The following is a 56,200-nucleotide window of genomic DNA, read 5'->3' as shown; positions in this document are numbered from 1 at the left end:
ATAAGACATTACGAGCGACTTATAAAAAATGTAGATATGATTACAATATGCTCAGGAAAAGAGCTTGAGAGTACCCCCGGTGTGGTTTCCTTGATTCTAAATACACTTGCTCAAGAAGGGATAAATGTTGTGGAAGTTATATCATGTCATTACGACACTATCCTTGTTTTAAGCGCAAGCGATACTGAGCGAACATTTCAGTTGCTAAGGACATATATTTCAAAACCAAAAAGAAGAGTAGAAAAATAATGAAACATTTAAAACTTAGGTGTTACTATCCAATCTATGAAAAACACAAAGAATATGCTATGGGGAGGCAGGTTTTCGCAAACACCTAAAGCAAATTTGCTATCTTACAACAGCAAAGAGAACATTGTAAACGACTATCGCCTTATACCTTATGATATAATTGGTTCGATTGCCCATGTCAAGATGCTCAGGCACCAGAACATACTAACCAAAAAGGAAGCAGCATCGATTATCAAGGCACTTGAAAAGCTATTAAAAAAATACAAAAAAGGTCAGTTTTCCCTTAATCCTTCGTTGGAAGATGTTCATATGAATATAGAAGTTGAAGTTTCGAAAATGACCCCTCACGGAAAGAAGATGCACACAGCACGCTCAAGAAACGATCAAGTTATTCTAGATATGCGCCTTTACATGCGTGATGAGCTTATAAGTATTGCATTAATGATTCTAAATCTTTGCACTTCACTTGACCTATTGAAAAAAATAAATCTCCCATTCATTTCCTACACTCACACACGCGTTGCTCAACCAATAACCCTTGCCTTTTGGGCAGATAGCTATAAGAGGGCCATTTTGAGGGATTTGGAACGGATTTTTAATCTCCACTCACGCATAAATCAAAATCCTCTTGGTGCATGCGCAGTTGCCGGTACAACTTGGAATATAAATAGAGAGTACACTGCTAAGTTACTTGGCTTTCAAGGCGTGCAAGATAATGCTCATGACGTTTCAACAAACAGAGGGGAACTAGAAAGTGAATTCGTCTATATCCTCTCCTCAATTATGATTAAGCTCTCACGCATATCAGAAGAATTCCTATTTTTATCCGAAAAAGGGATTATAGAAATACCAGATGCTTATTGTACTGGCTCATCTATTATGCCTCAAAAAAAGAACGCTGACTTTCTGGAAATTATGCGTGCTAGAGCTTCTCGCACGATAGGAAATTTGCTGTCAATCCTTACTATACTAAAAGGACTTCCTTCAGGGTTCAACTCAGATACGCAAGAGATCAAACCACTACTTTTCTCCTCAATTGATATGACCAAAGAATCTATCTCTCTAATGTCAGAGGTATTACCTCAAATCAAGATTAACAAAGAAGAAGTAATATACGAGCTTGAAAAAGGATACGCTTGTTCCACCGAACTTGCGGACCTTCTTTGCAAAAAAGGAATTCCATTTAGAGAAGCACATGAGCTTACTGGAAAAATAGTAAAAGAATGCATACAAAAAGAAATTTATCTCTCCTCGCTTACATCAAAAGAACTTGAGCTTAAATCCGGAATAAAAATCTCAGATGAAGAGCTAAAAATAGCAACAAATCCTGACAAATCAGCTGATGCCAGATTTGATATGGCACATATTGACTTGTCGGCTTACAAAAGGGCGGTTTTCAGATTAAGAAAAAAATCACAGTTGCGAATTTAGATCTCTTTTTCAAGACTTCCAACAACAATAGCAAAAACAGCTCCTAAAATAGAGCCAACAACAACGCCCACATAGAGAGGATACTCTTTAAGAAAAAAGAGCATGACCAGTATGCCAACAAGTGCCCCGCCTACTATTGAATATGCGAGTCTTTTTGCAAAAGCATCCATATGCTCCATTCAGATACCCTACAAATCCATCTGACTTAAGTCTATTCATGTAATCTTTTTAAACTTTTAAAATGAAATACGTTTCATGCTTGCAGAATTTATAGTCCTTTTTAGGGAAAGTATAGAAGCAGCCTTGATTATCGGGATAATGCTAACTTTTCTTCACAAAACAAAAAACATACAGCATGAAAAACATATCTGGGTTGGGGCGTGTAGCGGAGTTTTAGCAAGTATCATATTTGCCATATTTGTGAGCCATTTTCTTGGTGGATTTAAAGAGATTGAAGAGGTTTTTGAAGGAGTTTTTATGATTATGGCGTCTCTTCTTGTGACGTGGTTTATGCTATGGATGATAAAACAAAAAGATATTGAAAAAAAGATTCAAGCGGATGTAAAGGCGACTTTGCTATCTTCATCTTCTTTAGCTCTCTTTTCGCTCGCGTTCGTATCCGTTTTTAGAGAGGGAGTAGAATCCGTTTTATTTCTGGCAGGGATATACTTATCAACTGGTTCTCTTTCGCTTGTTTCATCAATATTGGGGCTTGCAAGTGCAGTTATGGTTGGTATAGCTATCTTTGAATACTCAAAAAGAGTCAATCTTCACTTGTTTTTCAAGATAACAACCACTATACTAGCTCTTTTATCAGCAGGCCTTCTTTCTCAAGGAGTGCACGAACTTCAAGAAGCTGGCATCCTCCCAACTTCAATAAAATCAGTTTATGACTTCACCCCACCAATAAACTCAGATGGAAGTTACCCTCTCTTTCATGAAAAGGGATATATTGGAAGTATACTAAAAGGCTTAATAGGGTATGACACTAACCCCTCACTTGAGCAGTTCGTTGTTTATTTCACCTATTTGATTATTTTCTTTTTTATCTATATGGGAAATAAAAATTGATTCAGCAACTCAAGACCTTCGTCATCATCCTGGTCAGAGCCAAGATTCAGAAATACCTCGATATCATCATCTTTCAAAATTAACCAAATATTGTTCCCATCCCTATCTCTGCACTGGTTTCTTCGTTTTCTATTTTTTCAGCAACCCTTCTAGCGACTTCTACATTTGCTTCATTTCCAATTCCACTCAACTTCTTTTTTGCAAACTCAAAGAATTTCTCCTCCTCGCTTACTAAGTAGAGATAACACTTGTTTTTATCCTCGCCAATAACGTCCCCATCACGGAGCTTATAGCCGTTCTTTGCAAATGAAAATAATCCATAAGGATCGTCTTCAAGTATTTTTTTTAAATCTGCTTTCTTTTCTATCATTATTTCATAGATTCTTTTCATTGTTCCTACCCCCCTCCAAGCGACTTTTCTTTTTTCTTATATTTAACACTTTTGAATCCGAAGCCCCCGACGAGATTTGAACTCGTGACCTCCTGTTTACGAGACAGGCGCTCTACCACTGAGCTACGGAGGCGCATATGAACAAGTTCAAGCATATTAATTTTTCATTCATATTTTAAAAACATGGACGACTTTCGCTCAAAGCTACAATCCCTATATCGCCACCTTCTTAGAAAACATGGTTACCAGGGCTGGTGGCCGCTTATATCAATTGGTTATCATCCTCGGGATTACACGTACCCAAAATCAGAAAAGCAAAAATTTGAAATATGCATAGGCGCAATTCTTACCCAAAATACATCTTGGACAGGTGCCTATAAATCAATTGAAAATCTCCACAGCCTCTCTCTTCTTGACCCCCAGCTCATCCTTCGGCAAGACAGAAAAAAATTAAAAAAAGCAATAACTCCGGCAGGTTACTCCAACCAAAAAACAAGAAAACTTTGTGAGTTTTCCAAGTTCTATATATCACTTCGGGGTAGGACTCCGACACGCACAGAGCTTTTGAAGGTTTGGGGCATCGGACCAGAAACAGCAGATTCAATACTCCTTTATGCCTACAAAGTGCCGACTTTTGTGATAGATGAATACACAAAGCGATTTCTTGCTAGTATAGCCATTCCCTCAGAGAGTCTTACGTATGAGCAAATGAAGGAGATATTCGAAAAAAACCTGAAAAAAAGTTACGAGCTTTATCAAGAATACCACGCTCTCATAGTTTGTGAGGAAAAAGAAAAATCAAAAATAGCAAAACGCCGAGGAGGAGAGATTCAGAAGCCGCCATAATTGAAGGCTTGCCCGTTCGAACTCCTAACCCCATTAAGGGACCAGTTCTCTCACAACCGTTCTCAAAGTTTCGAGACTGGCGCACTACCAGATTATGCGACCTCGGCACATATACTCTAAAAGTTATCTATTAAATTATTATTAATCTTGAGTGTTTAATCTTGATTCATCAAGGGTAATACCTATGAAGCCTTTCATAGTACTCAATTTCAAAGCATATAAAGAATCCACAGGAAAAAGGGCGGTCGAACTTTGCAAAGTTGCAAAACTCGTTTCAAAAAAGACAGGTACTAGAATAATCTGCTGCCCTCAGTCAGTCGACTTGAGAGAATGCACCCGAACAGGAGTAGAGGTTTTTGCTCAGACCGCCGAAGGTTTTGAAGCAGGTGCCCATACAGGGTCACTAATACCGTTTGCAATAAAGGACGCAGGTGCAACTGGAATAATGCTAAATCACGCTGAAAGAAAGATAAAAAAAGAAGAGCTTATATCCATAATCAATATTGCTAGGAAGCTATCACTTGAGCTTATTATCTGCGCAGCCAACGCACGCGAGCTAAAAATGGCTGCAAATTTAAACCCGGATTATATAGCTATTGAGCCACCTGAACTAATTGGAACAGGCATTTCAGTTTCAGTAGCAAAACCACAAGTTGTGATTAGAGCAATAAAACAAGTAAAATCAATTGCAGACATACCTGTTTTGTGTGGTGCAGGAATATCAACTGCCAAAGATGTAAAAAGGGCAATAGAATTAGGCACGTCTGGGGTTTTGCTCTCATCAGCATTTGTAATGTCTTCAAGACCAAAAAATCTTCTTTTAGAAATGGCGCTTGCGTGCATGCCCTCTATTGCATCTGGTAAATAATCGGTCTTTTTGAGAGTAGAATGCTTAAGCTAAGCTTTTCAAACGGCATTCCTTTTGTTAAATTATGTATCTCTTCTGCTACTTCGTCTACCTCCATCATTTTCTTTTCAGCTGTTTTTCTTATTGTAACTGCAATCTTGTTTTCTTTGATTTCTTTCTCTCCTACAACAGCTATGTAGGGAATCCACTCTCTTTCAGCCTCTCTTATCTTTTTTCCAAAAGTTTCTTGTCTATCATCTACATCAACTCTTACATTCTTTGAGCTTAATTTATCTGCAATTGCAAGTGCGTAGTCAATGTATTTTTCAGAAAGCGGTATAACCCTAACCTGAGTCGGCGCAAGCCAAAGAGGCAACATAGCTTTCTTACCTTCCGCAATTTTCATAGCAGCTGATTCAAGAAGTGCATAGACCACTCTTTCTAGACTTCCGGAAATAGAAGCATGAAGAATAATTGGTCTTTTCTTCCTTCCACTAGAATCAGTATACGCTATATCATAGTTATCGGCATTTTCAACATCTATCTGAACCGTTGAAAGGGCAGCAGCCTTTCCTGCACTATCCACAAAATTAAATTCAAACTTTGCAATAAAGTAAGCATATCTCTCATCAAACATTTCTACGAAAAATGGCTTCCTAAATTTTTTTGTAAGTTCAATAACCCATTCTTTGTTTTTATCCCAAAAATTTTTTTCTATCCTAAATCCCACTTCCAAGTCAAGTCCAAGAAGAGCTATCCATTCCATAGCCTTTTCAAACTGCTGTGTAAACTCCTTCTTTGCACTTTCCATGTCAGCGCACAGAGTATGCATATCTGGCATAGTAAATGCACGAAGCCTCTTTAAGCCAGTAACCTCCCCCGTTTGCTCTCTTCTAAAAGAATATCGTGTAAGCTCAAATATTTTTAGCGGCAATATTCTATAAGATATCACTGTGTCGTGAACAATAAGAAACTGTCCAAAACACGCAGCAAACCTCAAAAAATAGTTTTTATCGTCAGATTGGACAACATATTGGCGCGCGGGAAAACGGTTTAAGTATTTTTTTAGTGTTGGGTGCTCAAAATCATACATAATTGGAGTCTCAACTTCCATTGCTCCATAATTTATACAGTATTGCGAAATTGCAGTTTCTAAAAGCCTTTTTATTAACCTCCCATTTGGGTACCATCTTAAATTCCCAGAATCCGAGCCAGGTTCGCTATCAGCTATATTATGTTCATGCATCATCTTAATGTGGGGTGGCTCTTTTTCATATGCACGTACTTTCCTCATCTCATACTCTGCAAACTTCTTTAGTGTTGGGTAAGTTGAAAAATCAAATTTTTCTATCTCCGTAAGATTTCCTGTTTCATCCAATATATAATATCTCTTTAAAATTTTGTCCTCTAGCGAGAGCGAAGCAGAAATCGCTTCCCCACCTTTTTTTTCTACTCTCTTTTCGCCACCCTTTAGATCTCTTGACAACTCAGAAAGAGGATGGCCTTTGCATTTTATCTCAAATGATTTGTACCATCCAAATGGAGCTCTATGGACCTCAAAAGTTCCCCACTTACTGATGATACTTTCAATTTCTTTCATAATTTTCAGAGCAGCATTTGGATTAGCAGGATTTTGAGTGAGATGCACCCACGGATAAAGCACAATCCGACTACTTTTAACCTGAGTTGCTACGCTTCGTATCTCTTCTGATGCACTATCTGCCAATCCAGAAGCTCCCTCATCTCCTCTTTCTACTCCAATAAAACATACCAAGCACTCCTCAATCCTTCTTTTGCCTTTCTCTACCTCCTCAGCAGTCGCTAATGCTTTGGAAATTGGCTCAAATTCCAGAAAATCACAATGTACCGTAAGCAACTTCATAGTGTTATTTTGTAAGTAAGTATAAAAAACATATTTCTCAAAATAATCTCTTAAAATACTCTTCAGCTTGCTTGGTGGGTTTTTAAGATGAGAGAGATTTCTGAAGCTGTTTGGGAAATCGAAAAGGAAGAGGGTATGAACGTCCCTGGGTGGGTTTTTGGGAGTCACGTATTAGTAGAAAAAATGAAAAGTGGAAGAACTCTTTCTCAACTAAAAAATGTAGCCAGACTTCCAGGGATACTCAAAGCTTCTATGGTAATGCCTGACGGACACGAAGGATACGGGTTCCCTATAGGAGGAGTTGCTGCATTTAGTGTAGAGGAGGGAATAATCTCTCCAGGCGGAGTCGGCTATGATATCAACTGCGGCGTTCGTCTTATAGCAACTGACCTTACTGAAAAAGATCTTGAGCCAAAAAAGCGTGAACTTGTTGAAAAGCTTTTTCGCAATGTTCCAAGTGGTGTAGGCTCAAAAGGAAGACTAAAGCTTTCTGAGTCGGAATTAGACGAAGCACTGGTTTGGGGAGTTGAGTGGGCCATAGAAAAAGGATTTGGGACCAAAAAAGACAAGGAGAGATGCGAAGAATTCGGAAGAATAGGGGGGGCAGATCCCTCTGTGGTCTCTAAAACAGCAAAGAAAAGAGGCGCCCCACAGTTCGGAACAGTTGGAGCAGGAAATCATTTTGTAGAAATACAAAAAGTTCAAGAAGTCGCAGATGAGCGTACCTCAAAGATATTTGGCCTTGAAAAGGGAAAAATAGTTGTTATGCTTCATTGTGGTTCTCGAGGATTCGGTCATCAGGTCTGTAGCGATTCCTTGCACGAAATGATAGTAGCCTCATCAAAATACGGCATAACTCTTCCTGACAAAGAACTTTGTTGTGCGCCTATAAATTCACCTGAAGCAGAAAAATACATAAAAGGAATGAACTGTGCAATAAATTACGCTTTTAACAACCGCCACGTTATGATGCACTGGATTCGCGAAACTTTTGATGAAGTTTTTGGAAAAGGAACTTCTGAAAATATGCCTCTTATTTATGATGTGTGCCACAACATTGCAAAATTTGAAAAGCACGTTTACAACGGAAAAAGCATAACTGTTTGTGTTCATCGAAAAGGTGCAACCCGTGCCTATGGACCAGATTGCAACGACGTCTCCCCCACATATCGTTCAGTTGGTCAGCCGGTCTTAATCCCGGGGTCAATGGGCACAGCTTCATACGTTCTTATAGGTACAAAAAAGGCAATGGAACTTACATGGGGCTCAACTTGTCACGGTTCAGGACGAGATATGTCGAGGAGTCAAGCAATAAAAGAATTCAGAGACAAAGATATTGCCAAGGATCTTCTTGAAAAGAAAAATATCCTACTAAAAGCCGGGGACAGAGAGTTAGTTGCAGAAGAGGCACCACTTGCCTATAAAAACGTTGATGAGGTCGTCTTAAGTGTCCAAAAGGCCGGCATTTCACGAATTGTTGCAAAGACGGTGCCGGTTGCAGTTATTAAAGGATAAAGGAATAGAAGAAATCTTTATTAATCGGCCTCACTTATCTTTTCTTGGTGGATCTGGGTGTACAAAAAAAGGTGGATTACCGAAGCAGAATGGTATATCAAAAACCTCAAAAAGCATATAAAAAAGATTCTCGGATATCTCACTCACATAACGCACAAAGAAAAAGAAGAGATACTTTCAGCTTCTAATTCACTTCTTTTGCAAACTAGCAAAAAACTCCAAGAATTAGAAAATCCCAACTCCTCTTCTCCAAAGGAGTTTGTATCTGTGCTATGTTTTTGCAAAAACCTAAAAAAAGAAATGAACCAACTAAAGAGAGACCTACACGCTCTTATTTTAGATGCAAACTTAGAAGCCTTCAGCCGCCTAATCGAAGACTCTATTTTCAATATAACGAAAATTGAGGCAGAGGTTGAAGAGATAAAGCATTTGCCATATCCCCATTTTGCTGCAAAAGCGCATGACTTAGAATTACTCATATCCAAAGAAACAGCAAACATTAATCACCTCTATCTTCTGCTTCAAAATCCGCACGAATTAAGTCTTCCACCACAAGCCGACGTTGAGGAAGTCATATTAGAAGTTACCAATGCTCTTCTGCATCTAAATAAGCTTGAATTAACAGCAAAGAAAGTTCTTACGGCTTACGAATCCAACTCCAAAAGAGCAAGATTGGAGCGACTTAAATCCCATCTTGTTCAAGCAATGGTCGCAGCCCACTCAGGACATCTTTTAATAGACCATAGTAAAGTTTACATTAAAAGCACATTCAATAATCAAGATACAAAAATTTTTGCTCTCCATCGATCCATGAAAGAGGCGCTCATAGACTTCTTTGAAAACGAAGAAATAATAAACGCAATAAGCGAACTGAACAATAAAAAAAAGCATCGCATCGTTGGAAACTTTGAAATTCTTTTTGAAGATGAAGAAAAGCAACCAAGACAGATTAACCTCTCAATCGGCAAGGTTGTCCATGGCACTGAAACTATCACTTATCAGCCGGTCAGGATGTCCCTTAAAAAAGAACATATTCAAGAAGCAATGAAAAGAATCTCACACAAGCCTTTTTAATACTCAATTGCAAAATATTTCTTTCCCTTCAAAGGCTCAATACACTCTAAAATGTAGCATATAAATAAATAATTAGGAATTAGGAGGGTCAGCATGAGAGCACATAAATACATAACTATGAACTTTAGAAAATCTTACGTAGAAAAGTCTGAGTCATATAGGACAAGGCTTCACGCTTGGAGGAAAGAACCGGCAATCACAAGAGTCTCTTGCCCATCAAACATTGCGCGTGCCCGAACATTAGGCTACAAAGCAAAAGAAGGTTACGTAATAGCCCGCGTTCGCATTGCAAGAGGAAGAAGGAAAAGACGCACTCCAAAAGGAGGAAGAAAACCAGGTAAGAACATTATGTTTGTTTCTCCCTCAACCTCCTTGCAAGCTCAAGCAGAAGTAAGAGCAGCAAGAAAGTTTGCTCCACACGAAGTGCTAAACTCCTATTGGGTGGGACAAGATGGTAACTATAAGTACTTTGAAGTTATCCTCATCTCTCCAGAAAAAGTGCCAGAGCTTAATCTACAAAAGGGAAGAGCCTTCCGTGGCTTAACTCACAGTGGAAGAAAACATAGGGGTTTGGCGCGTGTTTGATTTAGTAAGATTACCTGTTTTCTCTCAAATGCCAAAAGGAATCAGAAAGCTCTATTCAATACCATCATTACCCCCTTCCCTTTTCTTACAAACAGATTCGCCCTCAAAAATAATTTCAAAAAAAGCAAAAATTATCTACTATCTAACTTCTTTTGAGCCATCTATGGGAGCTATAAAATCAGTAGCTGAAGGAAAGGGCGCATTTGCAATTCCAATCTTGCCACTTCTTAACGTTTCCGGTATTCAGAAGGCAGTTTTGCTTTCAAAGATGCGCAATTTTGTGCGCATATGTAAAAAATATAACGCAGACTTTTTTCCCTGCACACTTGCTCAGTCGCAAATAGAGCTTAGAAATGCACGTGAGCTTATAGGATTTGGAGAACTATTAGACCTAAGCGAAAATGAGTCGAGAGAAAAAATGAAAACTTTGAAGAGGATAATAGAATGAAACCTACTATGCGATTTAAGCAAAGGTACCTCCTTTTCAGAGTTGTTGGAAAGGATGCAGAACTAACTAATGAAAAAGAAGTAAGAAACTTCATCTTTTCTTACCTCTTGTCATTTTTTGGACAGGAAGGGTTTGCACGCCTCGCATTTAAGTTAATCTCATATAATCCTTACAAAAAAGAAGGAATCCTTCGCTGTGAAAGAAGTAACCTTGGAAGACTCATAGGTGCCTTTGCTATATCTGGCCGTATAGGCGAGCAAGAAGCAAGGATAGAATGTCTCTCCTCTTCTGGCACTCTCAAATCACTTCAAACCAAATAAAACAAATCCATTACAACTCATTAGGTATCCTTTTAAATCTTAAATACTAACCATTACGTGCATTATCTATTTTAAGAGGTGTTTCTTATGTATCCAGTTTCACCCCAAGCATACGACCGCGCCATAACCGTATTTTCTCCCGACGGTAGGCTCTTTCAGGTTGAATACGCAAAAGAAGCAGTAAAACGGGGAGCTACAGCTGTTGGTTTGGTTGCAAAGGATGGTGTAGTTCTTGCCGCTTCAAAGATGGCGCCTAGCCGATTGCTCGTTCCAGCATCTATGAGAAAGATATTTGAAATAGATTCCCATATAGCAACAACAGCATCTGGACTAATAGCCGATGCACGAAGGCTAGTGGATATAGCAAGATTAGATGCACAACGTCACAGGCTTGCATATTCCGAGCCGGCTTCCGTTGAAATGATAACAAGAAACATTTGCGATCTTATGCAGGTTTATACTCAATACGGTGGAATTCGTCCATTTGGTGTCGCTCTCTTGATAGCAGGAATTCAAGACGAGCGTCCTGTTCTATATGAAGCTGAACCTTCCGGTGCACTTACCGGCTTTCTAGCAGATGCAATCGGAGCAGGAAAAAAAGAAGCAGAAGATTTCTTCGAGAAGGAGTATAAAGAAAGCATAAACATCGAAGAAGGGATATCTCTTGCAATCTCAGCCCTAAAAAAGACGACAGAAGAGTTATCTCCTTCTCGAGTAGAAGTAGCATTTGCAACAGTAAAGAAGAGAGAATTCTCAATCTTATCTGAAAAAGAATTGGAAAAATATCTCAAATAATTTATATAATTTATAATTATGTCAAGTCTAGAAAACTCAATTATTGCCCACATTGAAATAAGGGGAAAACGCTTCGAGATTCTAGTGGATAAACAGAACGGATACGACTACAAAATTGGAAAGAAAAAAGACCTACAAAACGTACTTGTTGCAGAGGAGGTATTCGCAGATTTTCGTAAAGGAGAGAGACACAGAGACTCAGAGTTACTAAAAGCCTTTAACACAACGGACGTATACCAAATAGCCCAGATAATACTACAAAAAGGAGAGATACAACTTACAACTGAACAGAAGAAAAAGCTCATGGAAGAAAAAAGAAGAGGAATAATTGCGATAATACTACGTGAAGCAATAGACCCACGCACCAAGGCTCCTCACACATATTCAAGGATCGAGCAGGCTATGGAAGAAGCTGGAATTAGAATAGACCCATTCAAACCACCAGAAGCACAGCTTGAGGAAGTGATAAAAAAGCTTACTCCCATAATACCTCTCAAATTTGAGCGCGTAAGTATAGCAGTAAAAGTGCCTGCTGATTACGCACATAAGGTTTATGGAACTCTCAAAGATTATGGTATTAAAAAGGAGGAATGGACAAAATTAGGAGAACTAATAGTAGTCGTTGAAATTCCCGCAGGTATGCAGGGCGAATTCTACGAACGACTCAATAAGCAAACAGCAGGTGCCGCACAAACAAAACTTCTTGATAAATAGGGAGTTGAGAAATAATGCCAAAAGCAAACTTAATGGCTGAAATAGTAGTCCCCGGCGAGTTAGTATCAAACTCACCTCTTCACATTAACTACGCCTACATAGAAGGAGGCAAAACATTCTCCTCCGTTCTTGCTCTTAAGGGTCCTGATGGAAAACTAATCCCTCTTCAAGGTCCATACAATCCAGTTGAGGGGGACTTTGTAGTTGGAATCATCGTAGGTGTGAGGTTTGCAGGTTACGACATCTGGCTAAATACCCCCTACCCCGGCTTTCTTTCTGTTCGCGATTGTCGTGACAAATTCGAGCTTGGGGATTATCTCTCCGCAACGATTCGGTTTGTCGACGAGGTCAAAAACATCTCTCTAGAAGAACCGCGCCTTCTTCGCGGAGGCACAGTGGTCAAATTCCCGCCTGTAAAAATTCCGCGGCTGATAGGAAAAAAGAACTCTATGCTTCAGTTGATACGCTCAAAGACAGGTTGCGAGCTTGTTGTTGGCAGAAACGGCAACGTCTGGATAGGCCCAGGAAAAACAGTTCTTGCAATTAAAACTCTGGCAAAAATAGAAAGAGAAGCTCACATAAGCGGCCTCACTGACCGAATAGATACATTTCTTTCAAATAACGGTGATTAAGATGGAAAAACAACTCATCAATGACGGAAAAAGACTAGATGGACGAGGGGCAGAAGATCTTCGGCCTCTCAAAATCAAAGCCCGAGTGCTAAATGGAGCAAACGGCTCTGCTTATGTTCACTGGGGAAAAAATAAGATTTTGGCTGGCGTATACGGTCCCCGCGAATGCATCCCAAAGCACGAAGCTTCGCCTTACACAGCTATAATACGATGCCGCTATAATATGGCACCCTTTTGTTCTCTTGAAGAGCATGGTAAAAGCGGGCCTTCTCGTAGGAGCATAGAGCTGTCAAAAGTTATAAAGGAAGTTTTTGAGAACGTAATAATAGCTGAAGCGTACCCTCGAACCCAGATAGATATCTATATTGAGGTATTACAATCAGACGGCGGCACGAGGTGCGCTGCAATAACTGCCGCATCCGTTGCTCTTGCTGATGCTGGCATCCCCATAAAAGACCTAGTTTCGGCAGTAGCAGTAGGGAAAGTTGGGGGAGAAATCGTGTTGGACCTCTCAAAGGATGAGGACAACTTTGGCGAATCTGATATGCCAGTTGCATTCTCTCGTCGAAACGGCGAAATCCTTCTCTTGCAGATGGACGGGCGGCTAACAAAAGAGGAAATAAAAAAAGGGCTTTCAATGGCTCAAAAAGCTTGCTTTAAAGTGTCGGAGTTGCAGGCTGAGGCCCTTCGAAAAGTGTATGAAGATCGACCCCAAGAAGGAAACGCTCTTGACCTTTCTCTTTAGATTAAGGTGAAATCTTATGGAAATGACAAATGAAGATATTCTTGCAGAAATAAAAAAGGACCACATAAAGCGACTTCTTGAAAAGAATGAGCGCCCTGATGGAAGAAAAGAGGACGAATATCGTCCAATAACTCTTCAAAAAAATATTTTTGAAAACGCCGAGGGATCAGCTCTTGCTTCAATAGGAAAGACTCAAGTTTTGGCAGGCATCAAATTCGGGATAGCTCCTCCATTTGCCGATAAGCCGAATGAAGGAATCTTTTCGACTTCAGCCGAATTTACCCCTATCGGCTCTTTTATGTTTGAACCGGGCCCTCCCTCTCCAGAGGCTATCGAATTAGCTCGCGTCGTTGATAGAGGAATCAGAAGTTCAGAAACCTTCGACCTTAAGTCATTTTTTATAGAAGAAGGAAAGGTCCTTGCTTTATATCTTGACCTTTATGTTCTTGATCACGACGGCAATCTTTTCGATGCTGCTTTGCTTGCAGGAATGGCTGCACTTTCTTCAACTAGATTACCAAAGATCGAAAACGGAGAGATAATAGTTGGAGAATACAGTAGCAATCTCGAGATCAAAGAAAAAGTTGTAAGCTGTACATTTGCAAAATTCGGCAAGCACATTTTACTTGACCCCTCTCTTGACGAAGAGCGTGGGATGGAATGTAGACTTACAATCTCAACTATCCCTGGTTTTGTTTGTTCGATGCAGAAAGGGGGATGGGGGTCGTTTTCAAAAGATGAGGTTCTTATGCTCATAGATCTTGCCTTTAAAAAGGGAGACGAGTTAAGAAATATACTGAACAAAGGGTGAGCAAATGGTCAAGCAAGCCGTTAGAGGAGGAGCATCTCTTCGAGAGTTAGCTGCAAAGGCGAATATTTCAAAACGCTTTAAGTACATATGCCCTAAGTGCGGTAAGAAAAGAGTCAAGCGAGTTTCTTTCTCTATATGGAAATGTCGCGCATGTGCTACAATGATTGCAGGTGCAGCTTATTCCCTCTCAAGCGAAGCCGGCTCTCACATAAAAAAGCTTTTAGAAGAAATGTCACATTCTTGAGAAAGGTGGTATTCTGATGTATGTGTGCAGAAAATGTAAAGAAGAGATAAAGGCGCTGTCTGGAAAATCTGTGCGTTGCACAAAATGCGGCTCACGAATTCTTTACAAAAAAAGAAAACCAGTTGCAAAGACAATCACCACGGACTGACAGAGGAGTGATGAATTGTAATGCATCAACATAAATGCACTCTTGAGCTTTCATTTCCGGACAATAAGACAGCCAAAAACGCTTACTCTTCACTTTCTTGTGAAGAAGAAAATAAAAATAGAAGCTCACTCTCAATGTCTCTATCTGGCAAAACTTTAATAATAACCATTAGCTCCAAAGACTTAGTAGCACTTCGAGCTCATCTCAATTCAATCTTAAGGCTTGCACAAGTAATAAAAGATGTAGATGAGATAGATGAAACAAAGGTGAGAGAATAGTTAGAATATGAATAGGTTTTATTGATGGCGGGTGATTTGTGTGGTAAATATTGCTGATGCAATAAACGAATTTCAGAACCTTCAACGCCAACTGTTAGCCGTGATTGGGCAAAAGCAACAGCTACTTCTTCAAGAAGAAGAAATAAAAGTCGCAAAGGAAGAATTGAAGTCAGCAAAAGGCCAAATATTTCGGGCGGTAGGCGGTGTTCTCATAGAATCTAACCCTAAAGATACCGCTGCAGCACTTGATGCTCAAGTTGAAGCCATTAAACTCAGAGCGAAAATGATAGAAAAGCAAGAAGAAAGAATAACCAAAAGAATGAATGAGATAAAGGAAACCGTAGAACGAGCAGAATCAAAAAAAGAAGCTTATTAACAGAAAGAGTAACAAAAAAGTAAGAAATCAAAAATCTCTAAAAGACCAATTAGGGTGAGAAAAATTAAGATGCATGTGAACCCACTCAAAAGACTTTATAGCTCAAATGTCTTACTCACTTTTCATTCGCAAGGGGATCTAGATGCAGTTGCTTCGGCCTCTGCCCTTTACTTTTTTTTACCAAAATCCACAATCTTCATGCAGGATTCCATAAATGCTGAATCACGCAAACTTGCAGAAAGTCTGGGCATCAAAATAGAGCGTATCTCAGAAGCAAATCTCTCGAACTTCTCATCAATAGTATTACTTGACTGTAATTCTCGTATTCTGGTACCCAATCTAAAGGCTGATAAGGTTGATTTGATTATTGATCATCACCCGCCTCATCAGGATCTTATCCCTTCTACAACTTCAGTAATCGACCCTAACTCGTGCGCAACCTGCGAAGTTCTCTGCTCATTAATCCCACAAACCAAAATAACCAAGAAAATAGCCCTATGTCTTCTTGCAGGTATAGTTTCAGACAGCGCGCACTTTAGAAGTGCAAGCAACAAAACCTTCCAGACCGTTAGCCGACTCCTCTGCAAAGCAGGTATTACTTATTACGAGCTTCTTGAACAAATCCATACTCCAACAGACATATCCCAGCGTTTTGAAATGCTGCGTGCAATGCAAGGAGTCAACTTTGAAAGAAAAGGCAACTTTTTAGTAGTTACTGCTATCGTAAACTCCTTTGAGGCACATGTAGCATCAACTTTGGTGTATGCTGGTGCTGATTTCGCATTCGTAGCCCACAAGGGAAAAAAGCAGCTGAGAATTTCTGCAAGAGTAAGCAGAGCAGGGATGAGTGTCGTTGACCTTTCCTCAATAATGAGCCAAGTTTCAGCGGTATTTGGAGGAAGTGGAGGAGGCCACCCGTATGCAGCAGGTTATGACGGAGATTGTCCAGAAAAGGCAGAAGAGATCCTCTCTTTTTGCAAGGGGCGTGTATTAGAAAAACTACAGAAATAAAAATACATATATCCTTAATTTGTAGGGTGCTTTCTTGTCATCCACCGTAGTTGTTGGTCTTCAATGGGGAGATGAAGGAAAAGGGAAAATAGCAGATTATCTCGCCGCCTCAGCAGATTTAGTTGTTCGCTTTAATGGGGGCAATAATGCAGGGCATACAGTTATCGTAGACAACAAAACTTACAGATTTCATCTACTTCCTTGCGGAGTCATATCGGGAAAGAGAGTCTTAATAGGTTCGGGAGTAGTTCTTGACCCTTCAGTTACCCTCTCAGAAATAGACTCACTGAAGAGTTTAGGCATACAGGTAAACTTAGGCATAGACTATAAAACACATATAATCACTCCATATCATCGCATTTTGGATAAACTAGAGGATAGTGTACAAGGAAAAAGAGGTGCAGGGTCAACCAGAAGCGGAATCGCCCCAGCTTACGCAGATAAGTATGCACGCGTAGGCATCCGGTTTGAGGATCTAATAAATAAATACCTAATAAAGAAAAAGATGGAGTTTGCTTATAAACGAGTAAAGAAATTGTTATCTCTCTATCCAATCAAAGAAACTAGCGAGTTTAAAGACTTCTCTAAAGAATACATAGAATATGGTACAAAATTAAAAAAATATGGTTCAGACGTCTCAGCAGAAGTAAATGAAGCTATAGACAATGGCAAAAGCGTCTTGTTTGAAGCGGCACAGGGCGCACTGTTAGATATTGACCACGGAGTTTACCCCTTCTGCACCTCTTCAAGTGTAATTGCAGGTGGCGTTTGCACAGGAGTTGGCCTCTCACCTAAAAAGATCGGAAAAATCATAGGTGTAGTTAAGGCTTACACTTCACGTGTAGGTAACGGTCCTCTTCCGACGGAATTGCCAAAAAAACAAGCAAATTACATACGCAATAAAGGCAGTGAATACGGTACAACTACTGGTAGGCCACGAAGAATAGGTTGGCTTGACTTAGTTGCAGTAAAATATGCCTGTAGATTAAACGGCGTCGATGAAATCGCACTTACTAAAATCGACACTCTCTCAGGAATCCACAAAATAAAAGCATGTATCGCATATGAATACAAAGGAAAAACATTAACTTCCTATCCTTCCCAACCGTCCATTTTATCCCAATGCGTTCCTATATATAAAGAGTTTTCTGGTTGGGGCCTCAACCAAGGAATAAAAAGTTTTGAGCAACTTGACTCAAACTGCAAGGAATACATCAATTTTATTTCTGACTTTTGTCAAGTTCCTGTCTCGATTATCTCACTAGGTCCAAGAAGAGAAGAAACTATTAAAGCATAAGATGTTAAACAACTAAATTATACGTGCCTCTGTAGCTCAGTAGTTAGAGCGCGTCCTTGGTATGCACAAGAACGTTGATATATCCAACAAGAAGTCAATAAATCCAATCAATATGTCCAGAAAGGACGAGGTCGCGAGTGCAATCCTCGCCAGAGGCTCTCTTTAAGCTGGTGTGCTGAAAAGGAATTATTTAAAGTCTTCTATGCTCATAAAATTACATGGCCAAAAAAGAAAGAGTACGGGAAGTTCTGCTATACTCCGAGAAGATTAGTGAGAATGACGTCAAGAATTTTTTTACTCAAATAATGAAGTCCCGCCTCCCCCTCTTTGGATTTTTGGACCTTTCAGATATCCTCTCCCCGAACATAATAACGCTCATTATAACAAGAAAGTTAAACACAGTACAATTTTTCATCCATGAAAAAAAGAATCTTGATGAAATATCAATGCTGCTTTTCCCATACAAGCTCTCTGACCCTTTTGATATTGAACTTTCAAAAAAGAGCTCTTTTTTTCCAGTTCCAAAAATTTATGTTCTGATAGGCTCCCAAGATTTCCTCAGTTTTCTCCTAAAAGAAAAAATTGATGAAGTCCATCTCACAATACTAAAAATCTTTGGAAAGTTTATAGCAACTGGAACAGCTATAGATGAACATAGCAAGAAAAGTATATTTATATCCACTTCTCCAGAAAAATTCCTTATAGTCGATCTTGCAAAGAACCCCTCAGTCTATATAGAAGTGTTGGAACCTGTCCCCAAGAAGATGTCTGTCTCATCCCAATATCCTGTTTTTGAAGAAACGGGTCTTACGCTAGGAGTGGACAATTTTGATGTCTTCCAGCATACGCTCATAGCTGGGGCATCCGGAACAGGTAAAAGTAAGCTGCTTTTTATACTCACCAAAGCAATATCGCAGAAATACAAAGACGATGTAAGAATCGTTTTGATAGACCCTCATGGAGAGTTTAGCCCTCTATTTCCAAAAGATAAGATAGTTAATCTAATAGACAACTATATAGAGCCACTTGAGGTCGGCACTAAAACGCCCCTTACAGCTCAGCTTATAGCACAATTGCTATCATTTTCAATCGGACAGGAAAATAAGTATTCCGAAAGAGTTCTTTTTTATGCAATCAACCTCCTTTCTTCAATTGATAAAATGAATCTAAAAAATGTAAGTCTACTTCTAACTGACTCTAAGAAACGTGCAGAGTTTCTTTCAGTATCTAAAAATAACGAAGTCAAACGTTTCTTTGAGGAGGAATTTAACGAGATATACCTCCATCACTTCAAGGATGCAATCCTCCCAATCTTAAATTTCGTAGGAGAATACGAGATTTATTTTGGAGGTGAAAAGAAAAAGGAGAGTCTCCCTGATCTGTTGGAGAAGAACCGCATTACAGTTATCTCCTTCAATCCAAATTTCTTTGGTAAACGCATGATAAACTTTCTCTCAGGAGCAATTATAAACCAAATGTACATTCTGGCGATGAGTGGAAAACTAACAACTAAAACTATCTTAATCGTTGATGAACTTTACAGAGTACAGACGCTTGTAATGCGTGATATCCTATCAGAAGCACGAAAGTTCAATCTTTATATGTATTTCTCTGTCCAATATCTTGGCCAACTAATAAAAGATGTTCACGACAGCGTGCTACCCAATGTTCGTAACATAATAGCATTCAAACTTAACAAGGAAGATGCAGCTATAATAAACTCAATAATGGAGATAAAAGTAGAAGAATATTTCAAAAAAGCCCGCTCACAAACAGAAATAGAAGAATCCAAAAAGGAAATTTTTGTAAGACTCAATCAACGAGACTGTATGGTGCGCTTATTTGATGGTAAAAAATATCTTCTTCCAATGAAGCTGAGAGTTGTTGACATAAAAAAGTACGGTTACGATGAAAAATTAGACATTGGAAAGGCTGAGTTGGGTAGGCCATCCGACTCTTCTTATACAACGAGTGAAAAGTACTCTCATGGAGAAATCTTATCTCCTAATTCTCCTTCGCTGCCTTTCTTATCGCCACAATCTCAAAATTCATTTTCAGCGAGAGTTAGCCAAATCCATCCAAAAGAAGATAAACTCAAGACTGACACTCTAAAAACAGAAAGCATTGCAGAAGACGGAGGTAAGTCATCCCAGCTCCAAACCTTGGAGCAATCAAGCTTCTTTTCCACACTCTCTCCAAAAAACGAAAAAGTTCTACGAAGTAAAAAATCAACTCTTAAAAAGAGACAAAAATAGCGTCTCTTGTCTTTCTTTATTCGTTTAGCCCAACCCTGTGTCTGTATTCTAAAAACATAATCCCAACCAATCTTTCCAATAACTGCAGCGTTTATAGGCAAATTCCCCCATTGCTGTTAGAGGATTTTTTGCATCTGACAAAGAAGCATAACGACTCTTTGACAGAACTGGACATGTGGAACTTTTGCAAGCTGTTCTCATTCAGTTCATAAATGAAAAACAACTTTAGAACTCAATAATCATCTAATTCAAATAAAAGTTTTCATGCTTTCCTACTCACAACCTAAAAATAGGGCGGCCAAGCCTTAATCTCAACGTTTTTGGAATAAGCGATTTTCTGTTGCGTTTTATCACTTTCTTAGAAAGGACCCTAAGATAAATTTCTTTTAATCTTTCCCCAACCTTATCTAATGAATTTTCTTCCGCAAGTTTTTTTGCTCCCTCCACTAGTCTCCGTCTCAAAGATGTGTCTTTTGCAACCATTTTGATATACTTACAAAATTCTGTGTTAGTTTTTGCTTTGAGACAGTTTTTTCCATGAAAAAGCCACCCTCTATAAGCAGGGATATCCCGCACTATTATTGGTTTGCCAAACGATGCCGCTTCCAAGATTACAATACCTTGATTTTCATCATAAGACGGGAAAAGAAATATGTCCCCTGCTGAATAGGCCTCTATTATGTCCTCATAAAATCCAGTAAACTTTAGATTTGGAGGGGGATTTTTTATATAGCGCTCCAGTTTTCCATAATCTACGAGAAACGGACTATAAATGGTGCCAAACCACCTAAACTGAAAATCAGGCATGCTTTCTGCAATTTTAGCAAAATCCAATGCACCCTTCTTAGAAAAAACATGTCCAACGCAGAATACGAGCGGCGTCCCCTCCGCTATCCCCTCTCGTTTTCTATACTCTTTTCTCTTTCTATCGTTCTGCCTATATTTTTTTGTGTTCACGCCATTAGAAATAACTTCTATTTCATTTTTGATTCCATATCTTCTCAGAAGTTTTTTCGTGTATTCGGAAGGGCACAAAATCAAATCAGCAGACCCATAGAAGAAAGGTAATATCTTTTTTACAAGTGGTTTTAGCCTCTTAGAGAACCGAAAGCTACCTTCAAAATCTTCCGCAGTAGAATGCGCGTGTATAATAATTCGCTTTTCTTGTTTCTTGTACTTTTCCGCATAATATTTTGAGAGCGGACCTATCCCAAGATTTAGATGCAAAATGTCGAAGTCACCTTTCTTTATATTTGTAGTATATACTATCCTCTTCATTCTAAGTGCTTCCTTTATATGCTCAAAGGCTGCGATGATACCGGATTTAGAGATTCGTCTCATTTGTTCTAATCCTTCTTGGTATAAACAGATTTTCATATCTCTTCTAAGGAAGCTTAATGCTTTTTAAAATTTAAGTAAGTAACTCTTCAGCGTGGATGAACTAACATTTCTAGATCTGGCTGTCCTTCGCAGGATAGATGATGATACTGTAGTGGAGCGCTTCGGCTCAAAGATAAACACCTCATTTTTTGAAAGCGCAAACCTACTTGGAAGTATGAAAGTAAAAGGATACATCGACTTTGAGACTGTACTAGGAGGAATGAGCAAGGTAAGTTTAACGGAGAGCGGAAGGCACCTTCTAAAACGTGCAACAGAAAAGGCCCAAGAGGACTTAGACTCATTAGACGACACGATACTTGCCGCAATAGGGCGCGGAACTACCGATCCAGACAAGATTTCTGTCGAAATTAGCGTTAAACCCTCAGATGTAGCATTCCGACTCGATAAGCTTGTGTACAACAATTATATCGACTACACTATTCGAAACGCCAAAATAACTCTGGCCCTCACAGAAGCAGGATTCAATAGAATAGGAACTGTAAAAGGCGAAGTAAAAAAAGAAAAAGATAGCTATCCCCAAACACACACATATCAAGCATCCAAGACCACCTCAGATGACGGGAGTTCGGACGATGCAAAAGAACTAATCTCAGCGCAAATAAAAGACGATACAAATAAAGACAAGACCATAGATCAGCATCTAACTCGACTTATGACAAAAACAAAATACTATTTAGAAAAATATCTCTTATACTTCATTATACTAATAGTAATAATTGCTGCGATTACTTATCTTCTTTTGAATATGGGTGCGTAAATGTGCCTTTTGAACTTCTTTCATCCTACGGTATCAAGACAGCACCCTTTTTCCTGTCCAAAAACGAGAAAACCGCACTTTTACATGCACAGAGAGTTGGATATCCAGTTTCTCTCAAAATAATCTCCGACAAGATAATACACAAGACGGAAGTCGGAGCAGTTAAGATAGGCATAGAAAGTCCAGGAGAGCTTATCTACGCATACCGACTTATGAAAAGAAGATTCCCCAGAGAATCAAAAAAAGGGATTCTTGTACAGAAGATGATTAGAGGAATAGAGCTTATTGTGGGAGGAAGACGAGACCCTCAGTTTGGCCACGTCGTTATTTTTGGTCTTGGTGGGATTTATACTGAATACCTAAGGGACATATCCATCAGGGTTTGTCCAATAACGGAGAAAGAAGCTAAAACTATGATACATCAAATACGTTCTTATCCAATTTTAGCCGGGGCTCGCACTGGAAGACCAGTAAACAGAAGGGCAATCGTTGATGTTCTCCTCAAAACGTCAAGCCTATTACAAGAAAAAGATTTACGAGAGATAGACCTCAATCCAGTAATAGCAAACCGGGATGGCGCCTTTGTAGTAGATGCAAAAATAATCAGGTGAGTTCAAATGGAAGATAGAGAACCTCTGATAAAAAATTTAAGGGCCATTTTTGAGCCAACCTCAATAGCAATAATAGGTGCATCCAACGACCCTGGAAAAATTGGAAATGTTATCCTAAGAAACTTTGTTGAAGGCGGATATAGTGGACAAATATTTGTGGTTAACCCAAACGTTAAGGAAATAATGGGTAAGAAATCCTACCCTTCAATTCTAAAAATACCATATAGTGTTGACTGTGCAATAATTGTAACGCCCGCAAAGACAGTTCCAAAAATTCTTTTGCAATGTGCTAAAAAAAAGATAAAGGGAGCAGTAGTCATCAGCAGCGGCTTTTCAGAGATTGGAAATACAAAAGACGAAAGAAAAATAGCACAAATAGCATACAAGCACAATATTTCATTAATAGGTCCAAACTGCATGGGTGTACTAAATCCTCTTAGAAAAAACGACAGCGTTTTTCTTCCTCTCTATAAAATGGGTAGACCACGAGCAGGTAATATCTCCTTCATTTCACAGTCAGGAGCAGTCGGTGGGTGCATAGTCGACCTTTCAGCACGCGCCGAAATTGGAATTTCTAAATTTATTTCCTATGGCAATGCCACAGTGATAAATGAATGCGATCTGCTTGAATATCTCTCACAAGATGAAAAAACTGAGATAATAATCATGTATATTGAAGGAGTGCGAGATGGGCAACGCCTCATGAAAGTCTCACGAGCAATAACCAAACAAAAACCAATTATAGTTCTTAAGGCAGGCAAGGGAAAATTAGGCAGCGAAGCTGCAAAGTCCCATACAGGGGCGATGGCAGGCTCATACGAGACCTACAAAGCCGCCTTTTCACAATGTAATATGATAGAAGCACGCACTCTTGATGAACTTTTCTGGTTTGCAAAAATATTTTCCCAACCTAAACCAAATGGAAAGAGAGTAGGTATAATAACAAACGGCGGAGGAAATGGGGTATTGGCCGCAGACGCAATAGAGGAATATGGTCTGACTCTTGCTAAATTCTCCTCACAAACAAAAAAATTTCTACGATCTTCACTCCCACAATATGCTAACATTAAAAATCCACTTGATCTAATTGGTGATGCAGATACAGCTAGATACGAACTAGCAATTGATGCTCTCTTAGATGACCCAGAAGTCGACTCAATCGTCATAATTGTTCTTTTTCAAACAGTTGGAATAGACTCCGACATAGTGAGAATGCTTATAAAAAAATCACAAATGCGCAGAAAACCACTCGTCGTTGTCTCAACAGGAGGAGAATACACCGAGATGCATACCAGAATTTTAGACAGCTATGGGATACCTACCTACCCTTCTCCTTCCTCAGCCATTGCATCATTGTCAAAATTTACCAACTACGCTTTATCCTTAAAAAGCGATTGAATTTTTGTAAAATGTATATTTTTTGTATTTTCAATCTGTTTTATTAAAAAAATTAGAAGGCTAGCTCTCTTTACCACATAATTCTAAATAAAAACGTGGGAGACATATGTCTGGCAGGCACAGGTGGGTTATCCAACGACATTTAGCTAGACGAATAAAAGAGATGGGTTACTACCCAAGATATCAATAATGTTTTTAAGTCAGTGCTCCAGGTTATCCTCATCGCTTCTCAAGCTTTCAGCAAACCTGCATCTCATCATATAGAAGTTGTTCTACTCCTTGAGCTTAAAATAAACTCTTCTGTTGCTTTTTCCTTTGTTTTCAGCCTTTAAAAATTCAATTTGGCCTACTTCTAAGAGATTCCTTACATGCGTTCCTCCATCCGCCTGCACGTCAATTCCCTCTATCTCAACAATCCTTAGTTGTTCTACACTTGGTGGTAGCGCTCGCGCTAGCTTTACTATCCCAGGCATATTCATAGCTACTTCTCTGGGAAGATAATACGTTTTTACTGGAATATTCTTCAAGAACAACTCGTTTGCCTTTTTTATGCAATTTTCAAACATTGTCCTCTCGAAGCTTTCCAACGAAAAATCGAACCTTGCTTTTTCTTCGTCGATTTGATTTCCCGTTATAAGAGCGCCACTTTCTTTGTGAAGAAGAGCTGCAAGTGTATGGGCTGCGCTATGCAATCTCATTAGCTTATACCTTCTCTTCCAATCCAAGATACACTTTACAGTATCTCCTTCTCTTAACCCCTCTTTTTCCACTTCGTAGCTTATCCACCCACCCTCCTTTTTAGCTGAAATTAGTTGAAATTCCTCATCTCCTCTAATAATTTTACCTCCGTCGGCAGGTTGTCCACCGCCGCCGGGATAAAAAAGATTTTCACTAAGCTCGATAAATCTTCCATCTATAACTCTTACTATCTTTGAATCACAGGTACTCGCATACGAGTCTTTTAAGTAAAGTTGCTCCTCCATATCCAAACTCCTTTCAACCTCAACTTAGCGAAATGTATACAAAGTGGGGATGTAGGGATTTGAACCCTAACATGCAGGTTTCTTTGCCTAGAGGAACGCTTTGTCCTATTTCCCTTCAAAGCCATAACGAATAGATACATCCAGATACATCCACAAGCACCGAAGGCGCCAGTTCAAAGCGAAGCCTCAGGTCCTGGAGCCTGCCGCGCTGCCAGGTTACGCCACACCCCCTTATAAGTTTCTTGAGAAATTTATCTTGTTCTGTGTTTTTAAATCATCCTTTCAATTTCTCTCAATATAATCGGTCCAAAACCTCTCTTTGTACGGATGCTTGCAGCAGCCCTATGGCCTCCACCGCTTCTTATGGCATTACCAATCTCTGCTTTAACCATCTCTATCACTTTGATTGAATCAAATCCGGCTTCAATGGCTTCACGATTAGCCCTAAATACAATTAGCGCATCCCCCCACCCAACAACAATAACTGCCTTTTTACTCTCAACCTCGCAAATAGCATCAAAGATAACTGTCAATGCTTTTGCTTTTGAAGGAAAATGCTCTCTTTTGGTAAGTTTATCAACGTTTATATAATATAGCTTCCACTTTTCCTTCTCCACTACTCTTGTACACGTCCTTGACCCTTCTAATATCTTCTCAAACTTATCTTTTGCACACAGCCATAAGGAATCAAAGAGTTCCTTATCCTCTAACACACGTTCGTAATACTGCACATTTTTTGGAAATTCAGAAGATGACGAAACAAATTCAAGAATCATTGCGGCCTTCCTTTCTTTTTCACCAACTTTGATAAGCTCACTTTTATCGCCTGCTATGGAGACCCTACCATACATATCAACGCTTTTATCACTTATCCCAGCATATTTAGCGATTTGTGCGCACAAAAATCCGGTCGTATAATCGGACGAAAGCGAATAAAGGAGAGGAGAAACCAAAAAATCAACATGCTGTAGTCTATTTGAAATAGGATGATGGTCTATAATTAGTACCTCTATCCCCTCATCCTTTAATCTTCCAATAGCCCGAACACTCTCATCATTTACGCCAAAATCTAGAAGTATGCACAGCGGTTTTTCTTTTTTAAGTAGAATCTCTGCATCATCCTCAGCTTCCTCCAAGGAATAAGTTGCAGAATGTGATGGAATAAAAAGGGGGGGTGGGTTAAAAAAAATCTTTCCTATACTCAGAGCAGCACATATACCATCAGCATCATTGTGATATCGTATCAGCGCAAACGCTCCGCTTCGAGAAGCTTCGAGCAAAGCATTGGCCGTATCTTTTATCTTCTTACCTAAACCCTCACTTGTTTTTGTCATCTCTTGCATCACTTGGCTGGAGGTTTTATAAAAGCTTCTTATTAAATAATACTCTTTCTCAAGGGTGTTTATCTCATGGAAGGAGTAATTGTAAATTATCGTAGAGGAAGAAGGACAGAATACACCAACCAATACATACTCAAAATAGATGGCATAACAAATAGAGATACGGCGCATTCTCTTTTAGGTAAAAAAGTATTGTGGAAAACCCCAAGTGGAAAAGAGATATTAGGCAAAATCTCAAAGGCCCATGGGAACAAGGGTTCGGTTATTGCAAGGTTCAAGCGCGGCTTGCCGGGCCAGGCAATAGGTACAAAGCTAAAAATAATCACTTAATCTTTTTTGTAAATTACTTTTCCTCCAACAACTTCATATCTCCCCTTCGCAAACGAATCCACAATCTTCGGCAGACCAATATGCTCTCTTTGAAGAATTTTTGATGCAACCTCATCTGCAGTTTTGCAATCGGAAATGTCCACTTCCTCCTGATAAATGATTGGTCCACCGTCGAGGTTTTCGTCTACAAAATGGATAGTGTAGCCAGAGACTTTCTCACCTGCCTCAAAAGCATCTCTTTGAGCATGAGCCCCCGCATATTTAGGGAGAAGAGAGGGGTGTATATTTATTATCCGCCATTTATATTTTTCCAAAAATTCTCTTGCCTTTATAATGCGCATATATCCTGCCAACACAACAAGGTCTAAATTATGTTTATCTAATTCTCTCATAATTTCTAAGTCATGTTCCTCTCTTGAGGAGTAACTTTTTCTTTCAATTATTCTATAAGGAATACCATGCTTTTTTGCCCTCTCTATCGCTCCTGCATTTGGATTATCGGTAATCATTATCTCTATTCTTGCGTCTACTTCTCCTTTTTCAATACCGTCTATTATTGACTGAAAGTCGCTTCCTCTGCCAGATGCAAGGACAGCAATTCTTATAGTCATCTCTCACACCTAATTACCCTTTTTTCTGTAACCACAAAATTCATCTTAACGTCGTAATGCTGTGTTGGAATTTTAATTCCTACAATCTGAAAATCAAACCCCAGTCCTATCAAGCAGGTATCCTTCCCTACTTTTTTCAAGAACTTGTCGTAGTATCCAAGTCCATGTCCAATTCTGTTTCCATGTACATCAAACGCAATCCCCGGTACAACTACACATTCAATATTTTTTGGTTCGGCATCCTTACCGAGAGCCTGCGGTTCTAGAACCCCATACGGCCCCATTACTAACTGATCAAGAGAGCTTATTTCATATACTCTCATCTCCTTCTTTTTAATGTCAGTTTTAGGGAGAAATACGGCCTTCCCATCAGAAATGCTTCTCAATACCATCTTCTCTGTTCTTACCTCATCTCTCTTTGAGAGATAAAACATTACTTTTTTTGATTTTAGAAATTCCGGGAGAGAAAAAAGTTTTTCCTCGATTTTATGGCTCTTCTTTATTATCTGAGATTCGGTTTGGAGCTTTCTTAATTCTTTCATTCTTTTTCTTATTTCGTTTTTCATCTCACATCCCCACTCCCTCTTTCCCAAAAATTTCCGATAGAAGATACATAGAACCGCTTACCACAACTAAGTCATTCTTTCCTAAAATGCCCTTGGCAATTTCAAATCCCATCTTTGGATTCTTTACACCTATTAATCTTTTACAATACTTCTTTGCTTCGTTATAAAGTTTCTCGTGACTCTCGCCTCTTTTGATAGGAACGTTTGTAGAGATAAACGTATCCGCTTTCTTTCCAAGAATTTTTATCTCACTTGCATAATCCTTATCTTTCATTGCAGAAAACAGAACCGTGAGTTTTTCAAACTTCATTTTTTCAAGTTCTTTTACAAGTGCCTTTATACCAACAGGATTATGTGCAGAATCAATAAGTACCTGTTTTTCGAGTCTCTGCATTCTAGCCGGCACAAATGCATTTTTTAATCCTCTTCTTATACTCTCCTCCTCTATTCCAATTTCAATCCCAAGAGTTCTGGCAAGTCCAGCATTTTCTCTTTGAAAAGAACCGCATAGTTTCAATTGAAAATTATCTGGCAGTTCTTCGGAAACTATAAACTTAGCATTTCTTTTCATACATTGTTTTCTTATTGTCTCCATCACACTTCTTCTTTGTTTTATCGTAACAACTATTGCTCCTTTATCAATCAATCCGCATTTCTCATACGCTATCTCCTCTAAACTCTCTCCAAGAATCCGTGTGTGGTCATAGTCTATTCTTGTAATTACGCAATACTTACCACCAGCCACACGCGTGGCATCCAACCTTCCTCCTAATCCTGCCTCCAACACTGCAAAGTCACATCTTTTCTTTACAAAATAAAGGAGGGCAAGGAGGGTAGTAAACTCAAAGAAAGTAAGCCTTACAGGAAGCTTTGCAATGTCAGAATATAACTCTTCAATATCCTTATCGCTTATGGGTTTACCATTTATCTGTATCCTTTCATTATAACTCAAAATATGTGGAGAATAAAATTCGCCCACTCTAAATCCAGCTTCTTTCAAAATAGATGCTATCATGGCAGTAGTCGAACCTTTTCCAACAGTCCCGCAAACGTGTATACACAAAATTTTTTTTTCTGGATGCCCAAGAAGTTTGCATGCCTTCTTGATTCTTCCAAGTCCAAATTTCATACCTTGTCCACTAAGTGAAAGTATCCTCCCCTTTGCACTTTTGTACATGTTACTCTACACCTGTGTGCCATGATATCTTTTCCATAGGTAGTAAGTGTTCTGAATCAGAGCAGCAACTGTCATTGGTCCAACTCCTCCAGGAACCGGGCTTATCCATCCAGCTTTTTTAGAAGCAGACTCAAAATCTACGTCTCCATATACTTTTTTTCCAACTCTGTTGATCCCTACGTCAACCACGATCGCTCCTCTTTTAATCATCTCGCCTTTTATAAGTCCAATTTTTCCAGTAGCAGAAACAACAACATCTGCATTAGCAGTATGCTTTTCCAAATTCTTTGTCTTAGAGTGAGCTATTGTTACTGTAGCGTCTCTTGAAAGCATCATCATTGCAAGGGGCTTTCCAACAGTGTTGCTTCTCCCAATTATGCTAACACTTTTTCCTGCTAAATTAATTTTATAACTCTCTAAAAGCTCTATTATTCCTTTTGGCGTGCAAGGAGCAAGTGAGAATTCACCAAGATAGAACTTCCCCACGTTTTCAGGATTAGCGCAATCAACGTCCTTTTCAGGCGCAATTGCTGAGCAAATATGTCGCTCATTTATATGTGGGGGAAGCGGAAGTTGAACCAATATCCCATCTACCTTTCTGTCAAAATTAAGTTCAGATATCAATTTCAAAAGAGCATCCTCCGACGTATTTGAGGGGAGTTCTCGTCTTATTGATATAATCCCTGCCTCCCTACATGCTTCTTCCTTTTTCCTTACGTATATTTTTGATGCAGCATCTTCTCCTACCAAAACGACAGCTAAGGTTATTTTTGCTCTTTCATTTTTAATTTCCAATGCAACATCACTAATTATTTTTTTAGAAATTGCCCTTCCATCGAGTATCTTTGCCATAAAAATATTAGTAAAAGGAATTAATATAAACATTCCAAGATATAGCTTAAACGCAATGTGTGCCCTTGAATCTATTCAAAAACAGGATTTAGAACTATATACTATGATGATGGATGAAATAAAGAGGCAAGAAGAGTGTCTCGGACTAATCCCATCAGAAAACTTCGTTTCGCGGGCAGTAATGGAAGCAATGGGTTCCCCTCTCACCAATAAATATTCTGAAGGCTATCCTGGCAACCGCTACTACGAGGGGAATGTATTCATAGACAAAATAGAAAACCTCGCAATTTCAAGAGCAAAACTCCTATTTAAGGGGGCAGAACACATAAACGTTCAACCCTACTCTGGCTCACCTGCAAATCTAGAAATATACTTTGCTTTACTAAACTTTGGAGATAAAATAATGGGAATGTCTCTTACTCAAGGAGGGCATCTCACTCACGGACACAAGGTTAACTTTTCAGGAAGGGCATATAGTGTCGTTTCATATGGCGTTGATAAAGAGACGCACTTAATAGATTATGACGAAGTAAGAAAAATCGCCCTGAAAGAAAAACCAAAGCTAATCGTTTCAGGCGCTACTGCCTATCCACGAAAAATAGATTTCAACCAATTCGCAGAAATAGCTCAAGAAGTTGGAGCATATTCCCTCGCAGATGTCTCTCACATAGCAGGTCTAATAATCGGAGGTGTTCATCCTTCACCTCTCCCAGCTACGGATATAGTAATGACGACTACTCACAAAACCTTACGAGGTCCTCGGGGAGCAATAATAATCTGCAAGGACAAATTCTCAAAGGAAATAGATCGCGCAGTATTTCCCGGAATGCAGGGAGGCCCTCACAACCACACCACTGCAGCAATGGCAGTAGCTTTTGGGGAAGCGCTAACTCCTGACTTTAAAGAATACTCAAGGCAAATAGTCAAAAATGCCAAAGCTCTTGCGGATGAGCTCATCTCCAATGGCTTCTCTCTAGTCTCCGGCGGAACAGACAATCACCTTATCTTAGTAGACCTAACAAACAAAGGCCTCTCTGGAAAGGAAGCAGCAGCGGCATTAGATGAGGCAGGTATCACGTGCAACAAAAACACAATCCCATTTGATAAAAGAAGTCCACTTGATCCGTCAGGAATAAGACTTGGAACTCCAGCTCTAACTACCCGAGGAATGAGAGAAAGCGAGATGAAAGAGATAGGAAGACTTATCTCAAAAGTTATTAACAACTGGAAAGATGAAGAAACTAAACGAAGAGTAAGAAACGAGGTAATTGAACTTACAAAAAACTTCCCACTTTACCCTCATCTATATAGAGCATAGGAAAAATGACGAGGTGCCCCTTCCTTATGCCCTCCATTAAGACACCTAAATACCGTTTTTTTGACCACACAGCAGATATCCTTTATGAAGCATACGGACGAGATTTCAAAGAAGCACTGGAAAACGCCGCAAAGGCAATGTTCTCCGTGATTGGTAACGCAAAAGAAAAGAGAAAGATTAATGTTCATGTAAAGGGTGAAAACAAAGAATCATTGGTTGTGAGATTTCTTGAGACTTTATTATCAGAGTCCGAAATAAGAGACATAGTTTTTTCGCGTGTAAAAGTGCAAACGTTGGACACTCAGAATTTTGAGTTATTCGCAATAGCGTATGGAGAAAAAAAGCGCCCTAGAAACGCTGTTAAGGCTGTAACTTTCCATGAACTTCAGATAAATGAGGGAGAGGGCCGCTGTTCAATCCGTATTTTGCTTGATGTGTAAACTCCGCTTCCTCTCCTCTTATCCTCTTCAAAAATATCCTCATTTTCTCTTTTGAATCCTCCACGACTTCCATCTGTTTTTTGAACATTAGTGGTAATGTTTCAAGCCTCGCATCCTCGCTTTTTTTTATCATTACAACTACCTTTTTTATTTCGCTTTCGAGGCCGTTAAACCATCTAAATTCCCTTACCTTGCATTCAAATCCCCTTTCTTCTAAGGCACCCAATACGTCCTTATTTACCTCCATCTTTTTTGGAATCGCAAATATCACTAAAGAGCCACTGTCCAACAAATTTATGGCATCAATAAGAGTTTTTTCCTCAAAAAAAGGAGGAATTACAATCACAAAATTCGCTTTCTCAACTTCTGCATTGCCTACGATTTTTATATCTCCCCCCTTACTTGTCCTATCAAATTTGTGCCGAGCCATTTCCAAGATTCCTCTATTGCTCGGGTCCCATAAACGCCGGGGCACCGAAAGTTGAAAAAAGGAGGAGAAGATATCCGCAGCCATAGATATTGCTTCCTCCTTCGTCACATTTCTTGTTACATGTATCATTACGTCACTGGGTTTTATCCCCTTTAATGCAGTAAGAACTTGTCGTAAGTCTATTTGAAACCTCCTAGCAATCATACCCGGTCTTTCACCTTTTAAAATTGAGTCAGAAAGCAAGCTTGCGTTTTTTTGCCTAACTATCTCCCTAATATCCGAATTTCTTGATACAAATCCTTGAAATTCATCATAAGTAACCCTAATCTCTTTTGATAATTGTCGTAGTGTGAGCGGAATAGTGCTTTGCATCAGAATCCTATTAACCTCCCTTCTCATGAATTCATCTCTAACCGCTGCAAGGATGGGATTTGGTTTTGTGATTTTTGAAAGAATCTTTAAAAGCTCATCATGAGAAAGAGAATCAAACCTCCTTATCATCGCCTTCTTTATCTTTTTGTAATTTTCATCTTTTCTTGTACTTATTCTGTTAAAAAAGCTCATTACAATACCTCTCTTCGCGAATCCCAACTGCCTGCTGATTGCAACTTCTGAAGGAACAGACTTCAACTTGTTTATTGCCATAACAACCTCATGGGCAAAGCGTTTCTCGACCCATTCATACTCCTTTGTCCATGGGTGTCTGATTTCAAGTCCTTTCCTGAATTGGACAAGAGGCATCTTGAGGATTTTCCATCCTCTTACTCTTTCAAGTTGAGGAAATAGCTCAAATACAGATGAGACTGTACTTCGCATTACGTTCGTTTTCCTAGCAAGCAACATATTCGTTGGTATCGTTTCATTTTCATTTATTATCTTTTCTTTCAACAAGTAATAAAGACGCTCCATACGAATGCTTCTTATCTCTTTCTTCGGATTTGAACCGTTTCTCAGACTTTTTTTGAAAGATGACAACTGCACAAGATTCTCTCCCCGCGCAAGGCAAAAAGTCTTTCCTCAGCTATTCTCCATTCGTTTAGTTTCTCTATCTTCTCTTTTGATATTCCTGCTCACTCACAGACTCTGTCCATTGTAGGATTGCTTCTAAGTTCCGAATATGCTCAACAACACGTTGAAGTAATTTTCTATCGTATTTAGATGTTTTTTGTTCTGATGCCTTATTTCCCCCCCCAATATCATCTCGTCATCTCTTAAAGTACAAAAATTGCTGTTATGGTAGTTTTATATAATAAACTCCATTTGTATCCTTAACTACTATCGGGTCGTTTTTCATAAGAGAATTAATATTCAATTCAAAAACCCCACGTGACTTCATTCTTACATTTTCTAAATCAAGCACGATGGCGTGTCCGTCAGTCCCAAATCTCTTTGTCAACTCTTTTTCTATCCATTCAGCATCCCCCACATCATCGATTTCTTTTTTACCCTGAAATAAAAAGACCTTTGAACCACAACGACACCCTTCTTCTGCTTCTTCTATGTTTTTAATCAACTTTCCGCATCTAAGACATTTGTGCATGTTACATTTTAGTCAAGAAGAGTTATTAAATTTAATTTTAAAGTTGCTCTAATTTTTATGCAAGCCTCTTTAAAATTTCTGAGTAAAGTACATCTATATTTTTTCCAGTGAGTGCAGAAATTTCAACGACTGGATATTGAGGGAAGACCTCCCGAATTCTCTGTGAGTTTGCCTCTACCTTATCCATTTTGTTTGCCACTATAAGAAGTGGGATATTCCTTGCTTCAAGATTACCTAAAATAGTTGCATTGATTTGGTTATATGGCTCCTCGCATGCGTCCATAATAACTAGAGCTGCATCCACCTCTTCAAGATACTTAATTGCTTCAATAATGCCTCTTGTGGCTTCTTTTGCTCGCGCCTGTGCTTCTCTTGCTGATAAGCCGTACGCCATAAAGTCCCTATAATCAACCTTTACTGCTACTCCCGGCATATCCAATATATCCATTACCAGCTGGTGTCCGTTGATCCTCATCTTAATTTTTTCCTTTTTTTGTACGACACGCGTTTCGTGAGGTATAACTGAAACTTCCCCAATAGGCTCACCAACAAAATCCATACATATCCGATTTGCGAGAGTCGTTTTTCCAGCGTTGGGAGAGCCATAAAATCCAAGAGCTATCTGCTTTTTTTTACTTTTAAAGAGTGCAGATAATAACATTCTTATAGCAGTTTTTATTCGCGTGAACATATCTCATCATACTTCTTAAAACTTCTTTTAGGAAAGCTATTTTAACCTTTTCTTTTCTAAAAACCCCTAAAGAGGTGAGACCACATGTTTGATGAAGAGGATGAGGAAGAAGACTATGAGGATGATGACTACGAAGATACTTGGGAAGACGAAGAAGAGGATGAAGAGTATTAACCATAGAGCAGTTCTAAGTCTCCAGCTCATTCCTTCTTCCGGAAACGTCCTCTTTCTTTTTCGTTCTCTGTTTTTTCTTTTCTTATAATCTGCCTCCAGTTTAGATATATACCGTTTTAACTTTTAAGCACATATCTCAATCCATTTAAAGATTGCATTGAAAAGAATCAATATGGGGGAGGGAAATCTCTCTTTTGAAGAGGGAGCATACCTAATTCAATTAGCAAGAAGAACGTTGGAAGAATACTTTAAAAGAGGAGAAAAACTAAATCCTGATAGAAGAGATGGGATTCTCGGAGAGAAAAGGGGAGTTTTTGTGACTCTAAAGAGCTATCCTTTAAAAGAGCTTCGCGGGTGTATTGGTCACCCCTTTCCACAAATGCCCCTCTGCGACGCTGTAGTTGAAAATACCCTTGCTTCAGCATTTTTGGATTTTCGTTTTCCTCCTCTCACTTCCTTGGAACTCCATAAAATATTAATAGAAATAAGCGTTCTAACCGTGCCAAAAAAAGTGGTCGTTGAAAAGCCAAGCGATTATCCAACGAAAATAAAGATAGGTCGCGATGGTTTAATAGCAATGAGCAGAGGTCGGTTCGGCATTCTCTTACCTCAAGTGGCTTATGAACAAGGATGGAACGAGGAAGAATTCCTTTCTCACTGTTGCACAAAAGCGGGGATTGAGGCAGATTCTTGGAGAAAAGGGGAGGTGGAGTTCTACTCTTTTTCTGCTGAAATATTTGCAGAAGAAGAACCGTATGGCAAAATAAAAAAATATGAGGTGTATACATCCATTCCTTTCACCTACCATCTGGGCCTTTTCTATGAGGGTGATTTAAATCAAAATAAAAATAATAAAAGAGGGAAAGCGCACATTGCTTGAGCTTCCAGAAGGCGTAGACTTGAATCCCACCGAAGACGTAGAATTTTTTCATCTAAAAGGTGGCTTTTACCTCCTCTCAATAAGCGCGTTTGAAGAATCCAAAAAAGAGACATCATCGACCCAATTAAGCCCCATCGAGTTGGCAGTTATATACAAACTATCGAAAATTAAGTTTGAAAATAGAACACCTTCGGTCGTATCAAAGATATTATCGAGTGAAGAAAAAAAGGTCCTTTCATCCTTACTTGAAAAAAGAGCCGTATGGCTCTTCAAAAAAGGAAAATATTCTAAGGAAGGTGTTTATAACATCTCTGAGACTGCATATAGGTTAGGGACAGACAGCCAGCCGCAGCCTGAAGATACCTCCGAAAAAAAGGAGTTTCTTCCACCTATACTTGGAGGGAAGGAGTACGCCATTTTAGAGGCATCCGAAATAGAAAGACTTCAAGACAATCAGATGCGTGAGCTTATAAAAAGAGGTGACTTACTTGGTACAATCGGTTTTGACAAACGCCTCTACCTAGCAACGCGTACTTTTTATGAAATCCATTCCCCCATCTTTATAAACTCCCTTTCCTCTGCCCCCAAAACTGTAGAGCAGCTCTCACAGGATCTTCACTTAAATCAAGATGCATGCCGCGTTATGCTCGCATTCCTCTCTGAAAAAGGAGAGATTTTAGAAAAAAAGAAAGGGTTTTATCAAGTTGTTTAATATGCCATCACATTTAACAATCCGTGACCCTATTCATGGAGACATTCAGCTAACAGAAACTGAAAAAAGGCTTTTAGACTCCCCATCAATGCAAAGACTGAGAAAAATAAGACAGCTTGCTATGGCCCATCTGGTTTATCCTGGAGCAAATCATACACGGTTTGAGCACTCTCTTGGAACAATGGAGCTTGCTGAAAGACTTTGTCAGTCTTGTGGCATTTCTAGAGAGGAAAAAGAAAAAATCCGCCTCTCATCCCTCCTCCACGACATAGGACACATTTGCTTCTCCCACGAATCTGAAGCAGTAACAAAAGAATTCCTTGGAAGCCATGAAACAATCGGAAGAAAAAGAATTGAAAAAGGAGAAATATCTGATATACTTAAAGAGAACTGGGATCCAAAGGAGATATCACAACTCTCTTTTTCTAATTCCTCGGGCAGTTTGATCAGCTCGGACATAGGCTCCGACAGAATGGATTACCTTCTGAGAGATGCGCACTACACAGGCGTGGCTTATGGAGTTATAGATAAAGAAAGAATTATCTCAACATGCGCTTTTGATAAGGACGGGTTGTACCTAAAATATGGAGCACTTGCAGCCGCAGAATCACTCCTCCTTGGTCGCTTTCTTATGTATTCTGCAGTCTATATGCACCCTACTGTAAGGATAGCATCAGCAATGTTGCAACGGGCACTATCGCTAGCGCTACGTAACAATGCTATTGACAGAGAATTCCTCCTTTCTGCTGGAGACGACGAAGTCCTTCTTTTTCTCAAAAATGTGTCAGAGTGCAAGAGAATAATAACTCAACTTCAGGAAAGAAGATTATTCAAAAAAGCCTTTATTGCTGATTCATCATCAATTCCATTGAGCCACATAAAGAAGATTGAAGAGGAAATTGAAAGTGAATCAGACACTGTTGTCATAGTCGATTTTCCCCAAAGTTTTGTGCGCACAATAAATGTTAAAATAGAGGATGAATCTGGAAAAATAGTAAATCTTGAGAGACTATCCCCGTTGGTCAGCTCCCTTTCTCAGGCAGAACGGCTCCGCTTAAAGATAATTGTCTGTTGTGAGAAGCAAGATGTAGCAAAAGTGCAAAAGGTAGCAAAAAAGCTTATCTCTGAAGCTATCTTACCAGATAATCTACGATTTTAACCAACAAGATAAAGACTGCAGTAAAAATTACTACTGCCCCTGGTTCAAATTTTATTCCACCCATATCTTCATTTGCACTTATGCCAAGTATTCCTGCTGAAGAAGGTGGCGTTCCTATAGTTGTCCGTGATACAGACATACCTACTCAAACTCCTTTCCTTTTTTAGTCATTCTTAACTTCTTTCAAGTATTTAATAATATCCACATTTTCGCCATCGCAAAGCTTTTCTAAAAGTTCCTTTAAATCTGAGGCTTCTACCCCACTCATCTTAAGGTGTTCTCTCAGTATTCTGAGACTTGTTTCTGAGATGCTCATTTTTTCACTTATCATCATTCGAATAGCGTTCACTTTTTTTGCAAATGAACTTGATTCAATTGAATTATCAATAAAAACAAATGCCTCTTCAAAATTTGGGATAGTCACATCAGCATTTGTTAATCCTTCACGCATAGTGCCAGAGAGAAATAATTTAATTATCGGTTTAACTCCTTCGTTGCTTTTTAATATTTCTCTAACTGTTCGTTTAATCTCATCCTCTATTTGCTGTGGCTCACCATTATCAAAAAAAATCTCTCTAAAAAAGAATGGACGTGTCTTAATGGGAAAAAATTCCGCATTCCTAGTTTTTGTGTCATATATGATGTATCCTTTCTCCCCTTCCTCATCCTTCTTCATTTGGGTCAGTACAGTTGAACCAGGAATAATCAATTTTCCACCATAAGCTTCCTTTTTCTTATGTACATGGCCACAAACGTATAAATCAAATCCCGGCGGCAGGTCTTCGAAGGATGCAAATTCCTCATTTTTGGAGAAGATAAATTCAGACAAGGATTGGTGGAATACAAATATGTTAAATGCACCTTTCTTTGGTTCAAACCTAATCCGTGCCAATGCAGGTTTGAACAAGTCCTCAGGGACTCCTCCTAATCCTACAATAACTACTTTTTGTCCATCTTTATCGAATTCTTGAGGATTTCTGTGGATGTCAACAAGAAAACCTGCTAAATGCAAAAACTTAACAATATTCATCTCACCCTTTGGTTTTATCTCATGAGTTCCACAGATAGCCAAAATCGGTATTTTAATTTCATTGATTATTGATATGAAATCTAACACAGTCGAAAATGTTGGATTTGGCAAATCAAATATATCCCCCGGCATAAGAAGAACGTCAGCCTTCTGCGAGGCTTCAATCATCGCCGTTCGCCCTTGGACAAAGGCGTCTTCTCCCCATTTTGAGTGGCCGAAATGAGTGTCAGAAACAATGGCAATCCTCATGCTTCCTTCCCCAACATTTTTATAAAAGAAAATCTAATAAGCCAAACTATGGTCGATAAATTGGTTTTTGCTCTAATCACTATCATAACAATCATCCTTATAGTATATTTCTTAACTAGGTAACAAATTCTGCCCAAAACATAGCACTCAAAAACCTAAACAGGTCAAAAACCTATATAAAGAACTCTTAATCGCCACCCCACTTCCTACAATGCGATTCATCAGAGCAACAGCTAAAGTGCTGATCTAAATTAAATAGCTAACAATCGCGCATAAGATAAGAAAAAGAAAGCAGTTTTTAGTTGAAGTTGCCACTCTAAACGCCCAATAGCTTAACAGAAACATTTTTAAATAAGGTTGGTCATAAGCAAAGCTACCATTTTATAAACATTATGCTTATTTTGCGAAAACCCATTTAAGCATGAGCATGGAGGTAGAGCTTTATGGCAAATGCTTGTCCGGATTGCGGCAATACAAAACTTACGAGGGACTATAAACGAGGCGAGCTTATCTGTTCAAACTGCGGGTTGATAATCCAGGAAAGCATGGCTGATTTGGGACCAGAGTGGCGAGCATTTGACTCAGAGCAAAAAGAAAAGCGTGCGAGAGGAGGAGCACCGATCAAATTTATGCGTCCTAACAAAGGATTAGTAACCGAAATAGACCAATATAATAGGGATATCCGTGGAGCAAAAATCTCTCCAAAAAAACAAGCCCAGTTTTATAGAATGAGAAAATGGCATAAGCGCGCATCTATTGCTTCTTCAATGGAACGAAATCTTGCTATTGCCCTCTCAGAACTTGATAGAATTGCATCCTACCTTGGTTTGCCTGATTCGATACGCGAGAGCGCTGCCCTTCTTTACCGCCGATGTATCCGGGAAGAACTCATACGCGGCAGACTCATTGAGTCGGTCGTTTCTGCAGTCATTTATGCGACATGTCGTTTGCATGGAATCCCGCGCACATTAGATGAAATCGCAAAAGTGTCGGGCATAGAAAAAAAGGAGATAGGAAGAGCCTATCGCTTTGTTCGCAGGGAACTTGAACTCAAAGTACCTCTCACCGACCCGTCTCAATACGTACCCAAATTCACAGCAGCACTAAAACTCTCCGGACAGGTCCAGGAAAAAGCCATTCAACTCCTTAAAAAGTCAATCAAAAAAGGTCTTATTTCAGGAAGAGGTCCCACAGGAGTTGCAGCTGCGGCAGTGTACATCGCAAGCGCAATTTATGGGGAGAGAAGAACACAAAAGGAAGTTGCAGATGTGGCAGGTGTCACTGAAGTAACCATCCGCAATAGATATAGAGAACTGAAAAAAGAACTCGGCTTAAAGGTTGCACTATAAACTCTAAACTCGAGTCTGACCCAAATGGAAAAATTAGTTCTTGCATATTCCGGAGGGCTTGATACATCTTGTATTCTTAGGTGGTTAGTCGATAAAGGCTATGAGGTAATAGCATTCACTGCAAACCTTGGCCAGAAAGAAGACTTTGAAAAAGTAAAGCAAAAAGCCCTTTCAACTGGAGCATCTAAATTTATTCTTCGCGATTTGAGGCGCGAATTCGTAACAGATTTCATATTCCCAGCAATCAGAGCAAATGCAATTTACGAGGGTCGCTATCTTTTAGGAACGTCTCTCGCACGCCCTCTTACTGCAAAACATCAAATAGAAATCGCTCATGAAGAAGAAGCACAATACGTTGCCCACGGAGCCACGGGAAAGGGAAATGATCAATGTCGCTTTGAACTTACATATCTTGCTCTTGACCCAAAAATAAAGATAATCTCACCTTGGAAAGATCCAGAATTTTTATCTCAGTTTAAAGGGAGAGACGACCTTCTGCAATACGCAAAGAAATATGGGATTCCTGTAGAAGCAACGGTTTCAAAACCATATTCTGAAGATGAAAACCTTATGCACATATCTCATGAAGCAGGAATACTCGAAGACCCTGCTCATATACCAGATGATTCAGTATACTCTCGCACAGTATCGCCACAAAGAGCTCCAGATAAAAGCACTTGGCTTGAAATTTACTTTAAAGATGGGAACCCAATAAAAGTAGTCAATCTCAATACAAATGAAGTAAAAGAGGATCCCCTTGAGCTTTTTCTTTATCTCAATAAAATTGGAGCAGAAAACGGGGTTGGAAGAGTAGACATGGTTGAAAATCGCTTTGTTGGAATAAAATCACGAGGCTTATATGAAACCCCAGCAGGCACAATTCTGTATATCGCACATAAGGATATAGAATCTATCGCTATGGATAGGGAAGTAATGCGACTTCGAGACATGCTATCTCCCAAAATGGCAGAAGCAATATACTATGGCTTTTGGTTCTCTCCTGAAATGGAATTTCTGATGGCTGCTGTCGACAAGAGTCAAGAATACATAGACGGAAAGGTTGTCCTTGAAATTTATAAAGGAAACGTCTTTACACGTGCAAGGGAATCCCCCTCATCTTTGTATGATAAGGAGCTAAGCTCTATGCATATTGAAGGTGGATTTGATCAGAAAGATTCGGCAGGCTTTATAAGGATAAATGCAATTCGCCTTATGGCTCATCGTGCAATAGTCGAAAAGCAAAAAAGAGAGAGGAGATACAACAAAAAACCCATTCAGTGAGTAGCCTTTTTGGATTTTGAGTGACCCGCATCTCTTTTAGAAGGGGAGATACAACAAAAAACCCATTCAGTGAGTAGCCTGCATCCTCTGTATCTCCATCACGCTTCTGATTCTCCCGTAGTCTTTTGGGAAATGTCTGCCTCTCATAAAGAAATTTTTTTCATACGTCTTTGCTTCGAATTTGCTTATTATAACTTCAGTGGCGTTCTCTATATCAAAGTCCTTGCATGAAAAAATATCCACAGAAACGAAATTTTTCTCGGGAAATGTATGTACTGAAATATGGCTTTCAGCTATCAGCACAATTCCAGAAATGCCCCAATCTTCGGGCCTAAGTCCACTGTAAGAAAATGTATAAGGTGGCATTATTTTTGTCATTCCAATCAGTTCAGGCATCTCGTCTAAAAAGCTATAAATAAAATTTATATCTTTTAATTTTCTTTTGTTGCAACCATACATATCAATAGTTAAATGAGGCCCAAACATTTCAATATATCCTCCGCCCTTTTTCCACTTTTGAAAATGGAAAAAAGACGAAAATCCATTTTTCCTTCATTATTTATAAATCTTTATGTTTGTTGGAGGAAATCAAACCTATATAATCAGATTTAATCAAAAAAATAATCTTATAAACCAATTTAACAAAAAAGGTCATTATATAAACTATTTTTTTTCATTTTCATCATCTTATGCTTCTTTTTGTTTCTTTTGCTTTTGTTTTGTTTTCTTTTTTTTGCTTTTTAAGTTCATTATGTAACTGTGAAGAGATTTTGCAACTATCCTGCCTCAAAACTTTTTCATATTCTCCCTCCACAATAAAAAGTTTGGTGTATATACTTAAAGAAGGCACGTATAAAACATCAAAGTTACGGTGGATTTTATGAGAACATGTTCCTTCTGCGGTCAGTCTGTAAAAGAATACGAATTGCATTACATCAACGGCTTACCTGCATGTGTGTCCTGTGAAGACCAGATGCAAAAGGTTGGTTCGGAGATTCCATGTCAGCGTTGCGGCATATATGTACCCACTCATGAACTCAAGATGTTCCGCTCAAGACTCTTTTGCAATTACTGTATAATGGATATGGAAGACGAACAGCGGTCAGAAGAAATCAGAATAAGAAAAAATATTATTAGCATTGAACGAGAAGATTTAGCCTCCGATAAAGACGAGATCCATAGCGAGAGCAGTATTGGCGGAATCTGTGAGAAATGTCAAATTAACTCCGATATCTTATACTTCCTTTCTGGCAAAAAACTCTGCAAAAAATGTTTTGAGAATTTCACGCCAGATGTTTATCCCTCTTCAGGTAGCAGCTTCTTCGGTTCAGCAATACTAATCATGAAAAAAATTGCAGATAAACTATACGGAAAGAACATAACTATAAATTTACGTGCCAAAGCAGAAGAAAATCTCAACAAAACAATGCAGTTTATAGAAGAAAATAAGGATCTGATTAATCGTTATCCTATCCAAATAGACAGAGATCTCTGGTCCTATGTAAATCGCCTTTCTATCGAAGAAAAGGCTCGTTTTTACGAGGGTTATCTTACACTAATTCTATCTGATAATAGCTCATTTGACCTCGGCTACTATCTAAGTTCTCTTCCCCCAAAAAAGCAGTCAAAAATTATCTTTACTATATATTTTCTCTCTTCTCCAAATCAAAACAAGAATTCAATTGCAACCAAAGTCGATTTTGATAAGGTAAAAGAACTAATCAAGAATGCAAAAGAAGAACGTTAGTGTTGCTTTTTTAAATGATGATTCTATTATTTTTTACATGCCCGATATTATCTTTGAAGTTTCGAGCGAAGCGGCACGCAAGGTTGGTGGAATATATACTGTGCTACAAACAAAGGCACCTTATCTGGTCAAAAAATACGGTGATAATTATATATTACTTGGATTTCTTGACGAACTGACAACGTTTGAATTCAGAGAAGAAAAAGCAGACGAGGAAATCCAAAAAATCATTGACAAACTTGGAAGAGACGGAATAGAAGTAAAATACGGAAGATGGACGCTTGGAGGCGGAGCTCAAATATTCCTGATCAGCGGCAAAAAACACGGCGAACTGATGGTAACTTATGAGAATCATGAAACAAGAACAGATAAAAAACTAAATTATATCAAATTCCTCCTCTGGAAGCATTTTCAGATTGACTCCCTTATGGAAAAATCATGGGATTTCTCTGAAAACGTACTTTGGGGCTGGTGTGTCGGCATGCTTCTTGAGGAGCTAATATCTACCAAGAGATTCTCCAAAAAGAGGGCAGTAGCACACTTTCATGAATGGATATCCGGTTCAGCTCTCCTTTATTGTAAGCTCAGAAAACTCCCACTCAAAACCGTATTTACAACGCATGCAACAGTCCTGGGTAGGACACTATCCTCTTACGGTCATAACCTCTTAGCTGATGCCGCTAGAGGAACCAGACAAATAGATGTTTCGGTTGCTTACCAACTTAAAGTTGAGGGAAAACATCAACTTGAGGTCGCTGCTGCCAACGCAGCAGATATTTTAACAACTGTTTCAGAGACTGTAGCCGATGAAGTAAAATATATCCTTGGACGGAAATCAGATATAATAACTATAAATGGAATTGATTTTGAAGCAGGTAAAGATGAAAAACAGATTTCAAGCTTATCCAAATACGTAAGGTTGGAGCTAATCCAATTTTTGGAATCTCTTTTTATCCCTTATTATGACCAATCCTATAAGAACCCTCTATTAATCTATATTTCGGGCAGGTACGAGTTCAAAAACAAAGGATTTGACATATATATAAATGCTCTTGGAAAATTGAATTCAATCCTTAGAGAAAAAGCTCCTGAGAGAAGAGTGTTTGCCTTCATCTTTACTCCAACTGCGGTATCAGGGCCTCGCGTAGACATGATAAAAAATTATTTACTTCTTGACAAAATACACGAGATATTGGAAAAAACGCTGGGTGAAGATTTTCGAACCAAAGACTATACCAATCTTCGCTCATGCATAAAGAACAAAATAGTCTCGAGTCAACTGAGGCAGAAGATAGAGACTATGATGAGCGGCTTTAGCCGCGGTTCAGGAAAACCCACCCTAAACTGTTTTGATTTAATTTATCCCTCCGACCAAATAGTCCGAGCATGCGCTCTAGCCGGGTTAACAAATGCAAAGGAAGACGTCGTAAAAGTAATTTTTTACCCAACATATGTAAAATCAAATGACGGATTACTCAATCTCGATTATTACGATGTAATATCTGGAATGGATGTGGGTGTCTTTCCTTCAAGATACGAACCATTTGGTTATACCCCGCTTGAAGCCGCTCTTAATCTAAATGTTTCAATAACCACAGACAACACGGGTTTTGGGAGATACGTATCTAGCAGGGTAAATCTAAAAAACCGAGGAATAACCGTACTTCGCATGTCTGACGTATCTGAGACTGCCGTTGTCGACGAACTTGCAAACGAATTGGAGAAACTATACAATCTTGATTTATCTTCTCTCGAACAATTAAAAAGTGATGCCTATAATCTCGTTCGCCTTTGCGATTGGAAGGAACTAATACAAAACTACTTTAAGGCTTACCAGCTCACAGAGAAAACCGCACAGCTTGGTACCTCTTTATAATTCTTTATGTTATAGCGACTAAGAATTAAACCCCATCTAAAAGCAACTTATGAAGCTCTCCTTTGTGTTTTATTTGGGGAACTAATCAAACAGCGCAGAGGATACCTGCATGATATCTTTTTAACACAGCAGCAGGAAAAAAGAAAACTTTAAATTATCCCTCCAGTAAAGAGAGAACCATGAAAAAAATGGTCTACGCGTTCTTTATTCTGATGCTATCATTTCACCTAATTTTTTCAGTGCAGATGCTTGAACCTTATTTTAGAAATCTACGCCATGGAGATGTAATAAATATAGGTGAAATGGGGCCGGGTCAAACCATAGCGATCTCTGTAAAGCCTGAAGTTTCAGTTGGAGGGAAATTTGGTCAGGGTGGAGTATATGACCAGCTTATCATAACTGACGCTCCTCCTCAATGGAAATTCAAAAACAGCAAGCTTACCTCAAGCCCTCTCCAAGCCGAGTTTAGCGCTCCTCCAGATGCCCAGGAGGGCGAGTATGACGTAAAATTGAGGATACTTGATGAAGAAAACCGGGAGGAATTAGGCTTTTTAGACTTTACTGCGAAGGTAGTCATAAAAAAAGATCTTCTCTCTATGGATATTACGCCTACAACCAAACAAACAAATGCTGGCCAGCCGGCAAAATTCTCAATCACACTTACCAATAAAGGGAATGCAAACGACGTTTTTGAGCTTCGGTCAGAAGGCTTTAGGGAATGGAAGTTTAAAAAAGAACTTTTCCTTCCTGCAAAGACTAGTAAGACTATTAGCTACGAAGTTGTCGGCAACGAGGAAGGCAACTATAAAGTAGATATAATAGCCGTTTCCAAATCAAGCCACGCAGTAAGCGATAAAAAAACAGTTACTGTTCTCATTCACACAAATCTATTATCCGACTACAAAGCTATAAACAACGGAGTCTTAATATTCCCTCTATTTGAAAGTCCGGTTTATGCACTAGCAGGTTTAATTTCAAATCTGGTCGGATGACTCGACAAATTTTTAGAAGAAAAATGTTGCGTTGACCTGTTACGTCGGTGGTGGACACTCTTGGATAATGATAGTCGAAACTACGATTATTCTCACCTACTAAAAAAGAAAATAACAAAGAGAGATTTTAGTCTAGACAATAAAAGAAAAGAGGCAGCTGAATATGCAGCAAAGGCCCTCTGTCAGGGAGAATCAAACCTTCAAGAGATCAAAAAAGAGGCAAGTAAAAAGTTTTCCCTGCAATCTGTTCTTCGGAATTCAGACATACTCGCCGTTCTCAGTCCCTCACAAAAAACAAAACGCATTCTCTCTCTTCTTCTAAAAACACCTACACGTACGCTTTCCGGAGTCTCCCCCGTTGCAGTTATGCCAAAACCCTTTCCCTGTGTCGGTTTTTGTACTTACTGCCCAAAAGGAATCGGCGCTCCTCAAAGCTATACTGGTTTTGAGCCGATGACTATGAGAGCAATCCAAAACAACTATGACCCAAAAAAACAAGTTTTAGCTCGTCTCAAGCAGTATTCACAACAGGGCCATCCGACTGACAAGTGCCACCTTATCCTAATGGGAGGCACCTTTTTGGCCGTACCAAAAGATTATAGACACAAGTTTGTTAAGGAGTGTTATGATGCCTTTAATGGTTTTGATTCTCCAACAATAGAAGAATCCAAAAAAGCAAATGAAAAAGCAACACATAGAGTAATAGGAGTTACATTTGAAACTCGTCCAGATTGGTGCTTTGAAAACGAAATAGACGATGCACTTTTACTTGGCGGAACACAAATGGAATTGGGCGTCCAAACTCTATCTGATGAGGTATACAAAAAGGTGAAGCGAGGACATACCGTTTCTGATGTAAAAAAAGCTACTGATCTTCTTAAGAACTCAGCATTTAAAGTTTGCTACCACATGATGCTTGGTCTTTTTGCATCTCCGCAAGAAGACGAAAAATACTTTCGCACTCTTTTTTCGGACCCGGATTTTAAGCCAGATATGCTAAAAATATACCCTACACTTGTTCTTGAGGGAACTCCACTCTATGAGCAATACAAAAGAGGAGAATTTAGTCCATATACTAGCGAAGAAGCCGCAGAAGTCATACTGAGAATTACAAAATACTTTCCGCCCTATGTTCGCGTTATGCGCGTCCAACGAGACATACCCTCCAATCTTATCCACGCCGGAGTCAAACATTCGAACCTAAGGCAGCTAGTGGACCAAAAGCTCAAGCGTGCAGGTATTTTGTGTCAATGTGTTAGGTGTCGTGAAATTGGAAATGAAGGACGAGGTTTTCGAAAAATCGGAGATGTAGATCTAAGTTTAGAGAGAATTGACTATGAAGCAAATGGAGGTCATGAAATTTTTTTATCCTTTGAAGATAAGCGAAAACACATTCTTGCAGCTTTTTGTAGATTGCGAGTCCCTCCTACCTCTCACAGACCAGAAATAACAGATAAAACTGCATTAATCCGCGAGCTCCATGTTTATGGGGCTGAAGTCGAAATAGGACAAAGTGAAATGGATAAAATCCAGCATAAAGGTCTTGGAAAAAAGCTTCTTGCGGAAGCAGAAAAAATCTCAAGAGAAGAATTTGAAAAAAGAAAGCTTCTAATAATCTCTGGTGCAGGCGCCCGCCCATATTACTACAAACTAGGTTATATACCAGATGGAGCGTACGTAAGCAAAAGCCTTTGAGGTATATTTTTTAATTGCATCTTCCAAATCTCTAGAACATGTATTCTGAGTCCGTTAGAGAATTATTATCTAAAAAGGGAATTGAGGAAGGGGACAAGATAAAAGTAGTAAGAGACGATTTAACTTTTGAAGGCATGCTCCTTCCAAAAATAGGGTTTGGTGACCCCAGTTGTATAGTTCTGAAGCTAGATAACGGATATAACATCGGTATAGACATTAACACAATATCTGATATCTCACTTTTATCCAAAGGAAGGATTCAAAAAGAAGACGAAGTCATAACTGTTCCCTCCACTCTCCAAATTCCAAAAAAAAGAATATCTGTTCTTGCCTGTGGCGGTACGATAGCTTCTAAGGTAGAATATGAAACCGGAGCAGTTAAACCCTCTGTTTCAGCCGAGGAAATCGTTTCAGAATTCCATGAATTACACTCCCTTGCTTCATTTGATACGAAACAGATTTTCAATATTTTATCTGAGGACATGACTCCACAACATTGGTCAATAATGGCAAAGGAAGTATATGACGTAATTAAGAGTGGAACAGAGGGAGTAGTTATAGCTCATGGTACTGATACGATGGGATATAGTGCTGCTGCTCTCTCATTTATGCTTCAGGACCCTCCTATTCCGATAGTCCTTACAGGTTCACAGCGCTCCACTGATAGGGGTTCATCTGACAATAAGATAAATCTTATCTGCTCTGTCCTATGCGCAAAGTCAGATATTGCCCATGTAGGTGTTTGCATGCATGCGACTTCAAGCGACGACTTCTGCTATTTTCATCTTGGAACAAGAGTAAGAAAAATGCACACATCTCGCAGAGACGCCTTTCAAACAATAGGTGGCGAGCCACTCGCCATAATAGATTATTTAAAAAAATCCGTGTCTCCTTTAACCAGCTATCGAAAGCGTGATGAAGGTCGCCAGCTCAAATTTGATAACCGTTTAAATCCAAACGTTGCGCTAATATACGCCCACCCAGGAATAAAGCCTGAATTTATATCTTCACTTTCAAAATATGACGGGGTAGTTATTGCAGCTACGGGTTTGGGTCATGTCAGCACAAACTATTTGGGAGATGGATTCACCCCCCCAATTATAGATTCCATAAAAGAGTTATGTACTTCAGGCATCCCTATAGTGATAGCTCCTCAAACAATCTTCGGTCGCATTGATATGAATGTTTATGCCAATGGAAGAAGACTTCTAGAAACAGGTGTAATTGGAAACGGTTGTGACATGATTCCAGAAACTGCCTTGGTTAAGCTTATGTGGGTTCTTGGCCACGAGAAAGACCCGAAGAGGATTAAGGAAGAAATGGAGAGAAACATTGCAGGAGAGATTACAGAAAGGAGTAGTTTGATATGAAGTGTGGACTTGAAATCCATCAGCGACTTGACACAAATAAACTGTTTTGCAATTGTCCATCCCCTCCAACCGAGTCAGAAGTTATTCCTTCCCGAATAATCAAGAGACGACTGCACCCCGTCTCATCTGAAATTGGGACCCTAGACTCAGCTGCACTTTTTGAAGCCTCATCTGATAAGTCATTTACCTATCTTGCTCCTTATCAATACTCCTGTCTTGTCGAGTTAGATGAAGAACCCCCTCACAAAATAAATCCCGAAGCGCTATTGTTTGCGTTAGAGCTAGCTAACTATTTTGGCTCAACACCAGTTGATGAAGTTCAAGTTATGCGAAAAACAGTGATTGACGGCTCAGACACTTCAGGCTTCCAACGAACAATGCTACTTGCAGTAGGAGGTTCGGTAGAGACGTCACGAGGCCACGTTGGCATACAGACTATATGTCTTGAGGAAGAAAGCGCAGGAATAATTGAGAGAAAAAAAGGAGAAACCCTCTACTCTCTTGGTAGGTTGGGTATTCCGCTAGTTGAAATAGCAACAGCTCCCGAAATCATTGACGGAGAGCATGCAAAGGAAGTAGCGTCCATCATAGGCGAAATCCTTCGACTTTCAGGAAGAGTCCAACGTGGCATAGGTACTATCAGACAAGACCTCAACATATCAGTTGAAGGGGGTGCACGTGTCGAAATAAAAGGAGCTCAGGAGCTAAACCAGTTGCCTACTCTAATTGAAAATGAAATAAAGCGACAGAATAGTCTTTTGGAGCTCATGAACAATCTCAAATCGAGGTTCGGCGAGTTTAGTGGTTTTCCAGCCTATATCTCAGAAGTTACAAGCGTTTTTACAAATACTCGCTGTGCAATGATAAAAAAAATGCTATCACAAAAATGTGGGGTCTTCGGAATACGTCTTCCAAAGCATAAGGGTATCCTGGGATTTGAGTTATGCCCAGGCATAAGATATGGCACCGAACTTTCTTTTTATGCAAAAACAGCTGGCGTAGGAGGAATATTACACTCAGACGAAGATTTAAGCAGATACTCGATTAGCAATGAAGAATTAGAAAAACTAAAGACTCGACTCAATTTAGGCGAAGATGACGCCTTTGTTTTGGTTATAGGAGATGAAAGGACAGCCAGAAAAGCTCTTTTAGCTGTCTGGACACGGGCTATGGAACTGGCAGTGCCATCAGAAACTCGCAGGGCAAATGCAGATGGGACTACCTCTTATATGCGGCCCTTAGGAGGAGGAGCTCGCATGTATCCAGAAACCGACATCCCCCCTATCCGAATAACTAAAGAAATGCTTGAAGAAATTAACCGGAGGGTCGAAAGCAAAAAACCTCACAAAATAAAAGAAAAAGTTGAACGCCTTCTAAACAACAAGGAACTTGCTTCCCAGATGCTAAAATCAAAACATCTGAATCTGTTCTTATCGCTCTCAGAAAAGTTTGGGAACCCTTCTCTAATAGCCGTTACGCTGACAAAGACACTTACTCAATTGAGGAGAGAAGGTTTCGAATCAAAGAATTTAGAAATAACTCTCTCAGATCTCTTCTCTGCCTATTCCTCCGGTCTGTTTGCAAAAGCAGCGCTCCCAGAAATACTAAAAAAAATGGTAACTGGCAAGACAGCGCAGGAGGCGGTAGCAGAACTGAATCTTTCAAAAATAAGCGGAGAAGAACTCAGGAGAATCATCTTGCAAGAGGAACGGGATATTTCAAAAATAATGGAAAAATATAGGCTAAGAATAGACAGCGAAGAACTCCGAAGTGCCATGAATAGTGAGCAGAAATGAACACCAAATCCAGAGAAAATAGATTTGAAAAATACTACTTAATCCTATCTACTCATCTTTCTCCCTACTCAAAAGTTGCATATTCCGCTTTCGTTATACTGATAATCTCCCTTCTTATGCTCGCATTTTTAGAAGTCGCAGCTTTTGGTGTAATATCCGTTTTTAAATCCCTAAATAGCACTCCATCTGTCATTCGTGCAGGTGAATATAAAAACCAATCATTTTTGAAGGAATATTTCATATATGAAGATGAACCTGCCTCTGTTATGGAGTACTCCCCCTATATAGACTATATTAGGCGCCCTAACATCTCCGGAAAATACATAAACACAAACCACGATTCTTTGCGTTTTACTTTCAACCCATGTTCAAATAACAACTCTATAAAGATTTTCTTTTTCGGAGGCTCAACAGCATGGGGACACGGTGTACCCGATAACTTTACTCTTCCTTCGCTTCTTTCAAGAAAACTTTGTGAGAAAGGAGTAAGTGTAAATGTAACGAATTTTGGGGAAAGCGGCTATGTTAATACTCAGTCAGAGATAAGGCTCCTCCTTGAGCTTAGAAAAGGAAATGTACCTCATTATGCAATTTTTTACGATGGCATAAATGAAGCCTTGGCAGCGTACCATGCAGGTGAAGCAGGGGTTCCTTATGGAATTGAAAACAGAAAATTAGATTTCGGGCTAAATAAAAGATTTAACCTCATAACCCCAATCTTCTACCAAACAAGCATTGGAAAAATCGTTCTGAAAGTATCAAAGACTCTCTTTGGAGAAAAGAAGAAACTCTACTCTGAGGATAGATTAGCGTCTTTGTCAGAGGAGGTATCCAATGTCTATTTTGAAAACTTAAAAACAATTGATATACTCTCAAAAGGCTACGGTTTTAAGTCCCTCTATTTCTGGCAGCCAGTTCTATTTACAAAAGAAAAGAAGTCACAAGAGGAGCTTGATTTTTTGCTAAACCGAGAAGAGCTGAAGCCGTTCTTTCAAGCAGTATACAACAAGGTTGTTACTCATCCCAGAAGATATTCATTTAAATTTTATGATCTAAAAGATGCATTTAGTAACACCTCAGATACAACATATATAGACTTATACCATCTTAACAAAATAGGAAATGAGATTATAGCTGATCTAATTGCTACCGCCGTATATAACGAGTTGAAAAATAATGAGTAAAGAGCCTTCATTCATTTCCGAACTTATTGAATTCATACGCATACGAAAACTGTGGTGGCTCGCACCAATTTTTATTTTGCTCGCGATAATAGGTGTTTTGATATTACTTGCTCAAACAACTGCACTCTCCCAATTTGTCTATGCCTTTATTTAAAAAATTGGAAATTTGCTACAAAAAGGCTGAATTTATGGATTGGGCAATCAACATAAAATCTAAAAAAGAAGAGTTGAAAATGGCTAATTTCGGACACAAAGTGGGGTACATCCTCTCCTTCATTTTTTTTTCTCTTATCCTTTTCTTGCTTCTTTCATTTACAAATAAACTACCAAAGGAAGTCAGCTATCCTCATATTCTTTTCCTAGTTTTTCTTTTAGTTTTAATATCCAATCTGCTGAAGCGGTTATTTATATGAAGAATCTAAGGGCGTTTATATCCGGCTTTAAAATTGGCGTTAGGGATTTCGGAGAAACCATCTCAATTCTCTTTAATACAGGGCTCCTTTTTTTTGTCTATATACTTGGAATAGGGATTACGGCCATACTCTCAAAGACTTTGGGAAAGCATTTTCTTGATAAACAAATTTCAAATAACGCTGAGACCTACTGGATAGACACAACTCTTGGAAAAGGAACTAAGGAGACATACAAGCGAAGATTCTAGGTGAAAGCGATGAATGTTCTTGGTATTGGCTGTTATTACCATGATGCATCGGCTTCTCTTATACGAGATGGAATCTGTGTTGCAGCAGCAGAGGAAGAAAGATTCACACGAAAAAAACATGATAATTCTTTTCCTATAAATGCTATCCGGTGGTGCTTGGAGAGTGAGGGACTTAAACCAACCGATATAGACTGTGTTGCATTTTATGAAAAGCCTTTCTTAAAATTTGAGCGCATCGTCTACCAATATTTAGATACATTCCCATATAGTTTCTTTACATTTGCCGGTGCAATGCCGTCTTATCTCTCAGAAAAAGTCAGAATAAAAGAAGTAATCAAAAAACGCATACCTTATGAAGGTGAAATCTTCTTCGTTGAGCACCACATTGCACATGCAGCAAGTGCTTTTTTTTCAAGTCCGTTTCAGAGAGCAGCAATTCTTACAATTGATGGTGTAGGTGAATGGACAACTACCGCTTACGGCGTGGGTGAAAAAAATAAAATAATCCTAAACAAAGAGATCCGCTTTCCTTCATCAATAGGTCTCCTTTATTCAACCATAACTGCCTATCTTGGTTTTTCAGTAAATAACTCTGAATATAAAGTAATGGGTCTTGCTGCATACGGAAATATGAACAAAGAAGCAAATCCATACTACAAAAAATTGCTTTCAATTATTGACATAAAGTCTGATGGAAGTTATAGGCTGGATATGGAGTATTTTTCTTATCTTGCAAGCAACAAAATGCCATCAAAAAAGCTCTGTGATCTCTTGGGTGGACCTGTAAGAAGAAAAAACGAAGAAATTACTCAGAGGCACAAAGATATAGCAGCAGCTGTACAACTCATTACAGAAGAAGTTATAAGTCGTATCCTAAACCACCTCTTTAAAGAAACAAAATGCACAAATCTTGTTATGGCAGGAGGGGTTGCCCTTAATAGTGTATATAATGGTAAGATACTATCACGTACTCCATTCAAAGACGTCTGGATTCAGCCAAACGCATCCGACGGCGGAGGGAGTCTGGGAGCAGCTCTGTTCATCTATAACTCTGTTTTTTCTCAAGAGCGAAAATACGAAATGAAAACAGCCTATCTTGGCCCCAACTTCTCAAACGAACAGATTCTTGCTTTTCTACAAGATAACGATATAAAATTTACGCGATTCACAAGTAAAAGGGAAAAGATATCAAAAACAGCAAAATTAATTTACGAAAACAACATAGTTGGTTGGTTTCAGGGAAGGATGGAATGGGGGCCGAGGGCCCTAGGCGCACGAAGCATCCTCTCAAATCCTTGCAATCCGCAAATGAAGAATATTCTTAATATGAAGGTAAAACACCGTGAACTATTTAGACCTTTTGCTCCGGTAGTGTGCGAAGATGATGCTCCCAAATATTTCGATTGTGATTATCCAATCCCAAAGCCCACCGATTTTATGCTTATGGTTTATCCAATCAAGGAGAACTGGCGCTCAAAAATACCAGCAGTAACGCATGTTGACGGAAGCGGAAGACTTCAAACAATAAGGCGATATCAAAATGAGGAATATTATGATTTAATAAAGGAGTTTGGGAAACTATCAGGCATCCCTATCCTTATTAATACTTCATTTAATATTCGGGGAGAGCCCATCGTCTGTACTCCATATGATGCGTTTATGTGTTTCACAGGAACAGGAATCGATTACTTGGTATTGGAGGATTATCTAATAAAAAAGGAAGATAACCTTGAGTTTGAATGGGATAGCGAGAAATACGCAGACGATTAGTTTCTGCCATTTAAGCATCGAGATATTCTTGATTTCTTCTTATATACTCCTCTCCAAACCACTCGCTTTCAAGCTTTTTTCTCAATTCCTTAAGCTTTTTGATTTCGGAGTATGTGGAAACAAGCGCAACCTTTCCATCGAAGCCGGATTCTTGCAGTTCATTAATTCTGGATCTGTCAATTTTATTAATGACTACTAAGCCGTTCTCCCCTTCTTCTGCCAAAGCTAATGTGTAGGACTCAAGCATTCTCTTCTCTTTCCAAGAAAGTTTAGCTGGTCTTTTCTTTATGACTACAAAATCAAAATTCGCTTCACCTGCCAAATAGAGCATCCGCGTAAGGCTCATGTTCTTTACAAATCTTATGCCTAACAACACAAAAGATAAAAAACAAATAATCTTTAATTTTCTTATCCCTGCTTAGATGATGTCAGAATTTTGACAAGGCTCACCCCACCATGCGCCGCCACCTTTTTCATAAAGCCTTTTTTTCTATGCCACCCTTTCGATCTAACTCTCTTAAGAAGTTCCATCCTTCTTTTTCGCTTCCAAATTATAGCCAGACACCTATCAACTTCTTCATTTTGACACCCTGCACTCATATGTCTAAAGGGCTCCAAAAATCTCATTGCAAAGTCTAATCTATTAATATAACTTGTAGATTTTATATAATAATCAAGTGTTTTTTCCAATCCATACCCTTTGCACATCTCCATAAACCTTTTGGCAGGTTTTGAGTTGCTAAGACGAATGTCTAAACCATCCCCTTCAAAAAGAAAGTTTAATGCGCTGACTTTTATTGCCCTTTGTCCAGACGAGTTGCACCCAGTATACCCGCCTCCCTCATAAACAGGAAAAACCACCATGTTCTGTTTTTCTTTCCAAATCATCAGAATAGCCTTTGCTATCTGGCGTTCTGTAAGAGGGGAGACTAAATCCGCATCTACACTTATCAAAATATCTGCTCCATTTCTTTTTGCATATAATAATCCTTCCAAAAATGCCGTGCCCTTCCCTTTATTTTCTGGAAGAGAAATTACTTTTGCTCCAAGATTTCTTGCTACAGAGGCCGTGTTATCTGTGGAACCGTCATCTATCACTACAAAGTCATCTATAGTCCCCCATTTTATAAGTTTCAACCCGCTCTTTATAATAACTGAAATATTATTCTCTTCGTTATATGCAGGTGTCATTAACACTACTCGAGGATATTTACTCTCTTCCATATACAATCCCCCAGATTTCAATGGTTTCTCCGGGTTCGTAACTCTGTTCTCATTATCTTCTAATATTATAGTGTCATATCTTTATAAATGTTGTTATTTTTTTACTATTGTGTTAATCTTATCAATCTAAGCTTTTATAACCCAAGATCTACAATGAAAAAATTATAAACAACTATTTTAAAAGCTACCATTTATGAAGCTACCAGCACTAAGCAAAAAAGTCACGGGAGTCTTAACCATAATTGCTTCGATTCTTATCATTATTGCTGTGTACTACCTATCTTTTTCTCTTAAAAATCCAGAGAAATTCGGATATTTTGGAGCTTTTTTAATAGGCTTAATATCATCTGGAACGGTCATCCTTCCAGCACCTGGCGTCTGGTCCCTATTAGTGCTGGGCAATCTCGCAAATCCGTTCATAATTGGATTTTTGTTTGGCATAGGTTCTGCATTAGGAGAGGTATCCGGCTATCTTGCAGGCCTCGGGAGCACTAAGCTACTCGATGAGAATAAAAAAGAGATAGAAAACAACATAATTGCAGTAAAAAAGTGGGGCGCACTAGCAATATTTGTTTTTGCACTTATACCAAACCCCCTGTTCGATTTTGCAGGGATAGCGGCTGGTTTGATAAGGATGAATT

At 39.1% G+C, this 56,200-nt stretch carries 63 protein-coding genes and 3 tRNA genes (1 of these 66 cut by a window edge); 45 read left to right on the top strand and 21 right to left on the bottom strand.

Features of this window, described 5'->3' with window-relative positions; genetic code table 11:
* Nucleotides 1–249, top strand: the final stretch of a protein-coding gene (locus tag QXF67_00330) for a hypothetical protein (protein ID MEM3059971.1). 360 nt of this gene lie to the left of the window's left edge; the window shows 249 of its 609 coding nt (coding positions 361–609); its start codon lies off the left edge, out of view; its stop codon occupies nt 247–249.
* A 36-nt stretch (nt 250–285) separates the two neighbouring features.
* Complete coding sequence (gene argH / locus QXF67_00325; GenBank protein ID MEM3059970.1) at nt 286–1,680, top strand: argininosuccinate lyase; 1,395 nt, start codon at nt 286–288, stop codon at nt 1,678–1,680.
* Here the strand turns inward: argH and QXF67_00320 are convergent.
* Entirely contained in the window at nt 1,677–1,859 is a 183-nt protein-coding gene (locus QXF67_00320) for a hypothetical protein (GenBank protein ID MEM3059969.1), read from the bottom strand. The two genes, argH and QXF67_00320, sit on opposite strands and share 4 nt — an antisense overlap.
* A gap of 76 nt (nt 1,860–1,935) precedes the next feature.
* Between QXF67_00320 and QXF67_00315 the strand changes: the two genes are divergently transcribed.
* Nucleotides 1,936–2,751 carry an FTR1 family protein gene (locus QXF67_00315; GenBank protein ID MEM3059968.1) on the top strand — a complete coding sequence of 272 codons (816 nt, stop codon included), beginning with the start codon at nt 1,936–1,938 and terminating at the stop codon, nt 2,749–2,751.
* Nucleotides 2,752–2,830: 79 nt separating this feature from the next.
* Here the strand turns inward: QXF67_00315 and QXF67_00310 are convergent, their stop codons facing one another.
* Together QXF67_00310 and QXF67_00305 are read right to left on the bottom strand one after the other, a co-directional pair.
* Nucleotides 2,831–3,142 (bottom strand): hypothetical protein, encoded by a 312-nt coding sequence (locus tag QXF67_00310; GenBank protein ID MEM3059967.1) that lies wholly within the window; start codon nt 3,140–3,142, stop codon nt 2,831–2,833.
* 61 nt (nt 3,143–3,203) lie between these two features.
* Nucleotides 3,204–3,275, bottom strand: a tRNA-Thr gene (locus QXF67_00305).
* 50 nt (nt 3,276–3,325) lie between these two features.
* On the opposite strand from QXF67_00305, the gene QXF67_00300 reads away from it, so the two are divergent.
* Nucleotides 3,326–3,988 (top strand): hypothetical protein, encoded by a 663-nt coding sequence (locus QXF67_00300; protein MEM3059966.1) that lies wholly within the window; start codon nt 3,326–3,328, stop codon nt 3,986–3,988.
* Here QXF67_00300 and QXF67_00295 read toward each other — a convergent pair.
* Nucleotides 3,956–4,095, bottom strand: a tRNA-Ser gene (locus tag QXF67_00295). The genes QXF67_00300 and QXF67_00295 overlap by 33 nt on opposite strands.
* Nucleotides 4,096–4,172: 77 nt before the next feature.
* Here QXF67_00295 and tpiA point away from each other — a divergent pair.
* Nucleotides 4,173–4,856, top strand: a complete 684-nt coding sequence (gene tpiA, locus QXF67_00290) for a triose-phosphate isomerase (protein ID MEM3059965.1) — start codon at nt 4,173–4,175, stop codon at nt 4,854–4,856.
* Here tpiA and QXF67_00285 read toward each other — a convergent pair.
* A complete protein-coding gene (locus tag QXF67_00285; protein MEM3059964.1) occupies nt 4,837–6,717 on the bottom strand; it encodes a threonine--tRNA ligase in 1,881 nt (626 codons plus the stop codon). The genes tpiA and QXF67_00285 overlap by 20 nt on opposite strands.
* Nucleotides 6,718–6,804: 87 nt before the next feature.
* Here QXF67_00285 and QXF67_00280 point away from each other — a divergent pair, with 87 nt between their 5' ends.
* The 17 genes from QXF67_00280 (at nt 6,805) to QXF67_00200 (ending at nt 19,965) form a co-directional block, all read left to right on the top strand.
* On the top strand, nt 6,805–8,232 hold the full coding sequence (locus QXF67_00280) for an RtcB family protein (protein ID MEM3059963.1): 1,428 nt from the start codon (nt 6,805–6,807) through the stop codon (nt 8,230–8,232).
* Between the two features lie 57 nt (nt 8,233–8,289).
* Entirely contained in the window at nt 8,290–9,306 is a 1,017-nt protein-coding gene (locus tag QXF67_00275; protein MEM3059962.1) for a hypothetical protein, read from the top strand.
* Between the two features lie 93 nt (nt 9,307–9,399).
* Nucleotides 9,400–9,891 carry a hypothetical protein gene (locus tag QXF67_00270; GenBank protein ID MEM3059961.1) on the top strand — a complete coding sequence of 164 codons (492 nt, stop codon included), beginning with the start codon at nt 9,400–9,402 and terminating at the stop codon, nt 9,889–9,891.
* The gene (locus QXF67_00265) at nt 9,884–10,339 is read left to right on the top strand and encodes a hypothetical protein (protein MEM3059960.1); all 456 of its coding nucleotides are present in this window, start codon (nt 9,884–9,886) and stop codon (nt 10,337–10,339) included. Before QXF67_00270 ends, QXF67_00265 begins: the two co-directional genes overlap by 8 nt.
* Complete coding sequence (locus QXF67_00260) at nt 10,336–10,659, top strand: Rpp14/Pop5 family protein (protein ID MEM3059959.1); 324 nt, start codon at nt 10,336–10,338, stop codon at nt 10,657–10,659. The genes QXF67_00265 and QXF67_00260 overlap by 4 nt, the downstream gene beginning before the upstream one ends.
* An 87-nt stretch (nt 10,660–10,746) precedes the next feature.
* A complete protein-coding gene (gene psmA / locus QXF67_00255; protein MEM3059958.1) occupies nt 10,747–11,454 on the top strand; it encodes an archaeal proteasome endopeptidase complex subunit alpha in 708 nt (235 codons plus the stop codon).
* A gap of 18 nt (nt 11,455–11,472) precedes the next feature.
* Entirely contained in the window at nt 11,473–12,168 is a 696-nt protein-coding gene (locus QXF67_00250) for a ribosome assembly factor SBDS (protein MEM3059957.1), read from the top strand.
* Nucleotides 12,169–12,182: 14 nt separating this feature from the next.
* Nucleotides 12,183–12,800 (top strand): KH domain-containing protein, encoded by a 618-nt coding sequence (locus tag QXF67_00245; GenBank protein MEM3059956.1) that lies wholly within the window; start codon nt 12,183–12,185, stop codon nt 12,798–12,800.
* 1 nt (nt 12,801) lies between these two features.
* Nucleotides 12,802–13,545, top strand: coding sequence for an exosome complex exonuclease Rrp41 (gene rrp41 / locus QXF67_00240; GenBank protein MEM3059955.1), 744 nt, complete (start codon nt 12,802–12,804; stop codon nt 13,543–13,545).
* A 16-nt stretch (nt 13,546–13,561) separates the two neighbouring features.
* Complete coding sequence (gene rrp42 / locus QXF67_00235) at nt 13,562–14,356, top strand: exosome complex protein Rrp42 (GenBank protein MEM3059954.1); 795 nt, start codon at nt 13,562–13,564, stop codon at nt 14,354–14,356.
* Between the two features lie 4 nt (nt 14,357–14,360).
* A complete protein-coding gene (locus QXF67_00230) occupies nt 14,361–14,600 on the top strand; it encodes a hypothetical protein (protein ID MEM3059953.1) in 240 nt (79 codons plus the stop codon).
* Between the two features lie 16 nt (nt 14,601–14,616).
* Complete coding sequence (locus QXF67_00225) at nt 14,617–14,748, top strand: hypothetical protein (GenBank protein ID MEM3059952.1); 132 nt, start codon at nt 14,617–14,619, stop codon at nt 14,746–14,748.
* A 20-nt stretch (nt 14,749–14,768) separates the two neighbouring features.
* Complete coding sequence (locus QXF67_00220; GenBank protein MEM3059951.1) at nt 14,769–15,026, top strand: KEOPS complex subunit Pcc1; 258 nt, start codon at nt 14,769–14,771, stop codon at nt 15,024–15,026.
* A 40-nt stretch (nt 15,027–15,066) separates the two neighbouring features.
* A complete protein-coding gene (locus QXF67_00215) occupies nt 15,067–15,402 on the top strand; it encodes a prefoldin subunit (GenBank protein MEM3059950.1) in 336 nt (111 codons plus the stop codon).
* Between the two features lie 69 nt (nt 15,403–15,471).
* Nucleotides 15,472–16,413 (top strand): DHH family phosphoesterase, encoded by a 942-nt coding sequence (locus QXF67_00210; GenBank protein MEM3059949.1) that lies wholly within the window; start codon nt 15,472–15,474, stop codon nt 16,411–16,413.
* Between the two features lie 34 nt (nt 16,414–16,447).
* Nucleotides 16,448–17,710: an adenylosuccinate synthase gene (locus tag QXF67_00205; GenBank protein MEM3059948.1), complete on the top strand. Its 1,263-nt coding sequence runs from the start codon at nt 16,448–16,450 to the stop codon at nt 17,708–17,710.
* 218 nt (nt 17,711–17,928) lie between these two features.
* Entirely contained in the window at nt 17,929–19,965 is a 2,037-nt protein-coding gene (locus QXF67_00200; protein MEM3059947.1) for a DUF87 domain-containing protein, read from the top strand.
* A gap of 276 nt (nt 19,966–20,241) precedes the next feature.
* Here QXF67_00200 and QXF67_00195 read toward each other — a convergent pair whose 3' ends face one another.
* Nucleotides 20,242–21,342, bottom strand: coding sequence for a glycosyltransferase family 4 protein (locus QXF67_00195; protein MEM3059946.1), 1,101 nt, complete (start codon nt 21,340–21,342; stop codon nt 20,242–20,244).
* 55 nt (nt 21,343–21,397) lie between these two features.
* Here QXF67_00195 and QXF67_00190 point away from each other — a divergent pair, with 55 nt between their 5' ends.
* From QXF67_00190 to QXF67_00180, 3 genes are read left to right on the top strand one after another with little or no spacing between them, the layout of a single operon-like run.
* The gene (locus tag QXF67_00190; protein ID MEM3059945.1) at nt 21,398–22,123 is read left to right on the top strand and encodes a hypothetical protein; all 726 of its coding nucleotides are present in this window, start codon (nt 21,398–21,400) and stop codon (nt 22,121–22,123) included.
* A 2-nt stretch (nt 22,124–22,125) separates the two neighbouring features.
* Nucleotides 22,126–22,734, top strand: a complete 609-nt coding sequence (locus QXF67_00185; protein MEM3059944.1) for an acetate--CoA ligase family protein — start codon at nt 22,126–22,128, stop codon at nt 22,732–22,734.
* A 6-nt stretch (nt 22,735–22,740) separates the two neighbouring features.
* On the top strand, nt 22,741–24,132 hold the full coding sequence (locus QXF67_00180) for a CoA-binding protein (protein MEM3059943.1): 1,392 nt from the start codon (nt 22,741–22,743) through the stop codon (nt 24,130–24,132).
* Nucleotides 24,133–24,404: 272 nt separating this feature from the next.
* On the opposite strand, the gene QXF67_00175 is transcribed toward QXF67_00180, so the two are convergent.
* The 3 genes from QXF67_00175 to QXF67_00165 form a co-directional block, all read right to left on the bottom strand.
* Nucleotides 24,405–25,115 (bottom strand): alanyl-tRNA editing protein, encoded by a 711-nt coding sequence (locus QXF67_00175; protein ID MEM3059942.1) that lies wholly within the window; start codon nt 25,113–25,115, stop codon nt 24,405–24,407.
* A gap of 44 nt (nt 25,116–25,159) precedes the next feature.
* Nucleotides 25,160–25,346 (bottom strand) — tRNA-Trp (locus tag QXF67_00170).
* Nucleotides 25,347–25,384: 38 nt separating this feature from the next.
* The gene (locus QXF67_00165; GenBank protein MEM3059941.1) at nt 25,385–26,449 is read right to left on the bottom strand and encodes a DHH family phosphoesterase; all 1,065 of its coding nucleotides are present in this window, start codon (nt 26,447–26,449) and stop codon (nt 25,385–25,387) included.
* A gap of 75 nt (nt 26,450–26,524) precedes the next feature.
* Between QXF67_00165 and QXF67_00160 the strand changes: the two genes are divergently transcribed.
* Nucleotides 26,525–26,785, top strand: a complete 261-nt coding sequence (locus QXF67_00160; protein MEM3059940.1) for a 50S ribosomal protein L35ae — start codon at nt 26,525–26,527, stop codon at nt 26,783–26,785.
* Here QXF67_00160 and purN read toward each other — a convergent pair.
* From purN to QXF67_00140, 4 genes are read right to left on the bottom strand one after another with little or no spacing between them, the layout of a single operon-like run.
* Entirely contained in the window at nt 26,782–27,396 is a 615-nt protein-coding gene (gene purN / locus QXF67_00155) for a phosphoribosylglycinamide formyltransferase (protein ID MEM3059939.1), read from the bottom strand. The genes QXF67_00160 and purN overlap by 4 nt on opposite strands.
* On the bottom strand, nt 27,393–27,962 hold the full coding sequence (locus QXF67_00150; protein MEM3059938.1) for a 5-formyltetrahydrofolate cyclo-ligase: 570 nt from the start codon (nt 27,960–27,962) through the stop codon (nt 27,393–27,395). Before QXF67_00150 ends, purN begins: the two co-directional genes overlap by 4 nt.
* Before the next feature lies 1 nt (nt 27,963).
* Nucleotides 27,964–29,139: a folylpolyglutamate synthase/dihydrofolate synthase family protein gene (locus QXF67_00145; GenBank protein MEM3059937.1), complete on the bottom strand. Its 1,176-nt coding sequence runs from the start codon at nt 29,137–29,139 to the stop codon at nt 27,964–27,966.
* A 6-nt stretch (nt 29,140–29,145) separates the two neighbouring features.
* A complete protein-coding gene (locus tag QXF67_00140; GenBank protein ID MEM3059936.1) occupies nt 29,146–29,991 on the bottom strand; it encodes a bifunctional 5,10-methylenetetrahydrofolate dehydrogenase/5,10-methenyltetrahydrofolate cyclohydrolase in 846 nt (281 codons plus the stop codon).
* A gap of 55 nt (nt 29,992–30,046) precedes the next feature.
* Here QXF67_00140 and glyA point away from each other — a divergent pair, with 55 nt between their 5' ends.
* A complete protein-coding gene (glyA, locus tag QXF67_00135) occupies nt 30,047–31,309 on the top strand; it encodes a serine hydroxymethyltransferase (protein ID MEM3059935.1) in 1,263 nt (420 codons plus the stop codon).
* 26 nt (nt 31,310–31,335) lie between these two features.
* Nucleotides 31,336–31,749, top strand: a complete 414-nt coding sequence (locus tag QXF67_00130; protein MEM3059934.1) for an archease — start codon at nt 31,336–31,338, stop codon at nt 31,747–31,749.
* Here the strand turns inward: QXF67_00130 and QXF67_00125 are convergent.
* From QXF67_00125 to QXF67_00115, 3 genes are all read right to left on the bottom strand, one after another.
* A complete protein-coding gene (locus tag QXF67_00125) occupies nt 31,670–33,160 on the bottom strand; it encodes a hypothetical protein (GenBank protein MEM3059933.1) in 1,491 nt (496 codons plus the stop codon). The genes QXF67_00130 and QXF67_00125 overlap by 80 nt on opposite strands.
* Nucleotides 33,161–33,410: 250 nt before the next feature.
* The gene (locus tag QXF67_00120) at nt 33,411–33,719 is read right to left on the bottom strand and encodes a Zn-ribbon containing protein (protein ID MEM3059932.1); all 309 of its coding nucleotides are present in this window, start codon (nt 33,717–33,719) and stop codon (nt 33,411–33,413) included.
* A gap of 55 nt (nt 33,720–33,774) precedes the next feature.
* Complete coding sequence (locus QXF67_00115) at nt 33,775–34,410, bottom strand: Era-like GTP-binding protein (GenBank protein ID MEM3059931.1); 636 nt, start codon at nt 34,408–34,410, stop codon at nt 33,775–33,777.
* 346 nt (nt 34,411–34,756) lie between these two features.
* Between QXF67_00115 and QXF67_00110 the strand changes: the two genes are divergently transcribed.
* Genes QXF67_00110 through QXF67_00100 form a run of 3 tightly spaced genes read left to right on the top strand, consistent with a single transcriptional unit; the run spans nt 34,757 to nt 37,335 of the window.
* Nucleotides 34,757–35,464 carry a TIGR00296 family protein gene (locus QXF67_00110; protein ID MEM3059930.1) on the top strand — a complete coding sequence of 236 codons (708 nt, stop codon included), beginning with the start codon at nt 34,757–34,759 and terminating at the stop codon, nt 35,462–35,464.
* Nucleotides 35,457–36,176: a hypothetical protein gene (locus QXF67_00105; GenBank protein MEM3059929.1), complete on the top strand. Its 720-nt coding sequence runs from the start codon at nt 35,457–35,459 to the stop codon at nt 36,174–36,176. The genes QXF67_00110 and QXF67_00105 overlap by 8 nt, the downstream gene beginning before the upstream one ends.
* 1 nt (nt 36,177) lies before the next feature.
* A complete protein-coding gene (locus tag QXF67_00100; GenBank protein MEM3059928.1) occupies nt 36,178–37,335 on the top strand; it encodes an HD domain-containing protein in 1,158 nt (385 codons plus the stop codon).
* Here the strand turns inward: QXF67_00100 and QXF67_00095 are convergent.
* On the bottom strand, nt 37,307–37,474 hold the full coding sequence (locus tag QXF67_00095) for a preprotein translocase subunit Sec61beta (protein MEM3059927.1): 168 nt from the start codon (nt 37,472–37,474) through the stop codon (nt 37,307–37,309). The two genes, QXF67_00100 and QXF67_00095, sit on opposite strands and share 29 nt — an antisense overlap.
* Before the next feature lie 24 nt (nt 37,475–37,498).
* Complete coding sequence (locus tag QXF67_00090) at nt 37,499–38,614, bottom strand: DNA repair exonuclease (GenBank protein MEM3059926.1); 1,116 nt, start codon at nt 38,612–38,614, stop codon at nt 37,499–37,501.
* 443 nt (nt 38,615–39,057) lie between these two features.
* On the opposite strand from QXF67_00090, the gene QXF67_00085 reads away from it, so the two are divergent.
* Nucleotides 39,058–39,963, top strand: a complete 906-nt coding sequence (locus QXF67_00085; protein ID MEM3059925.1) for a transcription initiation factor IIB — start codon at nt 39,058–39,060, stop codon at nt 39,961–39,963.
* A 24-nt stretch (nt 39,964–39,987) separates the two neighbouring features.
* Nucleotides 39,988–41,244 carry an argininosuccinate synthase gene (locus QXF67_00080; GenBank protein ID MEM3059924.1) on the top strand — a complete coding sequence of 419 codons (1,257 nt, stop codon included), beginning with the start codon at nt 39,988–39,990 and terminating at the stop codon, nt 41,242–41,244.
* Between the two features lie 66 nt (nt 41,245–41,310).
* On the opposite strand, the gene speD is transcribed toward QXF67_00080, so the two are convergent.
* Complete coding sequence (speD, locus tag QXF67_00075) at nt 41,311–41,730, bottom strand: adenosylmethionine decarboxylase (GenBank protein MEM3059923.1); 420 nt, start codon at nt 41,728–41,730, stop codon at nt 41,311–41,313.
* 394 nt (nt 41,731–42,124) lie between these two features.
* Here speD and QXF67_00070 point away from each other — a divergent pair, with 394 nt between their 5' ends.
* From QXF67_00070 to QXF67_00020, 11 genes are all read left to right on the top strand, one after another.
* Nucleotides 42,125–42,991, top strand: coding sequence for a hypothetical protein (locus tag QXF67_00070; GenBank protein MEM3059922.1), 867 nt, complete (start codon nt 42,125–42,127; stop codon nt 42,989–42,991).
* Between the two features lie 37 nt (nt 42,992–43,028).
* On the top strand, nt 43,029–44,867 hold the full coding sequence (locus QXF67_00065) for a glycogen/starch synthase (GenBank protein ID MEM3059921.1): 1,839 nt from the start codon (nt 43,029–43,031) through the stop codon (nt 44,865–44,867).
* A 179-nt stretch (nt 44,868–45,046) separates the two neighbouring features.
* On the top strand, nt 45,047–45,859 hold the full coding sequence (locus QXF67_00060; protein ID MEM3059920.1) for a hypothetical protein: 813 nt from the start codon (nt 45,047–45,049) through the stop codon (nt 45,857–45,859).
* A 60-nt stretch (nt 45,860–45,919) separates the two neighbouring features.
* Entirely contained in the window at nt 45,920–47,554 is a 1,635-nt protein-coding gene (locus QXF67_00055) for a tRNA uridine(34) 5-carboxymethylaminomethyl modification radical SAM/GNAT enzyme Elp3 (protein MEM3059919.1), read from the top strand.
* Between the two features lie 38 nt (nt 47,555–47,592).
* Nucleotides 47,593–48,924, top strand: a complete 1,332-nt coding sequence (gene gatD / locus QXF67_00050; protein ID MEM3059918.1) for a Glu-tRNA(Gln) amidotransferase subunit GatD — start codon at nt 47,593–47,595, stop codon at nt 48,922–48,924.
* Nucleotides 48,921–50,720 carry a Glu-tRNA(Gln) amidotransferase subunit GatE gene (gene gatE, locus QXF67_00045; GenBank protein MEM3059917.1) on the top strand — a complete coding sequence of 600 codons (1,800 nt, stop codon included), beginning with the start codon at nt 48,921–48,923 and terminating at the stop codon, nt 50,718–50,720. The genes gatD and gatE overlap by 4 nt, the downstream gene beginning before the upstream one ends.
* Nucleotides 50,717–51,904, top strand: a complete 1,188-nt coding sequence (locus tag QXF67_00040) for an SGNH/GDSL hydrolase family protein (GenBank protein ID MEM3059916.1) — start codon at nt 50,717–50,719, stop codon at nt 51,902–51,904. The genes gatE and QXF67_00040 overlap by 4 nt, the downstream gene beginning before the upstream one ends.
* Nucleotides 51,897–52,058, top strand: coding sequence for a DUF5989 family protein (locus tag QXF67_00035; GenBank protein MEM3059915.1), 162 nt, complete (start codon nt 51,897–51,899; stop codon nt 52,056–52,058). Before QXF67_00040 ends, QXF67_00035 begins: the two co-directional genes overlap by 8 nt.
* A gap of 34 nt (nt 52,059–52,092) precedes the next feature.
* Nucleotides 52,093–52,317 (top strand): hypothetical protein, encoded by a 225-nt coding sequence (locus tag QXF67_00030; GenBank protein ID MEM3059914.1) that lies wholly within the window; start codon nt 52,093–52,095, stop codon nt 52,315–52,317.
* On the top strand, nt 52,314–52,565 hold the full coding sequence (locus tag QXF67_00025) for a hypothetical protein (GenBank protein ID MEM3059913.1): 252 nt from the start codon (nt 52,314–52,316) through the stop codon (nt 52,563–52,565). Before QXF67_00030 ends, QXF67_00025 begins: the two co-directional genes overlap by 4 nt.
* 9 nt (nt 52,566–52,574) lie before the next feature.
* Nucleotides 52,575–54,335: a carbamoyltransferase gene (locus tag QXF67_00020; GenBank protein ID MEM3059912.1), complete on the top strand. Its 1,761-nt coding sequence runs from the start codon at nt 52,575–52,577 to the stop codon at nt 54,333–54,335.
* A 10-nt stretch (nt 54,336–54,345) separates the two neighbouring features.
* On the opposite strand, the gene QXF67_00015 is transcribed toward QXF67_00020, so the two are convergent.
* Nucleotides 54,346–54,711, bottom strand: coding sequence for a hypothetical protein (locus tag QXF67_00015; GenBank protein ID MEM3059911.1), 366 nt, complete (start codon nt 54,709–54,711; stop codon nt 54,346–54,348).
* Nucleotides 54,712–54,743: 32 nt separating this feature from the next.
* A complete protein-coding gene (locus tag QXF67_00010; protein MEM3059910.1) occupies nt 54,744–55,559 on the bottom strand; it encodes a glycosyltransferase family 2 protein in 816 nt (271 codons plus the stop codon).
* A 193-nt stretch (nt 55,560–55,752) separates the two neighbouring features.
* On the opposite strand from QXF67_00010, the gene QXF67_00005 reads away from it, so the two are divergent.
* Nucleotides 55,753–56,200: hypothetical protein (locus QXF67_00005; protein MEM3059909.1), on the top strand; the 448-nt coding region annotated here is incomplete at its 3' end.

Source organism: Candidatus Anstonellales archaeon (genome assembly GCA_038869735.1).
Taxonomy (GTDB): Archaea; Micrarchaeota; Micrarchaeia; order Anstonellales; family CG1-02-47-40; genus JAWCQO01.
This window is presented reverse-complemented; position numbering and strand designations above follow the sequence as displayed.

What these genes read in the sequence shown, in the direction of transcription:
- argH (MEM3059970.1), top strand. Translation starts at nt 286, where the DNA reads ATGAAAAACACAAAGAATATGCTATGGGGAGGCAGGTTTTCGCAAACA.
- QXF67_00320 (MEM3059969.1), bottom strand. Translation starts at nt 1,859, where the DNA reads ATGGAGCATATGGATGCTTTTGCAAAAAGACTCGCATATTCAATAGTA.
- QXF67_00315 (MEM3059968.1), top strand. Translation starts at nt 1,936, where the DNA reads ATGCTTGCAGAATTTATAGTCCTTTTTAGGGAAAGTATAGAAGCAGCC.
- QXF67_00310 (MEM3059967.1), bottom strand. Translation starts at nt 3,142, where the DNA reads ATGAAAAGAATCTATGAAATAATGATAGAAAAGAAAGCAGATTTAAAA.
- QXF67_00300 (MEM3059966.1), top strand. Translation starts at nt 3,326, where the DNA reads ATGGACGACTTTCGCTCAAAGCTACAATCCCTATATCGCCACCTTCTT.
- tpiA (MEM3059965.1), top strand. Translation starts at nt 4,173, where the DNA reads ATGAAGCCTTTCATAGTACTCAATTTCAAAGCATATAAAGAATCCACA.
- QXF67_00285 (MEM3059964.1), bottom strand. Translation starts at nt 6,717, where the DNA reads ATGAAGTTGCTTACGGTACATTGTGATTTTCTGGAATTTGAGCCAATT.
- QXF67_00280 (MEM3059963.1), top strand. Translation starts at nt 6,805, where the DNA reads ATGAGAGAGATTTCTGAAGCTGTTTGGGAAATCGAAAAGGAAGAGGGT.
- QXF67_00270 (MEM3059961.1), top strand. Translation starts at nt 9,400, where the DNA reads ATGAGAGCACATAAATACATAACTATGAACTTTAGAAAATCTTACGTA.
- QXF67_00260 (MEM3059959.1), top strand. Translation starts at nt 10,336, where the DNA reads ATGAAACCTACTATGCGATTTAAGCAAAGGTACCTCCTTTTCAGAGTT.
- psmA (MEM3059958.1), top strand. Translation starts at nt 10,747, where the DNA reads ATGTATCCAGTTTCACCCCAAGCATACGACCGCGCCATAACCGTATTT.
- QXF67_00250 (MEM3059957.1), top strand. Translation starts at nt 11,473, where the DNA reads ATGTCAAGTCTAGAAAACTCAATTATTGCCCACATTGAAATAAGGGGA.
- QXF67_00245 (MEM3059956.1), top strand. Translation starts at nt 12,183, where the DNA reads ATGCCAAAAGCAAACTTAATGGCTGAAATAGTAGTCCCCGGCGAGTTA.
- rrp41 (MEM3059955.1), top strand. Translation starts at nt 12,802, where the DNA reads ATGGAAAAACAACTCATCAATGACGGAAAAAGACTAGATGGACGAGGG.
- rrp42 (MEM3059954.1), top strand. Translation starts at nt 13,562, where the DNA reads ATGGAAATGACAAATGAAGATATTCTTGCAGAAATAAAAAAGGACCAC.
- QXF67_00230 (MEM3059953.1), top strand. Translation starts at nt 14,361, where the DNA reads ATGGTCAAGCAAGCCGTTAGAGGAGGAGCATCTCTTCGAGAGTTAGCT.
- QXF67_00225 (MEM3059952.1), top strand. Translation starts at nt 14,617, where the DNA reads ATGTATGTGTGCAGAAAATGTAAAGAAGAGATAAAGGCGCTGTCTGGA.
- QXF67_00220 (MEM3059951.1), top strand. Translation starts at nt 14,769, where the DNA reads ATGCATCAACATAAATGCACTCTTGAGCTTTCATTTCCGGACAATAAG.
- QXF67_00210 (MEM3059949.1), top strand. Translation starts at nt 15,472, where the DNA reads ATGCATGTGAACCCACTCAAAAGACTTTATAGCTCAAATGTCTTACTC.
- QXF67_00200 (MEM3059947.1), top strand. Translation starts at nt 17,929, where the DNA reads ATGGCCAAAAAAGAAAGAGTACGGGAAGTTCTGCTATACTCCGAGAAG.
- QXF67_00195 (MEM3059946.1), bottom strand. Translation starts at nt 21,342, where the DNA reads ATGAAAATCTGTTTATACCAAGAAGGATTAGAACAAATGAGACGAATC.
- QXF67_00180 (MEM3059943.1), top strand. Translation starts at nt 22,741, where the DNA reads ATGGAAGATAGAGAACCTCTGATAAAAAATTTAAGGGCCATTTTTGAG.
- QXF67_00175 (MEM3059942.1), bottom strand. Translation starts at nt 25,115, where the DNA reads ATGGAGGAGCAACTTTACTTAAAAGACTCGTATGCGAGTACCTGTGAT.
- QXF67_00165 (MEM3059941.1), bottom strand. Translation starts at nt 26,449, where the DNA reads ATGACAAAAACAAGTGAGGGTTTAGGTAAGAAGATAAAAGATACGGCC.
- QXF67_00160 (MEM3059940.1), top strand. Translation starts at nt 26,525, where the DNA reads ATGGAAGGAGTAATTGTAAATTATCGTAGAGGAAGAAGGACAGAATAC.
- purN (MEM3059939.1), bottom strand. Translation starts at nt 27,396, where the DNA reads ATGACTATAAGAATTGCTGTCCTTGCATCTGGCAGAGGAAGCGACTTT.
- QXF67_00150 (MEM3059938.1), bottom strand. Translation starts at nt 27,962, where the DNA reads ATGAAAAACGAAATAAGAAAAAGAATGAAAGAATTAAGAAAGCTCCAA.
- QXF67_00145 (MEM3059937.1), bottom strand. Translation starts at nt 29,139, where the DNA reads ATGTACAAAAGTGCAAAGGGGAGGATACTTTCACTTAGTGGACAAGGT.
- QXF67_00140 (MEM3059936.1), bottom strand. Translation starts at nt 29,991, where the DNA reads ATGGCAAAGATACTCGATGGAAGGGCAATTTCTAAAAAAATAATTAGT.
- glyA (MEM3059935.1), top strand. Translation starts at nt 30,047, where the DNA reads ATGTGTGCCCTTGAATCTATTCAAAAACAGGATTTAGAACTATATACT.
- QXF67_00130 (MEM3059934.1), top strand. Translation starts at nt 31,336, where the DNA reads ATGCCCTCCATTAAGACACCTAAATACCGTTTTTTTGACCACACAGCA.
- QXF67_00120 (MEM3059932.1), bottom strand. Translation starts at nt 33,719, where the DNA reads ATGCACAAATGTCTTAGATGCGGAAAGTTGATTAAAAACATAGAAGAA.
- QXF67_00115 (MEM3059931.1), bottom strand. Translation starts at nt 34,410, where the DNA reads ATGTTCACGCGAATAAAAACTGCTATAAGAATGTTATTATCTGCACTC.
- QXF67_00110 (MEM3059930.1), top strand. Translation starts at nt 34,757, where the DNA reads ATGGGGGAGGGAAATCTCTCTTTTGAAGAGGGAGCATACCTAATTCAA.
- QXF67_00100 (MEM3059928.1), top strand. Translation starts at nt 36,178, where the DNA reads ATGCCATCACATTTAACAATCCGTGACCCTATTCATGGAGACATTCAG.
- QXF67_00095 (MEM3059927.1), bottom strand. Translation starts at nt 37,474, where the DNA reads ATGTCTGTATCACGGACAACTATAGGAACGCCACCTTCTTCAGCAGGA.
- QXF67_00090 (MEM3059926.1), bottom strand. Translation starts at nt 38,614, where the DNA reads ATGAGGATTGCCATTGTTTCTGACACTCATTTCGGCCACTCAAAATGG.
- QXF67_00085 (MEM3059925.1), top strand. Translation starts at nt 39,058, where the DNA reads ATGGCAAATGCTTGTCCGGATTGCGGCAATACAAAACTTACGAGGGAC.
- QXF67_00080 (MEM3059924.1), top strand. Translation starts at nt 39,988, where the DNA reads ATGGAAAAATTAGTTCTTGCATATTCCGGAGGGCTTGATACATCTTGT.
- speD (MEM3059923.1), bottom strand. Translation starts at nt 41,730, where the DNA reads ATGTTTGGGCCTCATTTAACTATTGATATGTATGGTTGCAACAAAAGA.
- QXF67_00070 (MEM3059922.1), top strand. Translation starts at nt 42,125, where the DNA reads ATGAGAACATGTTCCTTCTGCGGTCAGTCTGTAAAAGAATACGAATTG.
- QXF67_00065 (MEM3059921.1), top strand. Translation starts at nt 43,029, where the DNA reads ATGCCCGATATTATCTTTGAAGTTTCGAGCGAAGCGGCACGCAAGGTT.
- QXF67_00060 (MEM3059920.1), top strand. Translation starts at nt 45,047, where the DNA reads ATGAAAAAAATGGTCTACGCGTTCTTTATTCTGATGCTATCATTTCAC.
- gatD (MEM3059918.1), top strand. Translation starts at nt 47,593, where the DNA reads ATGTATTCTGAGTCCGTTAGAGAATTATTATCTAAAAAGGGAATTGAG.
- gatE (MEM3059917.1), top strand. Translation starts at nt 48,921, where the DNA reads ATGAAGTGTGGACTTGAAATCCATCAGCGACTTGACACAAATAAACTG.
- QXF67_00040 (MEM3059916.1), top strand. Translation starts at nt 50,717, where the DNA reads ATGAACACCAAATCCAGAGAAAATAGATTTGAAAAATACTACTTAATC.
- QXF67_00035 (MEM3059915.1), top strand. Translation starts at nt 51,897, where the DNA reads ATGAGTAAAGAGCCTTCATTCATTTCCGAACTTATTGAATTCATACGC.
- QXF67_00030 (MEM3059914.1), top strand. Translation starts at nt 52,093, where the DNA reads ATGGATTGGGCAATCAACATAAAATCTAAAAAAGAAGAGTTGAAAATG.
- QXF67_00025 (MEM3059913.1), top strand. Translation starts at nt 52,314, where the DNA reads ATGAAGAATCTAAGGGCGTTTATATCCGGCTTTAAAATTGGCGTTAGG.
- QXF67_00020 (MEM3059912.1), top strand. Translation starts at nt 52,575, where the DNA reads ATGAATGTTCTTGGTATTGGCTGTTATTACCATGATGCATCGGCTTCT.
- QXF67_00010 (MEM3059910.1), bottom strand. Translation starts at nt 55,559, where the DNA reads ATGGAAGAGAGTAAATATCCTCGAGTAGTGTTAATGACACCTGCATAT.